General features: G+C 34.1%; 53 protein-coding genes (2 of these 53 cut by a window edge). 37 read left to right on the forward strand and 16 right to left on the reverse strand.

What is annotated here, in order from left to right; all coding sequences use genetic code 11:
- From WN975_RS03535 to WN975_RS03545, 3 genes are all read left to right on the forward strand, one after another.
- Window positions 1-72: the final stretch of a glycoside hydrolase family 3 C-terminal domain-containing protein gene (locus tag WN975_RS03535; protein ID WP_337965242.1), read on the forward strand. The gene continues 2,145 nt to the left of window position 1, outside the view; 72 of the gene's 2,217 nt are visible here — the last part of the coding sequence; the start codon falls outside the window, past its left edge; its stop codon occupies window positions 70-72.
- 200 nt (window positions 73-272) lie between these two features.
- The gene (locus WN975_RS03540) at window positions 273-920 is read left to right on the forward strand and encodes a DUF1349 domain-containing protein (RefSeq protein WP_337965243.1); all 648 of its coding nucleotides are present in this window, start codon (window positions 273-275) and stop codon (window positions 918-920) included.
- A gap of 134 nt (window positions 921-1,054) precedes the next feature.
- Window positions 1,055-2,191, forward strand: a complete 1,137-nt coding sequence (locus WN975_RS03545; RefSeq protein WP_337965244.1) for an acyltransferase — start codon at window positions 1,055-1,057, stop codon at window positions 2,189-2,191.
- Window positions 2,192-2,632: 441 nt separating this feature from the next.
- On the opposite strand, the gene WN975_RS03550 is transcribed toward WN975_RS03545, so the two are convergent.
- Both WN975_RS03550 and WN975_RS03555 read right to left on the reverse strand, forming a co-directional pair.
- Window positions 2,633-3,739: an NADH:flavin oxidoreductase gene (locus tag WN975_RS03550; RefSeq protein WP_337965245.1), complete on the reverse strand. Its 1,107-nt coding sequence runs from the start codon at window positions 3,737-3,739 to the stop codon at window positions 2,633-2,635.
- 6 nt (window positions 3,740-3,745) lie between these two features.
- Window positions 3,746-4,048 carry a metalloregulator ArsR/SmtB family transcription factor gene (locus tag WN975_RS03555; RefSeq protein WP_041518777.1) on the reverse strand — a complete coding sequence of 101 codons (303 nt, stop codon included), beginning with the start codon at window positions 4,046-4,048 and terminating at the stop codon, window positions 3,746-3,748.
- A 310-nt stretch (window positions 4,049-4,358) separates the two neighbouring features.
- Between WN975_RS03555 and WN975_RS03560 the strand changes: the two genes are divergently transcribed.
- The 3 genes from WN975_RS03560 to WN975_RS03570 are packed head-to-tail and all read left to right on the forward strand — an operon-like array spanning window position 4,359 to window position 5,593.
- Complete coding sequence (locus WN975_RS03560; RefSeq protein WP_337965246.1) at window positions 4,359-4,853, forward strand: TlpA disulfide reductase family protein; 495 nt, start codon at window positions 4,359-4,361, stop codon at window positions 4,851-4,853.
- A 12-nt stretch (window positions 4,854-4,865) separates the two neighbouring features.
- Window positions 4,866-5,066 (forward strand): hypothetical protein, encoded by a 201-nt coding sequence (locus tag WN975_RS03565; protein WP_337965247.1) that lies wholly within the window; start codon window positions 4,866-4,868, stop codon window positions 5,064-5,066.
- Window positions 5,067-5,116: 50 nt separating this feature from the next.
- Window positions 5,117-5,593, forward strand: a complete 477-nt coding sequence (locus WN975_RS03570; protein WP_337965248.1) for a hypothetical protein — start codon at window positions 5,117-5,119, stop codon at window positions 5,591-5,593.
- A 29-nt stretch (window positions 5,594-5,622) separates the two neighbouring features.
- Here the strand turns inward: WN975_RS03570 and WN975_RS03575 are convergent, their stop codons facing one another.
- Complete coding sequence (locus tag WN975_RS03575) at window positions 5,623-6,006, reverse strand: hypothetical protein (protein WP_337965249.1); 384 nt, start codon at window positions 6,004-6,006, stop codon at window positions 5,623-5,625.
- A 209-nt stretch (window positions 6,007-6,215) separates the two neighbouring features.
- Between WN975_RS03575 and galA the strand changes: the two genes are divergently transcribed.
- The 8 genes from galA to WN975_RS03615 all read left to right on the forward strand — a co-directional run bounded on the left by galA (window position 6,216) and on the right by WN975_RS03615 (window position 16,665).
- Window positions 6,216-9,047 (forward strand): beta-galactosidase GalA, encoded by a 2,832-nt coding sequence (gene galA, locus WN975_RS03580; RefSeq protein ID WP_337965250.1) that lies wholly within the window; start codon window positions 6,216-6,218, stop codon window positions 9,045-9,047.
- 294 nt (window positions 9,048-9,341) lie between these two features.
- Complete coding sequence (locus WN975_RS03585) at window positions 9,342-10,913, forward strand: Na+/H+ antiporter (RefSeq protein WP_337965251.1); 1,572 nt, start codon at window positions 9,342-9,344, stop codon at window positions 10,911-10,913.
- Window positions 10,914-10,986: 73 nt separating this feature from the next.
- The gene (locus tag WN975_RS03590; protein WP_337965252.1) at window positions 10,987-11,859 is read left to right on the forward strand and encodes a helix-turn-helix domain-containing protein; all 873 of its coding nucleotides are present in this window, start codon (window positions 10,987-10,989) and stop codon (window positions 11,857-11,859) included.
- Window positions 11,860-12,047: 188 nt separating this feature from the next.
- A complete protein-coding gene (locus tag WN975_RS03595; protein WP_099711902.1) occupies window positions 12,048-12,464 on the forward strand; it encodes a cupin domain-containing protein in 417 nt (138 codons plus the stop codon).
- Window positions 12,465-12,557: 93 nt separating this feature from the next.
- Window positions 12,558-12,962: a cupin domain-containing protein gene (locus tag WN975_RS03600; protein ID WP_099711903.1), complete on the forward strand. Its 405-nt coding sequence runs from the start codon at window positions 12,558-12,560 to the stop codon at window positions 12,960-12,962.
- A gap of 114 nt (window positions 12,963-13,076) precedes the next feature.
- Window positions 13,077-14,129 carry an NAD(P)-dependent alcohol dehydrogenase gene (locus WN975_RS03605; RefSeq protein ID WP_337965253.1) on the forward strand — a complete coding sequence of 351 codons (1,053 nt, stop codon included), beginning with the start codon at window positions 13,077-13,079 and terminating at the stop codon, window positions 14,127-14,129.
- Between the two features lie 176 nt (window positions 14,130-14,305).
- Complete coding sequence (locus tag WN975_RS03610) at window positions 14,306-15,196, forward strand: AraC family transcriptional regulator (RefSeq protein WP_337965254.1); 891 nt, start codon at window positions 14,306-14,308, stop codon at window positions 15,194-15,196.
- 107 nt (window positions 15,197-15,303) lie between these two features.
- Window positions 15,304-16,665 carry an amidohydrolase gene (locus WN975_RS03615; RefSeq protein ID WP_337965255.1) on the forward strand — a complete coding sequence of 454 codons (1,362 nt, stop codon included), beginning with the start codon at window positions 15,304-15,306 and terminating at the stop codon, window positions 16,663-16,665.
- A 404-nt stretch (window positions 16,666-17,069) separates the two neighbouring features.
- On the opposite strand, the gene WN975_RS03620 is transcribed toward WN975_RS03615, so the two are convergent.
- A complete protein-coding gene (locus WN975_RS03620; protein ID WP_337965256.1) occupies window positions 17,070-17,657 on the reverse strand; it encodes a DUF4142 domain-containing protein in 588 nt (195 codons plus the stop codon).
- Window positions 17,658-17,887: 230 nt separating this feature from the next.
- Here WN975_RS03620 and WN975_RS03625 point away from each other — a divergent pair, with 230 nt between their 5' ends.
- The 6 genes from WN975_RS03625 (at window position 17,888) to WN975_RS03650 (ending at window position 22,818) form a co-directional block, all read left to right on the forward strand.
- Entirely contained in the window at window positions 17,888-19,162 is a 1,275-nt protein-coding gene (locus WN975_RS03625) for a hypothetical protein (RefSeq protein WP_337965257.1), read from the forward strand.
- 65 nt (window positions 19,163-19,227) lie between these two features.
- Window positions 19,228-19,749 (forward strand): GNAT family N-acetyltransferase, encoded by a 522-nt coding sequence (locus WN975_RS03630; protein ID WP_337965258.1) that lies wholly within the window; start codon window positions 19,228-19,230, stop codon window positions 19,747-19,749.
- Between the two features lie 637 nt (window positions 19,750-20,386).
- The gene (locus WN975_RS03635) at window positions 20,387-20,626 is read left to right on the forward strand and encodes a Rho termination factor (RefSeq protein WP_337965259.1); all 240 of its coding nucleotides are present in this window, start codon (window positions 20,387-20,389) and stop codon (window positions 20,624-20,626) included.
- Between the two features lie 96 nt (window positions 20,627-20,722).
- Window positions 20,723-21,808 carry a DNA topoisomerase IB gene (locus WN975_RS03640; protein WP_337965260.1) on the forward strand — a complete coding sequence of 362 codons (1,086 nt, stop codon included), beginning with the start codon at window positions 20,723-20,725 and terminating at the stop codon, window positions 21,806-21,808.
- Between the two features lie 109 nt (window positions 21,809-21,917).
- Window positions 21,918-22,079 carry a DUF1328 family protein gene (locus WN975_RS03645; protein ID WP_082421327.1) on the forward strand — a complete coding sequence of 54 codons (162 nt, stop codon included), beginning with the start codon at window positions 21,918-21,920 and terminating at the stop codon, window positions 22,077-22,079.
- 91 nt (window positions 22,080-22,170) lie between these two features.
- On the forward strand, window positions 22,171-22,818 hold the full coding sequence (locus tag WN975_RS03650; protein ID WP_337965261.1) for a hypothetical protein: 648 nt from the start codon (window positions 22,171-22,173) through the stop codon (window positions 22,816-22,818).
- A 440-nt stretch (window positions 22,819-23,258) separates the two neighbouring features.
- Here WN975_RS03650 and WN975_RS03655 read toward each other — a convergent pair whose 3' ends face one another.
- Together WN975_RS03655 and WN975_RS03660 are read right to left on the reverse strand one after the other, a co-directional pair.
- Window positions 23,259-23,762, reverse strand: coding sequence for a hypothetical protein (locus tag WN975_RS03655; RefSeq protein WP_337965262.1), 504 nt, complete (start codon window positions 23,760-23,762; stop codon window positions 23,259-23,261).
- Window positions 23,763-23,948: 186 nt separating this feature from the next.
- On the reverse strand, window positions 23,949-24,263 hold the full coding sequence (locus WN975_RS03660) for a hypothetical protein (RefSeq protein WP_337965263.1): 315 nt from the start codon (window positions 24,261-24,263) through the stop codon (window positions 23,949-23,951).
- A gap of 190 nt (window positions 24,264-24,453) precedes the next feature.
- Here WN975_RS03660 and WN975_RS03665 point away from each other — a divergent pair, with 190 nt between their 5' ends.
- The 3 genes from WN975_RS03665 to WN975_RS03675 all read left to right on the forward strand — a co-directional run bounded on the left by WN975_RS03665 (window position 24,454) and on the right by WN975_RS03675 (window position 26,535).
- The gene (locus tag WN975_RS03665; RefSeq protein ID WP_337965264.1) at window positions 24,454-25,026 is read left to right on the forward strand and encodes a ferritin-like domain-containing protein; all 573 of its coding nucleotides are present in this window, start codon (window positions 24,454-24,456) and stop codon (window positions 25,024-25,026) included.
- A 67-nt stretch (window positions 25,027-25,093) separates the two neighbouring features.
- Window positions 25,094-25,825 (forward strand): endonuclease, encoded by a 732-nt coding sequence (locus WN975_RS03670; protein ID WP_337965265.1) that lies wholly within the window; start codon window positions 25,094-25,096, stop codon window positions 25,823-25,825.
- Entirely contained in the window at window positions 25,822-26,535 is a 714-nt protein-coding gene (locus WN975_RS03675) for a DUF72 domain-containing protein (protein WP_337965266.1), read from the forward strand. The genes WN975_RS03670 and WN975_RS03675 overlap by 4 nt, the downstream gene beginning before the upstream one ends.
- Window positions 26,536-26,659: 124 nt before the next feature.
- On the opposite strand, the gene WN975_RS03680 is transcribed toward WN975_RS03675, so the two are convergent.
- Complete coding sequence (locus WN975_RS03680; RefSeq protein WP_337965267.1) at window positions 26,660-27,166, reverse strand: pyridoxamine 5'-phosphate oxidase family protein; 507 nt, start codon at window positions 27,164-27,166, stop codon at window positions 26,660-26,662.
- Between the two features lie 249 nt (window positions 27,167-27,415).
- Between WN975_RS03680 and WN975_RS03685 the strand changes: the two genes are divergently transcribed.
- A complete protein-coding gene (locus tag WN975_RS03685; protein WP_337965268.1) occupies window positions 27,416-27,847 on the forward strand; it encodes a response regulator in 432 nt (143 codons plus the stop codon).
- Between the two features lie 314 nt (window positions 27,848-28,161).
- On the opposite strand, the gene WN975_RS03690 is transcribed toward WN975_RS03685, so the two are convergent.
- On the reverse strand, window positions 28,162-31,371 hold the full coding sequence (locus WN975_RS03690) for a PAS domain-containing protein (protein WP_337965269.1): 3,210 nt from the start codon (window positions 31,369-31,371) through the stop codon (window positions 28,162-28,164).
- 203 nt (window positions 31,372-31,574) lie between these two features.
- Between WN975_RS03690 and WN975_RS03695 the strand changes: the two genes are divergently transcribed.
- Both WN975_RS03695 and WN975_RS03700 read left to right on the forward strand, forming a co-directional pair.
- The gene (locus WN975_RS03695; RefSeq protein ID WP_337965270.1) at window positions 31,575-31,913 is read left to right on the forward strand and encodes a hypothetical protein; all 339 of its coding nucleotides are present in this window, start codon (window positions 31,575-31,577) and stop codon (window positions 31,911-31,913) included.
- A 440-nt stretch (window positions 31,914-32,353) separates the two neighbouring features.
- Entirely contained in the window at window positions 32,354-33,184 is an 831-nt protein-coding gene (locus tag WN975_RS03700; RefSeq protein WP_337965271.1) for a hypothetical protein, read from the forward strand.
- Window positions 33,185-33,437: 253 nt separating this feature from the next.
- On the opposite strand, the gene WN975_RS03705 is transcribed toward WN975_RS03700, so the two are convergent.
- Both WN975_RS03705 and WN975_RS03710 read right to left on the reverse strand, forming a co-directional pair.
- Complete coding sequence (locus WN975_RS03705) at window positions 33,438-33,698, reverse strand: SemiSWEET transporter (RefSeq protein ID WP_337965272.1); 261 nt, start codon at window positions 33,696-33,698, stop codon at window positions 33,438-33,440.
- A 104-nt stretch (window positions 33,699-33,802) separates the two neighbouring features.
- A complete protein-coding gene (locus WN975_RS03710; protein WP_337965273.1) occupies window positions 33,803-34,651 on the reverse strand; it encodes an SDR family oxidoreductase in 849 nt (282 codons plus the stop codon).
- Window positions 34,652-34,950: 299 nt separating this feature from the next.
- Here WN975_RS03710 and WN975_RS03715 point away from each other — a divergent pair, with 299 nt between their 5' ends.
- The 5 genes from WN975_RS03715 to WN975_RS03735 all read left to right on the forward strand — a co-directional run bounded on the left by WN975_RS03715 (window position 34,951) and on the right by WN975_RS03735 (window position 41,872).
- A complete protein-coding gene (locus WN975_RS03715; protein WP_337965274.1) occupies window positions 34,951-36,165 on the forward strand; it encodes a response regulator in 1,215 nt (404 codons plus the stop codon).
- Between the two features lie 199 nt (window positions 36,166-36,364).
- Entirely contained in the window at window positions 36,365-39,934 is a 3,570-nt protein-coding gene (locus WN975_RS03720) for a response regulator (protein ID WP_337965275.1), read from the forward strand.
- Between the two features lie 189 nt (window positions 39,935-40,123).
- A complete protein-coding gene (locus WN975_RS03725; protein ID WP_337965276.1) occupies window positions 40,124-40,489 on the forward strand; it encodes a response regulator in 366 nt (121 codons plus the stop codon).
- A 7-nt stretch (window positions 40,490-40,496) separates the two neighbouring features.
- A complete protein-coding gene (locus WN975_RS03730) occupies window positions 40,497-41,306 on the forward strand; it encodes a protein-glutamate O-methyltransferase CheR (RefSeq protein WP_337965277.1) in 810 nt (269 codons plus the stop codon).
- The gene (locus WN975_RS03735; RefSeq protein ID WP_337965278.1) at window positions 41,288-41,872 is read left to right on the forward strand and encodes a chemotaxis protein CheB; all 585 of its coding nucleotides are present in this window, start codon (window positions 41,288-41,290) and stop codon (window positions 41,870-41,872) included. The genes WN975_RS03730 and WN975_RS03735 overlap by 19 nt, the downstream gene beginning before the upstream one ends.
- 235 nt (window positions 41,873-42,107) lie before the next feature.
- Here WN975_RS03735 and WN975_RS03740 read toward each other — a convergent pair whose 3' ends face one another.
- Both WN975_RS03740 and WN975_RS03745 read right to left on the reverse strand, forming a co-directional pair.
- Window positions 42,108-42,881: a porin family protein gene (locus WN975_RS03740; RefSeq protein ID WP_337965279.1), complete on the reverse strand. Its 774-nt coding sequence runs from the start codon at window positions 42,879-42,881 to the stop codon at window positions 42,108-42,110.
- A 9-nt stretch (window positions 42,882-42,890) separates the two neighbouring features.
- The gene (locus tag WN975_RS03745; RefSeq protein WP_337965280.1) at window positions 42,891-44,012 is read right to left on the reverse strand and encodes a hypothetical protein; all 1,122 of its coding nucleotides are present in this window, start codon (window positions 44,010-44,012) and stop codon (window positions 42,891-42,893) included.
- A 322-nt stretch (window positions 44,013-44,334) separates the two neighbouring features.
- On the opposite strand from WN975_RS03745, the gene WN975_RS03750 reads away from it, so the two are divergent.
- The 5 genes from WN975_RS03750 to WN975_RS03770 all read left to right on the forward strand — a co-directional run bounded on the left by WN975_RS03750 (window position 44,335) and on the right by WN975_RS03770 (window position 52,745).
- Window positions 44,335-44,658 (forward strand): hypothetical protein, encoded by a 324-nt coding sequence (locus tag WN975_RS03750; protein WP_337965281.1) that lies wholly within the window; start codon window positions 44,335-44,337, stop codon window positions 44,656-44,658.
- A 108-nt stretch (window positions 44,659-44,766) separates the two neighbouring features.
- Window positions 44,767-47,919, forward strand: a complete 3,153-nt coding sequence (locus WN975_RS03755) for a CusA/CzcA family heavy metal efflux RND transporter (RefSeq protein ID WP_337965282.1) — start codon at window positions 44,767-44,769, stop codon at window positions 47,917-47,919.
- A gap of 101 nt (window positions 47,920-48,020) precedes the next feature.
- Window positions 48,021-49,217, forward strand: coding sequence for a TolC family protein (locus WN975_RS03760; protein ID WP_337965283.1), 1,197 nt, complete (start codon window positions 48,021-48,023; stop codon window positions 49,215-49,217).
- A 1-nt stretch (window position 49,218) separates the two neighbouring features.
- The gene (locus tag WN975_RS03765; protein WP_337965284.1) at window positions 49,219-50,484 is read left to right on the forward strand and encodes an efflux RND transporter periplasmic adaptor subunit; all 1,266 of its coding nucleotides are present in this window, start codon (window positions 49,219-49,221) and stop codon (window positions 50,482-50,484) included.
- Between the two features lie 254 nt (window positions 50,485-50,738).
- Window positions 50,739-52,745 (forward strand): heavy metal translocating P-type ATPase, encoded by a 2,007-nt coding sequence (locus WN975_RS03770; protein ID WP_337965285.1) that lies wholly within the window; start codon window positions 50,739-50,741, stop codon window positions 52,743-52,745.
- A 59-nt stretch (window positions 52,746-52,804) separates the two neighbouring features.
- Here the strand turns inward: WN975_RS03770 and WN975_RS03775 are convergent, their stop codons facing one another.
- Window positions 52,805-53,455, reverse strand: coding sequence for a GNAT family N-acetyltransferase (locus WN975_RS03775; RefSeq protein ID WP_337965286.1), 651 nt, complete (start codon window positions 53,453-53,455; stop codon window positions 52,805-52,807).
- A 209-nt stretch (window positions 53,456-53,664) separates the two neighbouring features.
- Here WN975_RS03775 and WN975_RS03780 point away from each other — a divergent pair, with 209 nt between their 5' ends.
- Window positions 53,665-54,741 carry a BamA/TamA family outer membrane protein gene (locus WN975_RS03780; protein ID WP_337965287.1) on the forward strand — a complete coding sequence of 359 codons (1,077 nt, stop codon included), beginning with the start codon at window positions 53,665-53,667 and terminating at the stop codon, window positions 54,739-54,741.
- 300 nt (window positions 54,742-55,041) lie between these two features.
- On the opposite strand, the gene WN975_RS03785 is transcribed toward WN975_RS03780, so the two are convergent.
- From WN975_RS03785 to WN975_RS03795, 3 genes are all read right to left on the reverse strand, one after another.
- Window positions 55,042-55,443 (reverse strand): tautomerase family protein, encoded by a 402-nt coding sequence (locus tag WN975_RS03785; RefSeq protein ID WP_337965288.1) that lies wholly within the window; start codon window positions 55,441-55,443, stop codon window positions 55,042-55,044.
- 112 nt (window positions 55,444-55,555) lie between these two features.
- Entirely contained in the window at window positions 55,556-57,127 is a 1,572-nt protein-coding gene (locus WN975_RS03790; protein WP_337965289.1) for an arylsulfatase, read from the reverse strand.
- 187 nt (window positions 57,128-57,314) lie between these two features.
- On the reverse strand, window positions 57,315-57,671 hold the 3' portion of the coding sequence (locus WN975_RS03795; RefSeq protein ID WP_337965290.1) for a VOC family protein. 297 nt of this gene lie beyond the right edge of the window; the window shows 357 of its 654 coding nt (coding positions 298-654); its start codon lies beyond the right edge, outside the window; the stop codon is at window positions 57,315-57,317.

A 57,671-nucleotide genomic window follows, 5' to 3' on the forward strand; every position in this document is an offset into this window, starting at 1 on the left:
GGAGACTTTGAAGCAATTATTGGTGCATCGTCTACAGACATAAAATCTAAAGTGGGCTTCTCACTTAAATAGTTTTTATTATTTCTAAATTGGTTGGTTGTAAAGCTGCAATTGTAAAAAGTTGCAGCTTTGCTTTTTAAACTTTTTTACCATTAAAATATTAAGTTAATTAAGCTTTGTGTTTACTAAACTTAAAATTGGTTTTCTTATTAAGAAAGTTAAGCATTTTACTTAATTAACTTAATATCTTAATGGTTCAAAAACAAAAAAATATGAAAAAAATTATGCTAAGTGCTTTGGTTTTGTTTTTAGCACAAAACCTTTCGGCGCAGACCTTAAATAAAATGCAATGGTTTAATGAACCTGAAAAATGGGAAATTAAGAACAATGCTTTGATTATGAATGTTACTGCAAATAGTGATTATTGGCGTATTTCGCATTACGGTTTCACGGTTGACGATGCACCATTTTATTACGCAACTTATGGTGGAGAATTTGAAGCCAAAGTAAAATTAACGGGTAATTATATCGCTCGTTTTGACCAAATGGGATTAATGCTTCGTATTGACGAGAAAAATTACATTAAAACCGGAGTTGAATTTGTTGACGGAAAATTTAATATCAGCACTGTGGTAACGCACGATAAAAGCGATTGGAGTGTTACAACACTTGAAAAAGCACCACCATTTGTATGGATAAAAGTCGTAAGAAGATTAGATGCTGTTGAAGTTTTCTTTTCGTATGATGATAAAAATTATATTCTAACCAGAAATGCGCCATTGCAAGACAACACGCCGGTTATGGTAGGTTTAATGGCTGCATCTCCGGACGGAAAAGGTTTTGAAGCTAAGTTCGAAAATTTCAAAGTAACACATTTACCGGATCAACGCAGATTAGAGTGGCTTAAAAATCACCAATAATAATTATTGATTGTTAATTATCAATTATTAATTATAAATTGTAGTGTAAAAACCACAAGAATCGGAATTAACAATTAATCATTTATAATTAACAATTAGAAAAACTAACCATTTAACCACAAAAAAATATTTTTATGAGTTCAATTTCAATGGACATTAAACCCAAAAAACATTATGAAATTCTGGACGGTTTACGTGGAGTAGCCGCTCTTTTAGTCGTTATTTTCCACATTTTGGAGACTTTTAATGAAGGAAGCCGTTTCAAACAAATTATGAATCACGGTTATCTTGCTGTTGATTTCTTTTTCCTTTTATCAGGATTTGTTGTCGCTTATGCGTACGACGATCGCTGGGGAAAAATGGGTCAATGGGAATTTTACAAAAGACGTTTAATTCGTCTACAGCCCATGGTAATTATGGGAATGATCATTGGAGCGATATTCTATTATTTTCAAGCTTCAGATACAGTTTTTCCAATGATTGCAGGAATGGAAGTTTGGAAAGTAATCTTAACAATGGTAATTGGATTTACATTATTGCCAATTCCGCCTTCTTTAGAAATAAGAGGGTGGGGCGAAATGCATCCGCTAAACGGACCGGCATGGTCGCTTTTCTTTGAGTATATTGCTAATATTCTGTACGCATTAATTTTCCGTAAATTTTCTAATAAAGTTTTAGGATTCTTTGTTTTAATCTTCGCAGCAATGCTGATTAATTATACCGTTTTTGGACCAAAAGGAGACGTAATTGGCGGTTGGTCATTAAATCTGGAACAAATGAATATTGGTTTTACCCGTTTATTATATCCGTTTTTTGCCGGAATTTTACTTTCTCGTTTAGGAAAATTAATTCACTTAAAAGGCGCTTTCTGGATTTGTAGCATTATGATTATCGTAATATTCAGTATTCCAAGAATTGGAGACGAAAGCAGTTTATGGATGAACGGTTTATATGAATCTGTTGTTATTATTCTTTTGTTTCCATTAATTGTTGCAATTGGAGCAGGAGGGGAAATAAAGAATCCGCTTTCGCTGAAAATATGCAAAGCTTTAGGAGATATCTCATATCCAATTTACATTATACATTACCCATTAATTTATTGGTACACCGCTTGGGTATTCGAAAATAAAATCCCTCTAAAAGACGGTTACGTTGTCGGAATTGGAGTTTTCGTTTCGAGTGTTGTAATTGCTTATTTATGTTTGAAATTCTACGATGAACCTGTACGCAATTGGCTTCAGAATAAATTTCAAAAAAGGAAGGTTTCTTAGGAAAAGGGACAAAGGTTCAAAGGGGCAAAGGTCCAAAGAGGAAAGCCTCATAGGAAAAACTTTGTCCCTTTGAACCTCTGAACCTTCAAAAAAATCTTGAATTTCTAAATTTTGTTAGTTATAGATATTCAAAAAAGGGATGAAACTTTTAAAGTTTTGTCCCTTTTCTATTTATCCCAATCTTAACGTAGAGATGCACAGCAGTGCATCTTTTGGTTTAACCCAAAGATTATAAAGATTACAATAACGCATGTTTGTGTATATCCATTGGGTAGACGCACTACTGTGCGCCTCTACGGAGAAAAAATGGCGATAGAATGGGAATAACACAAAGACAAAAAAGGGATGAAAACGTAATGTTTCATCCCTTTTTTATTTAGCCCAATTAGAGAAACCTCTGTCCCTCTGAACCTTTGCAACTTTGAACCTTAAAAAAAAAACTTATTCTAAAATCAATTGTCCTAAAGCTTCTTTGCTAAAACCTTTTAATTCTTCTGTTCTACCAGCTTCAATTTTTGCAACCCAATTAGGATCAGATAAAAGAGGTCTTCCAACGGCAACTAAATCAAAGTCACCTCTGTCGAAACGTCTGTTTAATTCGTCTAATGAAGTTGGTTCAGAGCTTTCTCCGGCAAATGCACCAAAGAAATCACTTGAAAGTCCAACAGAACCAACAGTAATAGTTGGAGCTCCTGTTACTTTTTTAGCCCAACCTGCAAAATTCAAGTCAGAACCTTCAAATTCAGGTTCCCAGAATCTGCGTTGTGAAGCATGTACAATATCAACTCCGGCATCAACAAGAGGCGTAAGCCAAGCTTCTAATTCCTGTGGATTTTTAGCCAATTTATAATTATAATCAGAAGGTTTGAACTGAGAGAATCTCATGATAACAGCAAAATCGTTACCCACTTGTTTTCTCACTTCTTTTACGACTTCAATTGCAAAACGATTACGTTCAGGTAGTGTTTTTCCACCATAAATATCAGTACGCAAATTAGTTTCGGCTCTAAAGAACTGGTCAATTAAATAACCGTGTGCACCGTGAATTTCGATCGTGTCAAAACCTAATCTTTTAGCATCAGCGGCAGCTTTTCCAAAAGCAATAATAGTGTCTTCGATATCTTTTTCAGACATTGTTATTCCATTTCTGAAATCTGGTCTGTTTAATCCTGATGGTCCTTCAAAAGGAACTGGCGGAACCCAACCTGAATGGTGATTGTCCATGATTCCCATATGCCAGATTTGTGGTCCCATTGAACCTCCCGCAGCGTGAACTTCCTCTATAACTTTTTTCCATCCTTTTAGAGATTCATCTCCATAAAAGTGAGGAACGTTTGCATCATTTGAAGATGAAGGTCTGTCGATAACAGTTCCTTCAGATAGTATTAAACCAACTTGACCTTCGGCTCTTTTTTGGTAGTAAGAAGCTACTTCGTCAGTTGGAACTCCGTTTGGAGAAAATGAGCGCGTCATTGGCGCCATTACGATTCGGTTTTTAAGATTTAACGTTTTTAAGTTAAATGGCGAAAACAGGTTGTTTGTACTCATAGTAATTTACAAATTAGATTGGATTAATTTACTGAGTGCTTCAAAGGCACCTTCGTTACGTTTATAATAGGTCCATTGTCCAACGCGTTTGGATTCTATAAATCCGGCACGTTGCAAAATAGACAAGTATTCAGAAACAGTTGATTGCGTAAGACCGGCTTTGGCTTGAATTTGTCCTACACAAACTCCGTGTTCAAATCCTGCATGCTGAAGTTGATCCGGAAAGTTTATTTCGGGTTCTTTTAACCATTCCAGCATTTGCAATCTGGACTTATTAGATAATGCTTTAAAGATTTCTATATTTTCCATGACGCAAATATATCGACTTTTCCCGATATGCCAATTAAAGAAAAAATATTTAGCAAAAATTTAAGATAGAGAGAATAAAAGAAGGGAAGATTTAATAAAGAAAATATATATTTGCTCGTGTATTGATCTGGCAAAGTATGTACACAAACTTGTCATTTCGACGAAGGAGAAATCACACAAGTTGATCGACAAAGATTGACGATATTCTATGAGGAGTTTCTGGTGTGATTTCTCCTTCGTCGAAATGACAAAAATGAGATAACTTTGACTAGATTTATAACACGCCCCAATTAAATAAACTTAATCAATTATGAAAAAAACTTTACTCATTTTAGGATTCTTATTTTGTTTTATAACCAACTCAAAAGCTCAGGTTGTTGGCGTTGAAGTAGGAGATATTGCGCCTGAAATTGATCTTCCCGATACAAAAGGAAACAACGTTGTACTTTCTTCTTTTAGAGGAGAATTAGTTCTGGTAGATTTTTGGGCTTCCTGGTGCGGGCCATGTACTAAAGAACATCCCGAATTAATAAAATTATACAATACTTATCCTGATAAATTTGCGATTTACAGCGTTTCAATGGATACCAAAAAGCCGCTTTGGTTAGGTGCAATTACAAAACAAAAACTTCCGTGGACACAAGTAAGTGATTTAAAATACTGGAAATCTCCGGTTGTTGCTGATTATATGCTTCAATCTGTACCATTAAACTTTTTAATAGATAAAAACGGAATTATTATTGCCAAAAATATTCATGGAAATGCATTGAATGAGTTGGTTAATAGTTTATTATCGCCAAAATAAAAAATAAAAAGGATGGAGAAATCAGATTATCTAGTAGCTTTTCTTTTTGTTGCAGTTTTTTTAATTCCATTCTTAGTAGCTTATTATTACGATTATAAACATAATCCTAAAGAGTTTAAAACCGATTTAAGAAAGATTGCTAAATTAGTATTGATATTAATTCTCTATTTTGGATTAAATAAAGCGTGGGATTTACTAAAACATATTTTTTGAATAAAATAATTCAGAAATATTTATACTAAAATATTTAAATAACAAATTACATGCAATCAAAACTCAGCTTATCAGAATTCCGTGCGAGATTGCAAAACAATACTCAATTTGGTTCTCCAAAACTAAAATTAAGCACATTTGCTATTTTAACTGTATTTGATGGAACTTCAAAACCATTTTACGGAGTTTTTGATGATAAAAGTTTTGACTTGACTATAAATTCAATACAATCTCCAACACCTTATATTATAAAGGGAAAATACAAGAACATTAATAATACAGTTAAAGTAGATTATGTTGTTGAGCCAAGTAGTAAGTTTCAGGAGATTTGGGCAAGATTTTTTCCGGTGCTTGTTATAATTGCAATTAATATATTCTTTCTTTTTTTTGCAAAAGGACTTCGGCGAGCGTCTACAATCGTCAATTTGTTTTTGCTTTTTATGGCTTTCTATTCCAGATGGAAGACGGAGCGAAAGAGGCAAAAACTAGAAAAAAAGTTTCTAAGAATTTTTGAGATTCGAGCATAAAAAAGTCCGATTTGTTGAGATCGGACTTTTTAATGTGAATCAGGATGAGGTTTTTTGACGCCTCCAAAATTTGTTTTGAGAATTTCTCTAATTTGGAGTTGCGTTTTATTTCTCGTACTGTTTTTCCATTCGTTAAAATCATAAATATGAATTTGATCAGCATAAGGATTGGTAACAAAAAAGAGTCTTGAAATCGAAAACTTATAATACTTTAATTCGTGCGAGATATGACGATCCGGCACCACAATAAGAATCGTTTCCCAACTCAGGTAATCCTTAGGTACATCTTCTCTTTCCGTTAATCCAAGAGATTCGAAAAAGGCGTTTATCTTTTGATCGTTGATCTTGTCGATCTTCTGATCAATACGTTTAATAGTGCTAAGAAGTTTATCTTCATCTTTAATAACACTCATGATTGGCTTATTTTTATTTGAATTTTAATATAAAATTACATCAAAAGAAAATCATTTAACAAAACAGAGCCAATAGAATGATTCTAAATTTTAATTGCCGTTTTTTAGCATGAAATTAAAAGAGAAATCGATCATCTTTTGATAAAATACTATTAATTTTTAAAAGCCGAAAAAGCTATTTTTATCAGAACTAACTAACCACCTTATTTATGAAAACCAATTCTCCAAAAGAAATTCTGCTGTATTTTATTTTTTTGATTTCCATTTGCACTTTTGCCCAGAACAAATCAGAAAGAGAATTGATTTTGATCGATAAAGAATGGCGTTTTTCATTGGGACATTCATACGATAAACAAAAAGATTTTGGTCACGCCGAAGGTTATTTTTCGTACTTGGCTAAAACTGGTTTTGGTGACGGTCCTGCATCATCGCAATTTGATGATCGTGCCTGGAGAATACTCGATTTACCGCATGATTGGATCGTAGAACAATCTTTTAGCGAAAGCGCGAGTTACAGCCACGGATTTAAAACTGGTGGAAAAGGTTTTCCTGAAAAAAGTATTGGTTGGTACCGAAAAAAAATCACAATTCCCGAAAGCGATCAGGGAAAAGTTATTTCTTTAAAATTTGACGGCGTTTTTAGAAATTCAAAAGTCTTTTTCAACGGTTATTACCTTGGAACTGCCGAAAGTGGTTATAATGGTTTTGAATATGATGTTACTTCCTATGTTAATTATGGGGGTCAAAATACAATTGTTGTTCGCGTTGATGCGTCGATGGAAGAAGGCTGGTTTTATGAAGGCGCGGGAATTTACAGACATGTTTATCTACAGAAAACAAATCCGTTGCACGTTGTTCAAAACGGAACTTATGTAACTTCAGAAATAAAAAATAATAATGCAGAAGTTACTGCCGAAGTTTCAATCGAAAACAAAGGAAATTATAAAGGTTCTGTTGAAATAATCCAAACTATTCTGGATGCTTCGGGTAAAGAAGTTACGAGTATTTCTCAAAATGCTTTGGCGCCGGATTTTTATAAAACAGCTAAATATTCTTCAAAACTAGAAGTGAATAATCCATTATTATGGGATATTGATTCGCCAAATTTATATCGTTTGGTAACGCAAATAAAACAAGAAGGTAAAATTGTAGATCGTTATGAAACTTCTTTCGGAATTAGAACGATTAAGTTTGATCCTGAAAATGGTTTTTTCCTTAACGGAAAAGCCTTAAAATTAAAAGGAACAAATAATCATCAGGATCACGCCGGAATTGGAACTGCTTTGCCAGACGAACTTCAATATTACCGAATTAAAAAGCTTAAAGAAATGGGTTCAAATGCCTATCGTTGCTCGCATAATCCGCCAACGCCTGAATTGCTGGAAGCTTGTGATAAATTGGGAATGTTGGTAATTGACGAAACACGTTTGATGGGAATTAATGACTATCATCTTAATGATTTAAAACGAATGATAGAACGCGATCGCAATCATCCAAGTATATTTTGCTGGTCTGTGGGCAATGAAGAATGGAATATTGAAGGAAATATTGTTGGAGAACGCATTACAAATGTCATGCAGGGATTTGCAAAAAGTATAGATCCTACAAGACCTGTAACAGTTGCAATTAGTAGTGGTTTTAGAAGCGGAATTTCATCTGTTGTCGAAATTATGGGTTATAATTATATGGGAAATGGCGATATCGATGCACATAGAAACGAGTTTAAATCCCAACCGGGAATGGGAACGGAGGAAGGTTCGACTTTTGCAACACGCGGTGTTTATTTTACAGATGATGCCAAACATTATCAAAGTGCATATGACAAAAAACCTCGGCCAACATTTTATAGTATCGAAGAAGGCTGGAAATTTTATGCAACGCGTCCGTATCTGGCGGGAATGTTTATCTGGACGGGTTTTGATTATCGTGGCGAACCAACTCCTTATGGCTGGCCGTCGGTTACGTCTTATTTTGGAATGATGGATGTTTGCGGTTTCCCGAAAGACAATGTATTTTATTTGAAATCCTGGTGGGGAAATCAACCCGTTTTACATCTTATGCCACATTGGAATTGGAGTGGAAAAGAAGGACAAGAAATCGATGTTTGGGTACATTCTAATTGCGACGAAGTTGAACTTTTCCTAAACAAAAAGAGTTTGGGTAAAAAGAAAATGGAGCAATACGGACATTTAGAATGGAAAGTAAAATATACGCCGGGAACTTTGGAAGCAATTGGATATAAAAACGGAAAAAAAATCCTTTCGGATATTCAGAAAACGACCGAAAATCCAGAAGCTATAAAACTTTCGATAGATAAAGAAAATACGGCAAATGCTAATGTTTCTGTGATAACAGTTGAAGTTACAGATAAAAAAGGACTTCATGTTCCAACGGCAAATAATGAAGTAACATTTTCGATAAAAGGCGGAAAAATTTTAGGCGTTGGTAACGGAAATCCAACTTCTTTGGAAAAAGATCAATTCATTGACGAAATTCTGCTTACTCCAATAACCAACTTTGAAGAGCAAAAAGGAACGACAGCGATTTTACCGCAAGAATTACCTGTGTATTCGGATAATGATTGGACGACGGCTTTTAAGGACAGAGATTATAAAAAACAATCGCCTTCTTATATTTATCGCGGTCAGTTTGAATTAAAAGATTATTCGGCAACTAAAAATGTAAACTTTTTTTACAAGAAAATAGGAGTAGAAGCTGTGGTTTTTATCAACGGAAATAAAGTGAATTCAAGCGCCGAAGATCCTCAAAAATATATTCTGAATTCTAATATTCTAAAAGAAGGTAAAAACTCTATCTATATTATCGCAACACCATTGCAAAAAATAAAAGATTGGGATGTTATGAATACAGATCCGGGAATCATTCAAGTCGTAACACCAAGTAAACCTTGGACTAGACAGCTTTTTAATGGTTATGCGCAAGTCATTATTCAGAAAGAAAATAGTGATAAACCCATTATTTTGTCCGCTTCTGCGAAAGGATTGAAGTCACATATCATTACAATTTCCGGAAAAGAATAGCCTTTTTACTTTTTATAAAAAGAGTTACAACATATTGAACATAATTGTTTTAACACATAGAAACATAGATTTTGTGTGCTAAAATAAGGCGTTTCACTTATTGATAAAACACAGAGTTTTAGTATGTGAAAGAAATGTATTTCTTTTCGTATTCTTTATGTATATCAAAAATCTATGTTTCTATGTGTTGAATGAAATTTTATATAAAAATATTTCCTAATATTGATAGTTCAAAGACGATAGCGTAATTCTATATCGTTTTGGTCAATATTATTTCTCAAAAAGTCATATCAAATGCTGAACGATTTTCCGTTTTATTTAATCCTTGTCATCGTTATTCTTTTATTAATAATGTTGAGCAATAAAATCAAAGTAGCATATCCTGTTTTATTGGTTTTAGGAGGATTGGCAATTAGTTTTATTCCCGGAATTCCAGTGTTGCGTATCGATCCGGAACTTATTTTTGTGATTTTTCTTCCGCCATTATTGTATGAAGCTGCGTGGAATATTTCATGGAAAGAATTATGGCGTTGGCGACGCATTATTTGCAGTTTTGCCTTTTTGGTCGTGTTTTTTACAGCATTTTCTGTAGCTTTGGTTGCCAATCATTTTATACCCGGATTTTCATTGGCATTAGGATTTTTGCTTGGCGGAATCATTTCTCCGCCAGATGCCGTTAGCGCAGGAGCAATTCTTAAATTTGTAAAAGTTCCACGAAGATTATCCTCTATTTTAGAAGGCGAAAGTCTGTTAAATGACGCCTCTTCATTGATTATTTTCAGATTTGCATTGATTACAGTTGGAACAGGGCAATTTATCTGGCAAGATGCTATTACAAGTTTCGGATGGATGTTATTTGGCGGAGTTGGTATTGGTCTTGGAATAGGTTTTATTGCCATGAAATTGCATAAATACTTACCAACCGACGCAAATTCGGATATAATACTTTCTCTCGTTACACCTTATATCATATACATTGCGGCCGAAGAAGTTCATAGTTCAGGAGTTCTTGCCGTTGTGAGCGGAGGTTTGCTATTATCACATTTCAGACTTTCGTTTTTAAGCAGCAGTTCGCGTTTGCGTGGCGTTAATGTCTGGGAAAGTTTCTGTTTTATATTGAATGGATTGATATTTATGTTCATCGGACTTGATTTGCCTGAGATCGTTTCCGGATTAGAAGGTGTGAGTCTTTCATCTGCAATTGGTTACGGATTATTAATTACAGCGGTGCTTATTGTGGGAAGAATTTTATGTGCTTTTGCTGCTGTTTTTACCACTTTGATTGCCAGAAATTTTATAAAAGTTGCCGATGCGAGACATCCGGGATTCAGAGGTCCAATTTTAATTGGCTGGACCGGAATGCGCGGCGTAGTTTCTTTGGCTGCAGCCTTATCAATTCCCGTACAATTGGATGGAGCGCCGTTTCCGCAACGAAATCTAATCTTGTTTATCACGTTTGTAGTAATCCTGACAACGCTGGTTTTGCAGGGATTGACATTGCCTTATTTAATTAAGAAGTTCCACATGAAAGATCCTGATTATACAAAACCGGAAGACGAAATCTATAATCAGATTAAAAGAGAACTTGCAGATCACGCTTTAAATCATCTGAAAAACACTTATAGCAACGAATTAGAAAGACAACCCATTTTACAGCAAATTGCTCGTAAATGGGAAGATATTCATGTAAATACGGATGATAATATTCTAATGTCTGATGAAACCAAGATTATTTATCTCAATTTACTTGAACATCAGCGTAATTGGCTTTTGGATAAAAATCACGAAGAAATTCTGGATGAAGAAATTATTCGCAGGCATTTGCTTTATCTGGATTTAGAAGAAGAGAAATTGCAGTTTATGTAATCGCAAGAAATGCTTTTCTATTCTTTAACGTTTTTGAAACCTAACTTTTGTTTGATTTTCATAACTTTGCGGCATGAGTGATCAAATAGTTTCTAAAACAGCCGATTTTAATACTTCAGATTTAAAGCTAAAAGGTTTTAAAGTTTATGAAGTAAGCAACGATGTAAGCGCAATTCCGACGTATAACCGCAGAGATTTTTACAAAATCTGTATCAATACCAGTAAAAGTCTTATTCATTATGCTGATCGCGGAATAGAAACGGAAGGAACGATATTATTCTTCGGAAATCCGCATATTCCATATTCATGGGAGATTATTTCGCCTGCTTATAATGGTTATGCCTGTGTTTTTACCGAAGAATTTTTGAAAGCAAATGATCGCTCGGAAAGTCTTCATGAATCTCCTTTGTTTAAAATAGGAGGAACACCAATATTTACTTTATCATCTGAACAGGAAGTGTTTATAAACTCTTTGTTTAAGAAAATGATTGAAGAACAGGAAACTGATTATGTTTTTAAAGATGATTTAATTCGAAATTATATCAATCTGATTATTCATGAATCGATGAAAATGCAGCCTTCAGAAAATTTCTTTAAACACAAAAATGCTTCTTCCCGAATCACTTCTTTATTTTTGGAATTATTAGAAAGACAATTTCCAATAGAAACCAAGAACGAACCATTGGCTTTAAAGACGCCACAAGATTATGCACAAAGCCTTGCGGTTCATGTGAATCATCTAAATCGTTCTGTAAAAGAAATCACAGGAAAGCCAACAACGGCGCATATTACCGAAAGAATTATCAGCGAAGCAAAAGCATTATTGCATCACACAGATTGGAGTATCTCAGACATTGGGTATTCTCTTGGATTCGAATATCCAAGCTATTTTAATAATTACTTTAAAAGACTTACAGGAACAATTCCGAAATCATTAAGAACATAAATTGTTTCATATTCTTAATTTTTTGTTTGATTATTGTTATTTCTAATTGTCGTTGCTAAAGTAATTTTGCCTTCAAATAATTAGTATTAACCTCTTATCGGTTTTTAGCTGACTAAATATAACTTCTATAAAGCGCATTCTAGCTTTCTGATTTAGTTTCCGGCACTGATATTAAAAAACAAATAATTATGAAAGAACCAGAAAATCAATTAAATGAATCTATTTTCCCAAAAGGAGATTTAGCTTCAGCGGATTATTTTACAGGAAAAGCATGGGTGAAGATGTTGGTTCCAAATGATCCGATTTTAAATACGGCCGTAGGAAATGTGGTTTTTGAAGCCGGCGCACGCAACAACTGGCATACACATCCCGGAGGTCAAATTCTTATAGTTACTCAAGGAACAGGCTTTTACCAAGAAGTAGGGAAACCAATTCAATTGTTAAAAGAAGGTGATGTTGTAAACATTCATCCCGAAATTAAACATTGGCACGGAGCTTCTCCAGATGGTGAATTTACGCATATCGCAATCAGTACAAATACAGAAAAAGGTATTGTAGACTGGCTTGAACCGGTAACAGACGAACAATATAATAGCTTTAAATAATTAAAGTTAAAGTGTTGTTGGTTGATCTAGCGATGATTAACGGTATTGTTAGATCTTATTTTAAATAAAAATCAATCTCAAAAAATCAATTTTATGTCAACACTTTATACTTCCGCTATTGAAGAGGGCAAAGTCCCAAATACATTTATGACTGGTGATGTTTCTTATAAAAAACAAACCAGCAATATTCATCCGGACAATACCATGATTAAAGAAGTTTCGTTCGAACCTGGTGCAAGATGCAAATGGCATATTAATGCAAGTTTGCAATTGTTTATCGCAACTGACGGAATTGGCTATTTTCAGGAAAAAGGAGCTGCTATTCGTTTGCTTCATAAAGATGAGGTAATTACGATTTTACCAGGCATAGAACATTGGTATGGTGCAACACCTTTCAGCCGATTTTCGCACATTAGCATCATTACAGAAATTGATAAAGGAAAAGGAATCTGGCTGGAAAGCGTTACAGATGAAGAGTACTTTAGCTTTGGAAAATAACCTAAGTTTCTGAGTTGCTAAGGTTCTAAGGTTTTAAGTCGCTATGTCAAAAAAAACTCAGAACCTTAGCATCTTAGTACCTCAGTACCTTTAAAAAAAAACAACAACAAAAACATGGAAACAAAAAACATAAAAGCCTTTGGTACAGAAGCTGCAGAAGCACCATTACAAACATTAGACATCAAACGTAGAGAAGTTTTAGCGCATGATGTAGAAATTGAAATTTTATATTGCGGAATCTGTCATTCAGATTTACATTCTGCCAGAAATGAGTGGCATGGAACGGTTTATCCAATAGTTCCGGGACACGAAATTGTTGGACGAGTAACAAAAGTGGGAGATCACGTAAAACATTTCAAAGTTGGCGATCTTGCCGGAGTTGGCTGTATGGTTGATTCTTGTAGAGAATGTGAGCATTGCAAAAATGACTTAGAGCAGTTTTGTGATGAAGGAAGTACGTTGACTTTCAATTCTCCTGACAAACATTTAGGCGGACAAACTTTTGGTGGATATTCTCAAAGTATTACAGTTGATGAAAATTACGTTTTACATATTTCAGATAAACTGGATCTTGCAGGAGTTGCACCTTTACTTTGCGCAGGAATCACAACTTATTCGCCATTAAAACACTGGAAAGTTGGTCCTGGACAAAAAGTCGGAATCGTTGGTATTGGCGGTTTAGGACATATGGGAATCAAATTGGCAAAAGCAATGGGCGCTCATGTTGTAGTTTTCACAACTTCATTATCTAAAACCGAAGATGCAAAACGCCTTGGAGCAGATGAAGTAGTTTTGTCTACAGATGCTGAACAAATGGCAAAACACGCCAAAACACTTAACTTTATCTTAGATTGTGTATCTGCGGAGCACAATATAGATTCATATTTGAATTTGCTTAAAGTAGATGGAACGCTAACTTTGGTTGGTGCGCCAATGGAACCACTTCCCGTAACTTCATTTAGTCTTATATTAGGAAGAAGAAGTTTTGCCGGATCTGCTATTGGCGGAATTGCAGAAACTCAGGAAATGCTGGATTTTTGTGCTGAACACAATATCACCGCAGATATCGAATTGATTGGTGTTAATGAAGTAAACGATGCTTACGAAAGATTGCTTAAAGGAGATATTAAATATCGTTTTGTAATTGATATGGCTTCTCTTAAGTAGCTAAGTGACTAAGGTTCTGAGTTACTAAGTTTTATAACTTTGCGACTTAGCGCCTTTGCGAGATTTTAAAAATTTTATATAAATACTTAAAAGGTCTGACTTTAATAACGTCGGGCCTTTTTTTTGTTCTTTTAAAAAAACATATATCATTTAATTATTAATTTTGAAAAGGAACAATGAAATCCTTTTTTGCTTTGAATAAACAATCGATTCCTACTTTATCTGTTGGTAATATACTTGGAGAAGAAACTTTAGATATTACTTTGTTTCGCCATAGCGTGAAGGGACGAAATGAATTTGAGCAGCCTCATAAACACGATTTCTACCTCGTTTTTTTTGTAGAAAAAGGTTCTGGTATTCACAACGTCGATTTTACAAAACATAACGTAAGCGATTATCAGGTTTATTTTATCAGACCGGGACAAGTTCATAATTGGTCTTTAGATGTTGATACAACAGGATTTCAGCTGATGCTTTCGGGCGAAATAGTTACTATTTTTCCAAATTTGATTCAGTTTCCGTTTTTCGAACAAAGCGTTCCGGCTTGTCTTTCTTTAAATGAAGAAGAATTTTTGGAATTTAAAAATCAATTACAGGAAATAGAATCAATATTGCCTCAAAATGATCAACTTACAAAAGAAATTGTATTGCTTCGTTTGCATTTATTATTGAAGTTGCTGCAAAAGGAGTTTTTAAAACAATTTCCGGAACATGAATCGGCTACAAAACCTGAAAAAGTGATTAAAAATTTCATTGCATTACTTGACAGTCATTTTAATCAGGAATCATCAGTTAACTTTTATTCGAATAAATTAAATATTACGCCTAATTATCTTAATATCCTTTCTCAGAAATACTTGAAAATGCCCGCTGGCGATGTTATAAAAGAGAGAACCATACTCGAAGCCAAGCGTTTACTGACAAGTACAGATTTGTCTATAAAAGAAATAGCGTATCAGCTTGGGTTTAATGATAACGCTTATTTCAGCAAAGTATTTAAAAAGTATGCAGGGAAATCACCTGGAGATTTTAAGGAAAGTTATAATTTTTACCATCCTTATCCGTAATATCACCATTCTCATTTTAAATTCTATACGATTTTTGCAAAGCAATTTTTTTATTGCTAACAGGATTTTTTAAAATAAAACCAACCTGCAAAATTCAAATACAATTTATGGAAGAAAATAAAATAAGCAGAAAGAAATTCTTAGGACTTGGAGCCGCAGCAACCGGAGCCGCTTTGTTTTCGGGAATTGGCGCAAACGCAATGACAAATGTGATGTCTTCAGAAAATAAAGGCGGAGATTTAAAAGAATATCTTTTAATCAATGTTCGATTAGAAGACGGTTTTGAATACAACGAAAAAAATGAAGTTGTAGCGACCAAAACAGCTTTGTATAATATTCATATTGCCAATGGTAAAATAAAAAGTATTACCTCAGGAAAGCCAGCTTTAAAAATAAAAACAGTCGACGCAAAAGGATTTTTGATGCTTCCTGGATTACGTGATATGCACATTCATATCGATAAAACGTATTATGGCAGCGGAACTTGGAATGCCGCGCCACGAAAAGGCTACACGGTAAAAGACATGATTACGCTGGAGCAAACATTGATTCCGCAATTATTGCCAGATTCTCAGCATAAAGCCGAAGAAGCGATTAAATTAATGCAAAGTCAGGGAAGTTATTTTGCGCGTTGTCAATGTAATATAGATCCTGTAAGCGGATTGAAAAGTTTAGAACACTTACAAGCAGCTTTAGAAAAAAACAAAGATAGTTTTGGTTGGGAAATAGTAGCTTTTCCGCAACACGGAATCCTTTATTCAAAGTCGGAACCTTTATTGAGAGAAGCTGCAACAATGGGAATTGACTTTATTGGCGGACTTGATCCCACAAATGTTGACGGAAATATGGAAAAATCGCTTGATGTTATGTTTCAAATTGCACTTGATAATAATAAAGGTGTCGACATACACTTACATGAATCGATACCATCTGGTAAAGCCGCGATCGAATACATGATTAAAAAGACCGAAGAGAATAAACAATTACAAGGAAAAACATATATAAGTCACGGTTTTGCTCTTGCCAAAATGGATCCAAAAGATTTGGAGAAAATAGCCGAGCAAATGGGAAATCTTGGAATAGGAGTAGTGTCAGGAATTCCGATTGGGAAAACGGTTATGCCAATTCCGACTTTGAAAAAATACGGTGTGAAACTTATGACTGGAACCGATAGTATTGTCGATCATTGGCAACCTTTCGGAAGTTGCGATATGCTCGAAAAAGCAAAATTATGCGCACAACTTTACGGTTGGACAGACGAATATAATCTAAGCAGATCTTTGCACATCGCTACAAAAGATGAAATTCTGCCACTTAATGACGCCGGAACCCGTGTATGGCCAGCAGTTGATAATGAAGCTAATTTCATCCTTGTAAAAGCAAGTTGTTCCGCCGAAACCGTAGCACGTTTGCCAAAAAGAGAAGGAGTTTTTTATAAAGGTAAAATGATTGCAGGGGAGTTGAGTTGATAGGTTCAAAGGTTCATAGGAACAAAGGAACAAAGGTTTTGTAGAGACGCACAGCAGTGCGTCTTTTTTTGTGTTTTATTATGTTTAATCTGTGTTTTTTATTGTTGTTCGATGTGTGTTTTAATGTATATGTTTTGCGTATGATGGATTAAAATCCATCCCTACAATATATCTTGTTCCTCTGGAACTGCTTGACAAAATTGCGAATTCAGCCTTTGTCCCTTTGAACCTCTGTCGCTTTGCCCCTAAAAACGAAAACCCCTCAAGCAATTCAACTCTCGAGGGGTTTTGGAAAATAAATAACAATCGATTATTTTGTCGAGTTTCTAAGTAAAAACCTTAGAACCTCAGTTCCTTAGTATCTCAGTACCTTTAAAAAAAGTATCTCAGTACCTTTAAAAAAACTACTTTTTATCTAGATCTTGTTTTAGCAATTTTGCATGCTCTAAATGAGCTGTAAGCGGCGCTATATTATTTGAAGCCCAAAGCTTAACGTCTTGGTCTTTTGCATCTTCAGTTGCTTTTTGCAATTCTTTAATTGCTTTTTCGTGTCCGTCGATCATCATGTCAGCGAACTTTTTATCAAAATCAAGACCCGATTTTTCATTTAGTTTTTTGTATTCCTCTTTTCCATCTTCGGTAATCGAAATTGGTAAAGTGAAGTTTTTAGCTTTAGCTAAAGCACTAACTTCAGAGGCCGATTTAGTATGCTCATCAACAAGCATTTTTCCAAATTTCTTCACCTCAGGATTGGTACTTTTTGTTTGAGCCAGTTTTCCGATTTCGATTTCAGCAAGATTCACTTCTGCGATATCTACTAAAAACTCCGAATCATCTTTTTTCTCCGCAATAGAGTCAAATTTGGCTTCGTTTGTGTCTTCAGCAACTTCTTTTGGATCTTCTTGTTTAGTTTCATTTTTGCAAGAATTCAGAAATATTATAATTAGTCCTGCTCCCAAAATTGCTTTTCCGGCTATTAGTATTCTTTTCATGATTTTATAGTTTAAATGTTATAATGTAAAATTATTCAGATTTTAAAGGAATGTCTTACAGCATTTTTGGATAATGTTACAGGATTTGGATATTATGTTTTTTGTAAACAGGTATAAATACTTGGAGATGAATTTTTAATTTGTAGTATACTTGTTAAAAAAAATAAAATATGGTTTAAAAATCATACTTATATTTTTCTAATTAAGTAAACGTAAATTATATTATAAGAATGGCAAAAGTAAAGTACAAACCCTCGTGTTTAATGTCGATTCATGGATACTGGTCAAAGGGAGAATGGCAATCAACGTTAAATCAAGCACTTATCGATGCTAATACTTCAGTTATACATAAACCATATAGTTATGGAATGAAAATATTAAAAATTTTTCCTTATCATATTAATAAAGATGTTGTAAAATTTAGAGATTGGTATTTTGAGGAAGTAAAAAAAATGCATCTTAAAATTGATGAACCATTTCATAGGCCAAGTATAATAGCTCACAGCTTAGGAAGTTGGATTTTGGCAAAAGCCCTTTTAACTTATTCGGAATTAAAATTTGACAAAATTTATTTACATGGCTCAATTGTACCGGCAGATTTTGATTGGTTTAAATTAATATTGAGAGGCCAAGTAAATAGTATTATTTGTGAAACTTCAGAAAACGATAGCATAGTTAAATTTGGATATGTTTTTACAGGAAAACTAAAGGCCTGTGGAAAACATGGAATTTATCAAAAATCGTCATTTATTAAGGAAGTGCCTATTTCTGAATATGGACATAGTACTTTTCAGTACAAAGCACATTTTAAAAAGCATACTTTAGACCGCTTATATGAAGTTCCACATCAATTGGAAGTTGTTAATGGTTCAGATACTGATGTAAAAGAAATAAAGAAGATTTTTAAAGAATCTAATGATATAGATCATTCTATTTATTCTGAAGATTATACTGATTCCCCTATAGAATTAGAAACTGTTTTAAATTGGTATCGAATTGAGAAAGATATCTGGTCATTTGTAAAAAATATTTATACAGGTAAGATATTAGCTTATATAAATGCAGTACCAGTTGATGATGAAACATATAGTAAATTCATGAAAGGAGAGTTAAATGAAAATAATTTAAGTCCTAATGATATTTTAATGTTAGATACTGCGAGTAGCTATAATCTTATTGTTCTTTCAATCGCTATAAAAAAGAAGTTAGCAAAAGAAGAGAATACTCTACATAAGGGAAGAATTGTTGAAATACTTTTAATGACAGCAATAACAAAAATTAATGGTTACAATAAAAAAAGCAAGAAAATTAAAAAAATTGGTGCAATTGCTTGGACACCTGAAGGTGAAAAGCTATGTAAAGGTTTTTGTATGACTAAAATTGTAAGTGCTAATATGGATTATCCACGGTATGAGATAAATTTAAAAAAGATTAACCGTAAACTTCTTTCTGAAGCAAATTTTATGTCTAAGTGGTGGTTTAGAAAAAAACTAAAAGTAGCTTAATTTAATTGATTCTTATATAAAAGACATTGAAAATGTCTATATTAGTTACTTAAATGATCTTCGTAATGAATACATCAAATGCAATCATAAAAGCAGCAACACTTGCAGATTTACCTGGAATTGTAAAACTTCAGAAAGAGAATCAAATCGCTCAAGGCGGAAGTTTATCGGCAGAACTTACACCGGAACAAATTCGGGAAATGATGAGCGATATGCCACAAATTGTTGCAATTGATGATGATGAGGTTGTTGGATTTCTATTGACGACTTCGCAAGAGGTGAATAAAAAACGAAATTTAGCGATTGTAGATGCAATGTTTACTTCGTATAAAGCTAATCCGGATTCGTATATTTATGGTCCTGTTTGTGTAAGCAATACACAACGCGGAAAAGGTTTGGCGCAACTAATGTTTAAAGAGCTTTTGCAGAAAGAACCCAATCGTGAAGGGGTATTATTCATAAAAGGCGATAATGAAGCTTCTTTGAGAGCGCATGAAAAAATGGGAATTAAAAAAGTAAGTAGCTTTAAATTTAATAATGCTGATTTTGACGTTTTTGCTTATTTGTTTCCTTCACACGAAAGCTGATTCAGAATCAAAAATTGGGAGCCAAAAATAATTTGTTCCATCGGAAAATTTCTTTGGTAGTAAAAGAAATTTATTATGAGAAATATCGTTCCATAATTCAATGTCATTAAGTTAAGGGGAAATCTACAAAATTACTTAATAGTTTAATCCGGAAAGTAATTAGAAAAATCCGTTTTTATCAGCGTTTTCGCTTTAGCGAATCAGTAAAATCAGTGTCTAATTTTGACGCGGATAAAACTGATTTACTTCGTAAAAACGCAGATAAAAACGGATTTTATTTCTAAAAACTTAACTTAATGACATTGCCAATAGGGACGTTTGACAAATTGCGTATGTAATCCAATGTGTTTTATCATTATTGTTTATAAAACCAAACGTTCCTATGGAACGTAAAAAGATATCTTACTTTATTTGATTACCAATGAAATGTTCCTATGGAACAAAAGACAAAAACTTATTCTTATACAGAAATCCTAATTCTTGCCGAATTGGGATTTTTTTTTGTTTGAATTTTAAAAAGATGATAGAGAGTTAATTATGAAAAATATTACAGAAATTCTATAACGAGTTGCACTTATTTATAAACGAATTTTGGAATACCATATTTACAGAATTATTAATCACAAAATTTCAAGTCATGCCAGATCCAAGAATTAAAAATGAAGAACAATATCGAGCACTTTTAGAAAAAGGATACAGCAAAGAAAAATCGGCTCGAATTGCCAATACGCCAGATGCTGGTGTAAAAGGCGGACATGCAAAACCATATAATGAATGGACAAAAGCCGAATTGTATCAGCAAGCAAGACGAGTTGGTATTCCGGGACGTTCGTATATGTCTAAGAAGAATCTAATTAATTCTTTACGAAATAATTAAAAATTAGAATATGCCACAGATAAAACAGAGGAATTGAATATCGGAAATAATCTTTTAAATCTAATTAATCTGTGGCAATTAAATAAATCCAGCGCCATGAATGCAGCAGCCAAAACCGAAAAACTAATGAATCAGCTAATCAAAACGCCACATTTGGTGATTGATAAATTGGATTTAGTGTATATAAACAATCAAAAGTTACCAATTGAACGTTGCGAAGGCGAGGACGGTTTTGTGTATAAAAAGAACGGACGCTGTATTAAACAAAAAAGCGAATTGAAACGCTTTAGCAGTTTGGTACTTCCGCCGGCTTGGGTAAATGTTCAGATTTCGGATTTGCCAAACGGTCATTTACAAGCCGTTGGTTTAGATGATAAAAACAGAAAACAATACAGATATCATCCGAAATGGAATTTGATCAGAAATCAGACTAAATTCTATAAAATAGCAGAATTTGGAACCAAATTGCCTTTAATCAGAAAACAAGTCGACGAAGATTTAGAACAAAAAGAATGGTCGAAAGAAAAAGTAATCGCTTTGGTGATTCGGCTAATGGAAGAAACGCATATCAGAATCGGAAACGAGAAATATGCCAAAGACAATAAATCATATGGACTTTCTACTTTAAGAAAACGTCACATTAATATCAATAAAAACTCTCTGAAATTTGAATTCATCGGAAAAAAAGGAAAGAAACACACAATCACAACCCGAAATAAACAATTGGTAAAGTTGGTGAGTCGTTGTGAGGAAATTCCGGGTTGGGAAGTTTTTAAATATTATGATAAAAACGGAGAAAGAAAGGTTTTGGACAGTCATATGGTCAATGAATATCTTCATGAAATTTCGGGAGAATATTTTAGCGCCAAAGATTTTAGAACCTGGGCAGCATCGATTGTGTTTTTTGAAACTTTAATGGAAATTGGAATTACGTCTGACGAAAAAGAAATCAAAAAGAACATCTTGTCTGCTTTTGATACCACGGCCGAAGCTTTGGGAAATACCAGAAATGTATGCCGCAATTATTACGTTCATCCGTTATTGGTTTCGACTTATGAAGACGGTTCGATTCAGAAATATTTTGATCGCGCCAAAAAATGCCGAAGCAATAAATCTAATTTTTCGCATAGCGAAATTGCCTTTTCAGAACTTATACAGAACTATCAAATCAATTTGGCTTAAAAGAGATTTAATAGCGCTAAAAATAGAATGTTTTGAGTTAATGCATCTCTTTAAAAAGCATGAAATTTGAGTAACAAACAAAATCATTATCAACTAAAATCACAAGCTTATGTTACGTTATACAGTTATCTTTATTATTCTTGCTATCATAGCCGGAATATTTGGTTTTGGCGGAATTGCCGCTGGAGCAGCAAGTATTGCTAAAGTTTTATTCTTCATTTTCTTAGTTTTATTCATTATATCACTAATTAGCGGAAGAAAAAGCATTTAGTCTCAGACAAATAAAATAAAAGTAAAAAAACGGCACATATATCTCGGTAAATGTGTCGTTTGCATTTTCAAAAAAAATAAAAAATAATATTATGGGAACAAAGAGCGGTGCTTACCAGGATGTTTACATCAAAAGAGACGATGAAATGGTAAGCTTAAAAAACGATGTAACGGATTTCTGCGAAAAATACTTAAAACCTGTACATCCACAAAACTGGGATTGGTCGACGCGTGATTTCGAAAATCCTAAAAATGATCCAACAATTGCAGAAGCAAGAGCAATTGCAAACGTGGTTTATAAGGATTTGAACGATAAAAAAGAAACTGACGTTGATTTGTCTACAATGAATAATGTCGAGTCAATCAAGGCTTATTTAAATCCGAAAAGCAAATATGAAGCTTTTAACATGGAGGAATTTGCTTTTGCATTGAAAGTAGAACTCGAACACGGAAAAATTAAAGACGTCAACGTAACCAACAATCATCCGTTTTTGACCGCTATGATTGCACTCGCACATATGACCGAAAGTCTCACATACTACAAAAGATTAAAAGTAATGGAAGCCGAAGGTGAAATTTATGAAATCATGCGCAAAATCGAAAATTCAAAAACCGGAAAAGAAGAGTGGTACAAAGAATTAGGCAAAGCCGAAACAGAATTAGCCGAAGCCAGAATTGGACTAGTAGAACGCCTGGAAAAAATGGATGATATACCGGTTCTGGAAATTATTGGGGATTAGGAGGAGAGGAAAGAGGCAAGATGAAAGATGAAAGATGCAAGATTATAGAATTTAGAGAATAGATTATAGAAAATAGACTAAAGTTTATAAGAGCTGAGGTAATAAAATTTCTTGTTCCTTCGGAGCTATATCACACAATTTTGTCATTTCGACGGAGGAGAAATCTTCGCTAGAAACTCTACAAAGATTGGCGATTTTACTTATCGATCTACTTGCGAAGATTTCTCGTTCCTCGAAATGACAAGATCACTCATAGAAATAAAAGATTTCCGCATAAAAAAACCGTTAAGTAATTAACGGTTTTTTTTAACGCAACAAAGTTTCAAAGTAATAATAATTCAAAGTTTTTAAAGATTATTCTTTATTACTCCTTCAATCTTCAGTCTATTTTCTGTAATCTTGACTCTTGCATCTTGCATCTTGCATCTTTCATCTTGCATCTATTCTCTATAATCTATTTTCTCAGCTTTCTCAGCGTCTCCTTCCTCCTGAACATCATCTTCAATATATTCTTCTTCCTCTTCATCGTCCTGGTCGAGGTCTTCGAGATCATCCTCAGTTTCGTTAAAATCATCTTCTAGAACATCTGACGGATTATCAAATTCATCGTTAACCTCGTCGGCGATGTTGTTGCCGCTTAAATCCAGTTTTTCCAGATATAAATCGTCACTGTCGTGTTTTAGATCTTTTTCGGAATGAAAATCATCGTCTAAATCCTCTTCGTCTGCAATTTGATCAGGATTTGGTTTATTTGGGTTGTGACCATTTCTAATTGTATAACCTCGCTCAGCGATTTCTCGGGTATCGTCATCGCTTTCTTTCATGTCATCGATATCATATAGCTCTTCGTTCATAAGAGTGCTTCTATCGGCCTTATTTTGATTCTGATTTCTAGGATCTTTATTTCCTTTAATCGTGCTGTATTTATTATCTGTAGTATTCATGATATTTAGTTTTAATGTTACATATACAAATCTAATACTGAAACAGGAAGATTGCATTATAGAATTATAAACTCTAATTGTATAATTAACAGATGATTAATTGTTGAAGATGAGTTTTCTACATAAAAAAAGACCGTTAATACATAACAGTCTTTTTAGTGTATTTATAGTACTAATTCAAAAATACTAATTGTCATTTCTTTCTAAATCATCGTCATCAAAATGATCTTCGTCTTCGATATGTTCTTCCTCGTCAAAATCGTTTGGTTCAGGAAGATTGTTGTCATCTTGCTCCGTTTTTTCGATAAAATCATCTTCATCTATAACTCGTTCCTCATTCGGAATATTTTCGTTTCTCGTAATACTATCTTTTTTCAGAAGATTATCAATCGCATTATCAATAAGAATTGCAGTATCTACGTCTAAATGCCCTTTTTGATATTGTTTATGAAAAAAAAGTATCGCTTCCTGATAAATAGTATCTGTAGTATGTGATTTCATTTTAGTATGTTTTTTTAATTTTCAACAATACAAATCTATCTTACAAAACAAAAAAAAGTCTTACAGAATTCTAAAATGTCGTTGTATAATATACAGGTGTTTAGAATGCAATTTTAGTTTATAATGATATAACTAGTCTGATAATCAAGTGGGTAATTTTATCAAATATTAATCATCTAAAATTATTACCATGAAAACTACTGATAGTAAAAAAGCAACTACTTCGAAACAAGAAGTAAAAAAAGGAGCAACAAAACCAAAATCAGATGCAGCATCCGGATTAACCGAATTATTCGAAAATGGATTAAAAGACATCTATTGGGCCGAAAAAGCGCTAACGAAGGCAATCCCTACAATGACCAAAAATGCGACGTCAGCGGACTTAATAGAGGCTTTAAACGCTCACTTGACCGAAACCGAAGAACATGTCATTCGATTAGAGAAAGTTTTTGAACTTATTGATCAAAAACCAACCGCAAAAAAATGCGATGCAATGGCAGGTTTAATCGAAGAAGGCAAGGGGATTATTGAAGAAACTGAAATTGGGGTTGTACGTGATGCAGGTATTATCGCAGCAGCACAAAAAATCGAACATTACGAAATCGCTACTTACGGAACTTTAAGACAATTTGCAGAAACATTAGGCTGGGCCGAAGTTGCCACTTTGTTAGAACAAACGCTTGAAGAAGAAAAAGGCGCCGACAAAAAATTGACCATTATTGCCGTAGACGCAGTAAATCTTGAAGCTGCAGAAGCAGATTAATTACAGAATAACAACTAAGAAAGTGCGACTTTAAGTGGCACTTTTTTAGTTTATAAAAGAAAATATTATGCCAGAAGGTCCGTCAATAGTGATTTTAAAAGAAGAAGTGCAGCAATTTACCGGACAGAAAGTGATTTCGGTTTCCGGAAATAGCAGCATTGATATACAAAGGCTTAGCGGTAAAACGATTCTCGAGTTTAAAACCTGGGGAAAGCATTTTTTAATATGTTTCGAAGGTTTTACAGTCAAAATTCATATGCTCATGTTTGGCACTTATCGCGTTAACGAGCGCAAGGAAACTGAGCCAAGACTCGGTATGGTTTTTAAGAACGGAGAACTTAACTTTTATACCTGTTCAATCAAAATCCTTGAAGGTGATATTAACGCACTTTATGATTGGGAAGAAGATGTGATGAACGAAAATTGGAGCCCTGAAAAAGCAAAACAAAGTCTGGATAAAATCTCGAATGAGATGATTTGTGATGCCGTTTTAGATCAGAACATTTTTGCAGGAGTAGGGAATATTATCAAAAATGAAGTTTTGTATCGTTGTAGAATTCATCCCGAATCTTTGGTTGGTAAAATTCCAAAGAAAGATTTAAAGCAAATTATTGAGGAATGTTCGATTTATAGTTTTGAATTTTTGCATTGGAAGAAAAACCACGAATTGAAAAAACATTGGTTGGCTTATACAAAAACAACTTGTTTAAGATGTAATCTTCCGATGAAAAAAGAGCATACGGGAAGGAGAAATCGCAGAAGTTTTTTCTGTACTAACTGTCAAAAATTACATTTATGAAAAATGAAGTTTTAATAGGATGTTCAAGTTACAATAATCGGTTTTGGAAGGGAATTTTCTATCCTGACAATTTGTCTGGTTCAGGGTTCTTTGAGTTTTATTGCCAGTACTTTAGCACGTATGAGTTCAACGGAAGCTTTTATAGGTTTCCAACGGTAAAAATATTTGAAAACTGGTACAAAAAGACACCGGAAAATTTTATTTTTTCGGTAAAAGCACCAAAAGAAATCACTCATATTAGAAAATTTACAGATTGTGAAACGCTAATTTCTGACTTTTATAAAGTTTGTAAAACAGGCTTAAAAGAGAAATTAGGATGTGTTTTATTTCAGCTTCCGCCGAGTTATCACTTTAGTTCTGAAAAACTCCATCAGATTATTGGCAATTTGGACTTAAAATTCAAAAATGTAGTCGAATTTCGCCATGAAAGTTGGTGGAATCAAGAAGTTTGGGATGCTTTTTTGAAGCATAATATCACGTTTTGCAGCGTAAGTCACCCGCAATTACCAGATACAATTTTTAAAGATTTTCCGTTGATTTATATTAGACTTCACGGAAAACCAAAGATGTTTTACTCGAGTTATTCACTTGAAGAATTACTTTATATAAAGAATGAAACTAATTTAAAATCAGCGTTTATATATTTTAATAATACCGCAAGTGAAGCAGGAATTCTGAATGCTTTGGAGTTGCAGAAAATGATGAGGTAAAAAAAAATAACCGCAAAGTTCGCAAAGAAAAAAACGCAAAGAACACAAAAAAATTAAACCTTGTGACCTTTGCGTTTTTTTCTTTGCGAACTTTGCGGTTAAACAATTCTTCGCAATTAAGCTCTTAACTCTGCAATTTCAAGTTTCCTTCAATTCCGTCGTCCATGGTTTTACCGCTTACTAAAGCGATTGCCATTTTTGCAATTGCGGTCATTTTCCCATTTTTATTATTCCAATAATAACCGTCTTCCGGAACTACTTTGATAACACTTAAGTTTGGATCGTCTTCACCGCCAGGCATCCAGACTTTAACAATTGGATCCCATAATTCTTTGATTGTTTCGCGATCGTACGAAATACTTGCCGTTCCGTGTAGCGTCAGGAATTTGTCGTGTGGCTCAGAGAAGAAAATCTCAACCTGAGGATTCAGCGTGATTTCGGCGTTGTGACTGCTGTTTCGGTCTGATAGAAACCAAAGCTGTCCCAAATCATCAATTTTCTGAACAGACATTGGACGTGATAGCAATCTGTAATCATTGTAAGTGCAAAACATACATGTTTTTATATTTGCTGCCAGATCTTTTATTTTATCTACAGCAAACTCATTCGTAAGGTCTTTATGATCTCCCATGACTTTATAATTTTTAGTTAGTTATTCGTTTAAAATTAATTTCTTAAATAACTCATCTTTTGAGTTATAGAATAGTTAGCTTCATTTAAAACTTAAGAATGGTAAAGTTGGGGTATTTATATTTTTTTTGGTTATAGAATTTGCTTTAAAACTTACTATATTTCAATTTAAATTTCTTACATCCCGAATTAAAACAGAATATTATAGTTATATTTGGAGAATATTTCAACCCCATTTATACAATACCATATGACTGAATTAACTATTTTTTACACCGATGATGATGAAGACGATTTGAGCATTTTTTCAGATGCCGTCGAATCATTACCAAAAAAAATAAAGCTTCAGACTTATACTGGGGGAGAAAAGCTATTGAATGCAATTTACAATCCGCCGCCAACGCCTCACGTTGTCTTTCTGGATTTGAATATGCCGGGTAAAAATGGTTTTGATGTCTTGACCGAACTTAAAAATTCTGAAGAAAAAAATGAGATTCCGGTTATTATTTTCTCTACTTCAAATGAGCCAAGTATAATTGAAAAGTGCCGAAATCTAGGCGCAAGTTACTTCATCACAAAACCTATTTTGATGAAAGATATCGTAAAATCTATCGAACACGCAATTGAAATCGATTGGGATAAATTCGATCCAGGCGAAAAAGACTTCGTTTATAAGTCGTAAACGAATAATTATAAAAACACAAAGTTCGCAAAGCTAAATCAACACAAAGCTTTGCGAACTTTGTGTTTTTAAAAATACTAATTAGATAAAAATCTTAGCGTGCTTTGCGTTTAAAATGATTATTCAATACAAAATATTTTATGTTTCTCTACAGGTTTTTGTACTGATCCGAAGTAAGGTTTTTATTTATCTAAAACACACAATAACAGCTATGTGAAAGAATTTGATTCTTTAAAGTTATTCTTTTTCGAACATAAAAACCTATGTTTCTATGTGTTTAAATAAATTTTACAAATTGCTTTTGAATAAATAAACTACTGTAATTCAGGAATGTATATATCAAAAGTGGCACCTTTGTCTTTTTCGCCATTTGCAGTTATAATTCCTTTATGATTTTCAACGATTTTCTTAACGATAGCAAGACCAATTCCAGTTCCTGCAAACTCAGTTTCAGTGTTTAAACGTTGAAAAACCTCAAAGATGCGTTCCTTGTATTCTTGATCAAAGCCAATTCCGTTATCAGAAATTTTTAGATGATAATAAATCTTATCCGGAAAATCAACAGGCTGTTTTAGGTTATTTCCTTTGATTCTCTCCGCTTTAATCTCTATAACTGGCACAATGTCCTTTCGGGAGAATTTTAACGCATTACCGATCAAATTATGTAATAATTGTCTAAATTGAAACGGAATTACAGTTACTTCACCCAAAGGCTGAAAATTGATTTGAGCATTTTTTTCTTCAATGCGTTCTGAAAAATCGCTTGTAATTTCCTCAGCAATATCATCAAGATTAACGGTCACAAAAACTCTTTCTGCCGAATTTGTTCTTGAATACGTTAACAAATCCTGAATCAAAGTTTGCATTCTTTTTGCTGCAAATTCTATTCGGCTTAAGTAAGTTTTGGCATTCGCCGAAATATTTTGCTCGTCTAAATCCGCCAATCTACTGGCAAAAGTCTGAATTTTTCGAAGTGGTTCCTGCAAATCATGACTCGAGATATAAGCAAAAGACTGAAGTTCAATATTCATATTGATCAAATCTCTGTTTTTAATTTCAAGCTGTTCCGTTCGTTCATGAACTTCTTTTTCCAATCGATTGGTAAAATCCTTTTGATCTTGAATATCAGTACTTGTACCAACCCACATCTGAATCTTTCCTTCTGAATCTTTCTGAGCAATGGCGCGACTTAATTGCCACCTGTATGCACCATCAAAACGACGAAAACGATGTTCTAGCAAAAAGTCATTTCCGGATTTTATAGATTCCATCCACGTATTTACGTTCTCTTCGCGATCATCAGGATGAATAATTTGCAGCCAGCCATGTTTGTCAATATCGTCTTTGTCTAAACCTGAAAAGCTGTAAACAGATTGGTTAAAGTAATTCAGATTTCCCAAAGCATCGCTTGTCCAGACAAATTGTGGCATAGAATCGGCCAAAAGCCTGAATTTTTGCTCACTTTTCATTAAAATTTCCTGACCTTCTTTTTCATCAGTAATATCCATTACGGTTCCAATCATTTTGATAGGATCTTTATTTTCATCAAAAAATATTTTACCATGCGCCCTAATCCACGCGATAGAATCGTCAGGTTTGATAATACGGCATTCGTATTTGTAAATACTTGATTTAAGCGCTCTTGTGTAAGCTTTTTCTAAAATAGGAAGATCCTCTGGATATACTTGGCTTAAAATCTGCGGACGCGTTACTTTTACACCTTTCTCCAAACCAAAAATAGTCGGTAGATTCTCAGAATATATTAATTTCTGATTTGGAACACTCAAATCCCAAGTTGCGATTTCGGCAATTTCGGCTGCGAGACGAGCTCTTTGTTCTGCATTTTCTACCTTTTTACGCGCTTTGACTTTATCTGTAACATCATTTACGGTAACCATAATGCCAGATATTTTGCCTTCTTTTTCAAACAATGGTGTGTATTGATAATCAAGATAAAATTTTTGAAGTTTTCCTTTGATATCAACATAAGCAATCGCTTCTTTTTCTTTGACAATTTTTCCTTTATACAAAACTTCATCAAGAAGTTCTGGATATTTTTGTCCTTGCAATTCCGGGAAAACTTCAAGTAATGGTATACCAATAGCTTCATTTTCCTTCTTCTGCCAGATGGTTTTCATCATCGTATTATTGGCCAATTCAATCGTGTGATCTTTGCCTCTAAAAATCGCCATCGCAATAGGAGAGTCCATTACAAGTTTTCTAAAAGCAGTTTCACTTTCTGTCAGGAGATATTTTGCTTTTACAGCTTCTGTGACTTCATGCGACACAATTATAACGCCGGATATGCTGCCGTCTTCTTCCCTTAACGGATGAAAAACAAGATTAAAATAACAATTTTCCTGTCGTCCATAACGGTTTAAAGTAACTAATAATTCATCAGTATAATATGGAATTCCATCCTGATAAACCTTTGATAGCAATGGATAAACAGTATCTTTGGCTTCAGGAACAGAAGTAAAAACGGGTTTGTCCAAAACCTCTTCTTCGGTTTTATCTACAATTTGCAAGTATGTTGCATTAGCCATTTCAACAACTAAATCAGCGCCTCTAAGAATCGCAATTCCTAACGGAAGCTGTTTTACAGTATCTTTAAATCGTTTTTCACTTTCTTCAACTGCATTGCGGGAAATCACCTGAAGCGTGACATCATTTGCAATTGCCACAATTCCCGAAATCGTTCCGTCCGGTTCTTTTAAAGCTTCATAAACTACATTGATAAACGTATTTACGATTTTGCCTTTTCGGGTTAATTTTACAGGAAGTTCGTACGCCATGAATTTCTCGCCGGTTGTATAAACGTTTTCCAGAATATCTTCCAAACCTTGACCTGTGACTTCTGGTAAGGCTTCAAAAACGGGTTTATTAATTACGTCGTCTATTTTGCGTTCCCAGATTTCAAGCATTAATTCATTGGCAATTTCGATAACATAATCTTTTCCTCTAAAAATGCACATCGCATTTGGCGTCTGAAGAATGTTGTTTCGATAACGTTCATTACTATCTTCTAGCTTTTTTAGAATATTTACTTTATCCGTCGTTTCGTTGCAAATTACAAGTACGCCGCCAATTTTTCCTTCATCATTACTAACCGGACTATAACTGAAAGTCCAGTAAACATCTTCCATTTTTCCGTTTCGATATATGGGTAAAAGTAGGTCTTCATGCCACGTAGCTTCACCTTGAGTGAGAACCTGATCGATCAAAGGTTTTATAAAATCCCAGATTTCAGACCAGAATTCGGCACCTTTTTGACCCAAAATTGCAGGATGTTTTCCGTCGTTTCCAAGACTTGGACGATATGCATCATTATAAAAACAAATATGATCCGGTCCCCAAAATAAAAACATCGGAAATTTTGAGTTCAAAAGAATTCCCATAGTTGTACGCAAGCTTTGCGGCCAGGAATCAACACTTCCAACCGGAGTTTTACTCCAATCTTTTGCACGTGTTAATGCGCCCATTTCGCCTCCGTTTGCCAGGAAATCTTGATTTTTTGTACTCATTCTAAGGTTATATTTTGGTATTGATAAGCTATTCTAACTTTCTAAGGAATTAGAGAATTGTTAAAATTAGTAAAATATCTTAATGATTTCCAGTCAATTTTTGAATGAGCTAATAATTAAATCTATTGAGTTAATTTTATTTGGATTCAATCCTGAAATTTGAATAAACAATAGATTCAGGAAATCTTAAACGGAATAAAATCATGAAAAGAGAGCAAAAACACGAAACCGACTATATAAAAAAGTACCAAGACGAAGGCTATACAACTAACTATTTATTTGCAGATGGATCGCTTTTAGATTCCGAAACTAAATATGCTTATCAGCCTGACGAAATATATATCGTGGCGCATCATCGATATGAAGGTATGAGTGATCCGGATGATATGTCGATTTTATATGTCATCGAAACGAAAGATCAAAAAAAAGGAACGCATTTATTAGGATACGGACCAACAGCAGATCTTGAAGAAGCCGAATTTTTTAAAGATATCCCAAAAGCGAATTACGCTAAAAACGCCGATATCAACGAACTTACATAAAATAAAATAGAGAAGTATTTTTTATTTTGCTGGGGAGCAGTTGTTTCAGATTTATCTGAAGCAGCTGCTTTTTTTTGGGGAGGTTCTTAGGTTCTGAGTTGCTAAGGTTCTAAGGTAAAAATGTGTCAATTAGATAATTAGTCAATTAGATAATTTACTGAATGCTTAAATTTTGATTCTTCGCATTAGCAGGTTTTACATTTCACAATTCACAATTCATCACATTTCACAATTATCTAATTATCTAATTGGCACATTATCAAATTACCTAATTGACACATTATCTCATTAGTAATAATAATTATGAAATATCTCTCTGAAATTGTATAAGGGTTTGATTTGCAATAAGTACGAAATTTGACTTATAGAAATGCAATAAAAACCAAAGTTGTTTTTTGTACGTAAATAAGTACTAACCACTTTATTTAAACTGAACCAAAATGAAAAAACTTTACTTAAATACAGGAGGATTTGACGCTATTTTTAACGATCTTAAAGATAGTTTCAATGGTGAATTGACTACCAATAACAATGAATATAATTTGGCTATTAAGTCGAAATGGGCAAAAGGAACAATTACAGGCGTTTGTTTTGAAAACAGAATGTCGCATTTGACTTTTGATCTTATATTTAATTGTGATGTAAATTTAAGTATAGAATCTTTTCAGTCTGCGCCGATATTTTTTGCGCATTGCGAAAAAGGAAATCTGACACATAGTTTTGGTATAAATGGAGAGAAAAAGAGTCTTTCAAAGAATCAAACCGGTATTTTGAATAATACTTCATTGGTAAACAGTCTTTTGTCTTTTGAGAGTCACAAACATATTCAGTTTTCATTGATTGGAGTTCCAACAGAAAATTTAGGAGCAGAGGAGAACCAGGAATTAATCACTGATTTGAAAAAAAGGTTTACAAATGAAACCGGAAACTATATTTATGTAGCTTCTGAAAGTTTTAAAGTTGCCGAAAAATGGCAAGAATTAAAAACGCTTCCGCAACAAGGAATCGTTAGAAATTTAGTCAAAAAACTGATTCTCAAAGAAATTGTAGACTTAGAGATAGCCCAACATAGTTATAATTACTTAAAAACGTTTGATCAAATTTTAAATTTGGCAATCAAACCAATAAACGAAATCAGAAGAATATCAAATATGAATCTTACAGAAGTAATTTATACTGCGGGATTAGCTAGCCGAAACTATTTGCCTCGTATTTTCAAAGAAAAATACCATTTATCTTATAAGCCATTCAATCAAAAATTAGTTAGCTAACAAGCATTAAATACACTTCTTTATTTCGAAAAAAACAGCTTTTACGGGCTGTTTTTTTTTATTTGCTGTAAACGCGAAATTAGCACGCGGATGACACGGATTCGCTAAAGCGAAGACGCGGATTTAAAACGGATTTTTTTCTTTTTTTTGCGCGTAGACCTTTGTCAAAGTTTTAAACTTTGGCAAAGATAGAAGACTTAGTTTCTTAGCGACTTAGTACCTCAGAACCTTAGAATCTAAAAACCTTTCTCGCTCACTCTTTTTCGTAGTAAATAATAAAATAAATCATAATCAAATTCAAGAATAGAGAAACGCTGTTTGTGATTATTATTGGCAAGTCATTTTTTAAAAAGCCATAGATTATCCATATCAAGATTCCGAAAGTCAGAATTCCGAATGTTTTGAGCGAAATCTCCTTTACCTTCTTGGTTTTCCAGACTTTTAAAATCTGAGGAATAACTGAGATGGTAACGCAAGTTCCTGCAAAAAGACCGATGATATCTATGAAGTTCATTTTTTTTAAGGCACTAAGGTTTTTAGATTCTGAGGTTCTAAGGTTTTTTAGTCACAGTCGCAAAACAACCTGAAACCTGAAACCTGAAATTTGAAACAAAAAAATCATCCACTCACCAATTCTCCGCCATTTATATGTATAAATTGTCCGGTGATATAACTACTGTCTTCGCACGCGAGAAACACATAAGCTGGAGCAACTTCTGAAGGTTGACCGGCTCTTTCCATAGGATTGTTTTTTCCGAAATCTGCTAAATTATCGAAAGTAGCAACAATCAAAGGTGTCCATATTGGCCCGGGAGCAACGCCATTTACACGTATTTGCCTTTTGACTAACATTGTAGATAATGATTTTGTAAAACTCACAATCGCGCCTTTTGTACTTGCATAATCAGCCAGATGTTCGCTGCCACGATACGCTGTGACCGAACTTGTATTGATAATAGTATCGCCTTCTTTTAGAAAAGCCAATGCAGCTTTTGTAATATAGAAATAGGGATAAATATTGGTTTCGAACGTTTTATGTAGTTGTGCAGCGGTTATTTTTTCGATTTCGTTTTGCGGAAATTGTATCGCCGCATTATTCACCAGAATATTTAATTTTTTAAAGAAAGAATGGCAGGTTTTCACAGCACTTTTACAGAATTTCTCGTCTTTTAAATCGCCGCTTATTAGCAAACATTGCTGACCTTCTTTTTCTATAAGTTCCTTTGTTTTCAAGGCATCTTTGTCTTCTTTTAGATAAACAATCGCAATATTAGCACCTTCTCTTGCAAAATGTACAGCAATACTTCGGCCAATTCCGCTGTCACCGCCAGTTATAAAAGCAACTTTTCCCAGAAGTTTTCCGCTTCCAACGTAGTTTTCTCTAATAATTTCGGGTTCGGGATTCATTTTATATTCATGACCCGGAAGTTCTTGTTTTTGTTCTGGGAATGTCTTTATTTTTTTCATGATATTAAATTTTAGCGAATAATCTAATTCTAAGGTAGATAAAGGTTCCGAGAGATATTGACTGATATAAATTAAAGATTATCGCAATAAAATTGAATGTATAAAATAGACTCAAACATGGGAATTATGTAACGATTTTTATTCTGAATAAAAATGGGCTAAAATTATTTTTCCTAAATTTGAGGGTTTATCCGACGTTATTTAAAAATAGGATCAGCTGTTTTTAAATGACATTTTCAAGGAATAATTTCCGAAAAAACAATAATTTTAACCCTAATGCTTTATTACCCCACAACAGCATGGTATTAATCGTAGATGATATAAAGGCAAATATTATTGCCTTAAAAAAAACGTTAGAACTGCATAATATCGATGTAGACACTGCCGAGTCGGGTGAAGAAGCCCTGAAGAAAATCCTCAAAACAAACTATTGCTTAATCATAATGGATGTTCAGATGCCTGGACTTGATGGTTTTGAGGTTGTAAAAATTCTGTCTGGCAACAAACGAACAAAAGATATTCCGGTTATATTTCTTTCGGCGCTTAATATCGAAAAGAAATACATCTTCAAGGGATATGAAACCGGTGCGGTCGAATACATTACAAAGCCTGTAGATACTGATTTGCTGATGTTGAAAGTAAAGACATTCATTAAGATTTACGAACAGCAAAACGAATTAAAAGGCATAAAAGACCTTCTTTCTAAAGAAATCAAAATTAGAAAAGAAGCTCAGGATAATCTCGAAATCAAAATCGCTGAAAGAACCAAAGAACTGGTTTTGAAAAACGAAGAATTAGAGATGAAAAATCATGAACTACAACAATTTTCCTGGGTAGTTTCGCATGATTTGAATGAACCAATCCGAAAAATTCAAATCTTTATAAAAATAATCAAAGAACTTTATCTTGCCGATGACGCAAAAGCGGTTGATTATGTTGACCGAACGATTAAATCTGCGGAAAGAATGCAGACTTTAATTACTGATCTTTTGGCATATTCGAGATTATCATCGCAGGTAAAACCTGAAGTTACGGACCTGAATGTTGTTTTGCAGGAAGTACTTTCGGATTTTGATTATTTGATCGAAAGAAAAAATGCTACGATAAAAACCAGCGAATTGCCTACAATAGATAGTATTCCGAGTCAATTGAGGCAGGTTTTTCAGAATTTGATTGGAAATGCTCTGAAATTCTCCGGAAACGCTGAACATCCGTTGATCGAAATTACTTCTGAATTGATTTCAAATAAATCATTTGACAGTCCAACTTCCCCGGAAGGGAAATTTTGCCGAATCATAGTAAAAGATAACGGAATTGGTTTTGATGAAATTTATCTGGATCGAATATTTATCATTTTCCAGAGTTTAAACGATCGTCAATCTTATGAAGGAACGGGAATTGGTCTGGCTATAGCCAAAAAAATAATCGAAAAACATAACGGATTAATCACAGCAAAAAGTCAAATAGGAAAGGGCGCAAGCTTTATTATAATATTGCCTTTGAAATATGAATAAATAAAAGGAAGCCCACGGATGAAACAGATTAAACGGATTTACACAGATTTTTTTTAAATCATCGTAATCTCTGGCGAAAAAACATACAGGATTTGACAATTTCAAAACAACACAAAGTGTAAAACTTGAAACTTGAAACAAAGAAAACCTGAAACAAAATACCAAAAAAAACAAGAAAACACCTGAAACAAAAAAATATATGAAGAGTAATTTTAAAAGGAATTTATTAATAAGCTCCTCCGTTTCCTTACTGGTTTTGATGATCAGTTCTACGGCTTCTTTTTTGAGCATTAAAAGCTTATTAAGCAGTAATTTTTGGGTAAACCATACTCAGGAAGTGATTTATAACCTGAACGAAGGTTCGGCGATTATTACTGAGGCTCAAACAAGTATGCGTGGTTATTTAATAACCGGAGATGAGCAATTTGTAGAAAGATACAATGATGCTGAAATAAAATCTAACGGTTATTTTGAAAAAGTAACAGAGCTTACTGTTGATAATGAATCGCAGCAAAAGGAGCTTAAAGAGCTAAAAGAACTTCGTGCCAGTTTCTTTAAATACCTGAATAATCAAATCGTCAAAAAGCGATTGGGCAAGAACAACGTTGTGTTTGATCTCAATGAAGGGCGAAATATGATGAATGATTTGCGTGCGAATATTAGAAGAATTGAAAGCACAGAACAAAGCCTTTTAAAAGAAAGAAACGAAAATTCTGAGCGTTACGGAACGTATAGTATTGTTTTGATTATTGTTGCTTTTATTATTGCGTTTTTGATTTCGATTGTTTTTTTAATTCGCATTTTAAAAGATTTTAATGAACGTGCTTTACTTCAAAGTGAATTGGAGAAAAAAGATCGCGAAACGGAAGAAAGAATCGAAGTAATTAGCAGTATTGCAAGTAATATTTCGACTGGAAACTATGACATTCGCGTAGACGATACTAAATCTGATGCTTTGGGAAGCGTTGGTGAATCACTGAATAATATGGGAGTTTCGTTAAAAAGCTCTTTCGATTTATTATCTCAAAAAGAATGGCTTCAAACTGGTATTGCCAGTCTAAATAAAGTAATGTTGGGCGATAAAACGCTGCAAATACTATCAAAAGATGTTATTGAATTTGTTTGTCAATATACCAATAGCAGCGCGGGAGTTTTGTATATTCTTGAAGATAACGAGCTTTTTGTTTCGGGCGGATATAGTTATATTCCAAGCAAAAACAGAGAACGTATTCGAAAAGGCGAAGGATTAATTGGTCAGGCGATTACTTCCGGAAAAATATTAGAATTAAAGACTTTATCTCCGGATGATATTCAGATAAATTATGCTTTAGGACAAATAAAACCAACTCATATTGTGGCAATTCCGTTAATAGATAACAGAAGTGAAGGCGCACTTGAATTGGCTAGTATTTATGGTTTTTCGGAGTTGCATTTGGAGTTTTTAAAAATGGTTTCGAACAATATCGGAATCGCGATTAAATCGACTCAAAACAGAAAAAGAGTGATGGAATTGTTAGAAGAAACCAAAGCTCAATCTGAGGAACTTCAGCAACAACATAGCGAATTGGAAGCTATTAACGCCGAATTGGAAGCACAAACGGAGAAACTTCAGGCTTCTGAAGAAGAACTTAGAGTGCAACAAGAAGAGTTGGAGCAAACGAATGAAGAATTATCTGAAAGAAGTGTTTTATTGGAAGAAAAAAACAATGAAATTCAGAAGAAATCAGAAGCTTTGGAACTTACGACACGTTACAAATCAGAGTTTTTGGCGAATATGTCTCATGAATTAAGAACGCCTTTGAATTCGATTTTGCTTTTGAGCCGTTTGCTTTCTGAAAATAATAACAAAAGCATGGTTGCTGAGGAAATTGAATTTGCAAAAGTGATTCAGAGTTCCGGAAACAGTTTATTGGGCTTAATTGATGAAATTTTGGATTTATCTAAAATTGAAGCAGGAAAAATGGAGCTTGAATTCCTTGACGTTTCTACAAAAGAAATCACTGATAATTTGTGGAATTTGTTCAATCTAGTGGCAAAAGAGAAAGGAATTACATTCGAAATTATTTCTAAAGACGCACCAATTGTTATTAAAACAGACAAAATGCGTTTGGAACAAATTTTGAAAAACCTGATTTCGAACGCAATTAAATTCACAGAAAAAGGTACGGTAAGTTTAGAAATTAAAATCAATACTGACGACGATAAAATCATTTGCTTTATTGTAAAAGATACTGGAATCGGAATTCCGTTAGACAAACAACCTTTGGTTTTCGAAGCTTTTCAACAAGCTGACGGTTCTACAAAACGTAAATATGGCGGAACTGGTTTAGGATTATCAATCAGTAGAGAATTGGCAAAACTGCTTAGAGGAGAAATTATTCTGCACAGTAAAGTCAAAGAAGGAAGTACGTTTACATTGTGTCTTCCGGTGTTTGGATCTGCGATTACTAAAATTAATGTCGATAAAATTCCTCCAACAGAATTTACTGAAGTTGAAGCTGAAGAAAAACCTACGACTAAAAATAAGTATTTAAGCGCTACGATTCCTGATGAAATCGAAGACGACAGAGATTCTATTAAAGCAGGTGATAAAGTTATTTTGATTGTTGAAGATGATATCAATTTCGCAAAATCACTTTTGGCTTTCACCAGAAAAAAAGGTTATAAAGGCGTTGTTTCCGTGCGAGGCGATTATGCTTTGAATTTTACATTGCTTTATAGACCTGTTGGCGTTCTATTGGATATCGAATTACCAATAAAAAGCGGTTGGGAAGTTCTGGAAGAATTAAAAAATCATGTCGAAACCAAGCATATTCCGGTTCATATTATGTCTTCGCATAAATTGAAACAGGAAAGTTTGCTAAAAGGCGCCGTAGATTTCTTAGACAAACCGGTTGCTTTTGACAAAATTCCGGATGTGTTTTTGAGAATCGAACATATTATAAATAAAGAAGCTCAAAAGGTTTTGATTATCGAAGATAATCCAAAACATGCAAAAGCATTGGCTTTTTTCTTAGAAACTTATAATATTAATTCGGAGATAAAAAGCGAGGTTTCTCAAGGTTTAGAAGCTTTAAATAAAACCGAAATTGATTGTGTAATTCTCGATATGGGAATTCCGGATAAACACGCTTATGAGATTTTGGAAGGTGTGAAGAAAAGCCCTGGATTAGAGAATCTTCCGGTAATTGTGTTTACAGGAAAAAGTTTATCGCTGAAAGAAGAGGTGAAAATTAAGAAATATGCGGATTCTATTATCGTAAAAACGGCGCATTCGTACCAAAGAATGCTTGACGAAGTTTCGCTTTTCCTTCATTTAGTCGAAGATAAAAAAGACGTAAAAGACAAAAAGGAAAGTTATAAAAAGCTAAATTTACTGAACAATATTCTACACGAGAAAAAAGTCTTGATTGTAGACGACGATGTTCGTAATATTTATTCGCTGACAAAAGCATTAGAAGTTTTTAAAATGAATGTTATCACGGCTTTTGATGGTAAAGAAGCGATTAAAATATTGGCTGAACATCCTGATACTGATGTTGTTTTGCTTGATATGATGATGCCAAATATGGACGGTTATGAAACGGCAGAAAAAATAAGAACGATGCCTAAATTCTTAAACCTGCCTGTAATTGCTGTTACGGCAAAAGCGATGACGGGAGATCGAGAAAAATGCATTAAAGCTGGAGCTTCAGATTATATTACAAAACCTGTTGATATTGATCAGTTGCTGTCGTTATTGCGAGTTTGGCTTTATGATAAGATTTAAGAGAGTTTTATTTGTAGAGGAAAGATTATACAAGCAAGAAGCAAGATTATAGAAACAAGATTATAGAAGGAAGAATTTTGTTGTGAATTGCACAAATTGATTATTTAATTTCTTTATTTGGAATTAGTGAAAATTTGTGCAATTCGTGGCAAAAAACCGTGACAAAAAAACTTTAAAAAGAAGACGAAAATGAATAAAAAAAGACTCTTAATTATTGATGATGATTCTAGAAATATTTTTGCTTTAGAAAACACTTTACGTGCAAAGTCATTCGATTGTTTGTCTTGTTTAAGTGCTGAGGAAGCTTTGAAATTATTAGAATCTGATGAAATCATAGATGGTGTTTTAATCGATATGATGATGCCGGAAATGGATGGTTATGAAGCTATTCCGTTAATAAAAAAGATTCCGTCAAGAGAATCCACTTTTGTAGTTGCGGTAACTGCTCAGGCGATGGTAGGCGATAAAGAAAAATGTTTGGAAGCGGGAGCAGACGAATATATTTCTAAACCCGTTGATGTAGATAAATTACTGCTTATTTTGAGCAAAATTTGAACGAATTATGATTGAGGATATCGAGTTAGAAACGCTTATTAATGATGTTTACGAATATTATGGTTTTGACTTTGGAAGTTACTCCAGAGCTTCCTTAAAAAGGCGCGTTACCAGAGTAATTCAGTTAGATGGATTTAAACATTTTCATGAATTTCTTTCCAAAGTTCGGTATGATCCGGAATATTATAAAAGAATGGTAGACGAAATCACGGTCAATGTGACGGAAATGTTTCGTGATCCTGCTTTTTATGCTGTTGTGCGCAAGGAGATTTTACCATTATTAGGTACAAAACCCTTTATACGATTATGGCACGCAGGTTGTTCTACGGGCGAAGAAGTATATTCGATGGCAATTATGCTCAAAGAAGCCGGTTTACTTCATAAATCACTGCTTTATGCAACTGATATAAATGCTACGGTTTTAGAAACCGCCAAAAAAGGTATTTTCCCTTTGCGAATGATGAAAGAATACTCAGAGAATTATCGTAATGCGGGCGGACAAGAAGACTTTTCGAGTTATTATATTGCCAATTATGGTATCGCTAAGTTTAATGAAGAACTGGCAGAAAAAATGGTTTTCTCACAACATAATTTGGTTTCCGATACTTCATTCAATGAATTTGATATGATTTTATGCCGAAATGTTTTGATTTATTTTGATAATGATCTTCAAAAAAGAGTTATTAATTTATTCGATGAAAGTTTGGCTGTTTTAGGATTTTTAGCGCTTGGAACAAAGGAAACTATTAAGTATTCGATTGATACGGGCAAATACAAACAGCTGGATAAAGAGAAAATATGGAGGAAAGTAAAATAATATCAGGCTGTAAAGTTGTAATAATAGGCGGTTCTGCAGGAAGTTTGAATGCTTTAATGCAAATTTTGCCGGAATTGTATAAACTAAATGATTTTGCGATTGTAATCGTAGTCCACAGAAAAAGTACTGACGATCAAACATTAGAAGATCTAATCGCTTTAAAAGCAAAAGTTGCCGTAAAACCTGTTGAAGATAAAGTGCCGCTTTTACCCGGATTTATTTATATCGCGCCCTCAAATTATCATTTATTATTCGAAAATAACGAAACACTTTCTCTCGATACTTCAGAGAAAGTAAACTATAGTCGACCAAGTATAGATGTTTCGTTTGAATCTGCTGCAGAAGTTTATAAAGAAACTTTAGTTGGAATTTTATTATCAGGTTCAAACGCAGACGGAACTTATGGTTTAAAAAGAATTAAAGCTTCGGGAGGAACTATTGTAGTTCAGAATCCTCTTGCTGCAGATATGCCTTTTATGCCCAATAATGCAATCGAAAAATCCGCTCCTGATTTTATTTTAAATAATGAAGAATTATTAGCATTTATAACTTCAATAAATACTTAAAAATAAAATTGATTAAGCATAATTGTTTTAACACATAGAGACATAGCTTTTGTTTACTTAAAAAAAAGGCGTTTCACTTAATTTAAATACACATAGCACTATCTGTGTCAAAGAAATATATTTCTTTTATTACCTCCTTTTTACACACATAAAATCTATGTTTCTATGTGTTTAATTTTTTTATACGTCAAGCGGAAGGAAATAGAATGAGTAATTAAACTCAACGGGTCAAAAATTACTTTTTAGGCTGAGGCGCTTCGTCTGAAGGAAGAATAACTTTGTTGAGTTCAGCTTCTTTATCTGCTCTTCTTTGTGCCGCTTTTCCTTTTCCAATCGGGATTCCTGCTGTAATGTACAAAGATCTGTTGTAAACATTTGGACCGTCGCCTTTCATTACAGGAACCAATCCGTAGTAATATTGAACAGTAAAATTCAATCCGTTTCCAATATTCATATGATAACCCGCGCCAAGAGCAACTCCGGCGTCGATAACACGAATTTGATCTCGGATATTCTTTTTATAAATCACATCATCTTTATCATATTCTTGCTTGATTTCATCAAAAGCTTTGGCTAATAAACCAAATTGAGGTCCGGTTTTAAAGTAAATTCCGTTTTTGAATTGGTACTTTATTAAAATAGGCACATTAAAATAGCGTAATTCACGATTAACACTTCCGTTGGCAAACGTATTATCCAGATTTGCATCGTTTAACGAATATACAGGCAATCCATGCGCACCCATTGGCGATTTTACGATCACGCCAGTATTAATCATCCATTCGGGATTTTTATGAGATCGAATATCAAAATAAAAACCAAGATTAAAACCTGGTTCTGTGCCCGAAGTATCCAAACCAGAAATCGTGGAGAGATTAATACCGCCTTCTAAACCAAATTCCAGAAATGGCGAATTCAGTTTATTTCCAAAAATCAAGGAAATTAAAACTTGCGAATGAGCAGGAGCAAAGCAAAGCAGTGCAAAAAGCAATAATAAACCTTTTTTCATATAATTGGGTTAAAGTCCAAAACGATATTGAAGACCAGCTAAATATTGGGTACGAGAGCCTAAAAACCCGGCCTCGACTCTAAACATAATATGTTTGTTGTATTGAAATTGAGATCCAACAATAAAGTTCCACATATCTTTAGGCGCTTTCTGAAGCGAATATTGTACCGTTGAATTATCTGCAGTACTCAACGCTCCATCCAAAGTTGTCAGGAAGGTTCCGGCTTTTTCGAGTGCTCTATTTGCAGTATTATGTTTCGCAACATTTATAGGATTTGCTTGTTGCGCAGGCGATAATCCGTCCCACCAAGTATTGACTTTTGTTTGATTTTCAGAAACTTTTGCCAATCCGTCATCAACTTTTTGCTGCGCATTATCTAGATTTAATACATCAGACAAAGCTATATTTCCTTTCGTATTTCCTTCAATATGAACTCTAAAACCACCAACCCATAATGCAATATTTCTTTCCGGTTTACGAAGTTTAAAAGTTTTACCTAATCTTGGTCCAAAAATATAAGAGAATGCAGGTTTGTCTAAAGAGCTAACATCGCTCCAGGACATATTCATGTCAAGTGCTAACCATCCGCCGCCAATACCAATAGTAGGCGTTAATCCAAATCCAAATGTTGTAGCATCAAAATTGGCTTTGGTACCAAAACTGGCAACTTGAGACCAGTTATTATCTGCGTCAGGAACCCAAATTCCTGCATTTATCTTAGTTGTTGGTTTTGCTTTTCCAAAAATTCCGTACACATTTAAAAAAGGAAGAAGCCAAATATCAGGTCTGATAGTAAGTGCACCAACTTCGACTGAAGATTTATCGAAACGAACAATTTCATCCAAATCATACATTGGACCATTATTGAAACCTACTTCAAGATTTTTTATAGTAATATCAGAATCCTGCCAAAAATAATTTACAGAAAGTCCCGCAGAATATGGTAGATTGTATCCTTTTTGAGCTACTTTTTCTCCCCAAATAGGTAAAGCATATGGATAGTTTTCGATTTTAAGACTGTCTTTTAGAACTTGATTTTTTTCTCCTACGATTTTATCGGTGTAAACCTGTCCAAAAATCTGAATGCTAAAGAGTAATAATAAGGCTGATATTAGTGTGTTACATTTCATTGATTTTGTAGTATTATAAAATTAATTAATTATAGAACTGCGTAAAATAATATGTACTAATGTATTCTTATGTAAAATATCTTCTTATCTTTTGTATTTCAATGTATTGGATTAAAAATGGAGCGGTGTTTTGTTTTTAGAAAATATGTTAATTATTGTTAAAGTTAAATAAATTTTCTTACCAGTTGCAATATTTTTCAAGAAAGTACACATTTAAACCGAAAAAAAAATCGATCAGTTTTGTAAGATATTTGTTGTTCTCCCGAAATAGCATTTTCAATTATTTAAATTTTTGAATAGAAATAAATAGTATTTTTGTACCGTGAAATGGATAGCAATTATATTGTCAGTTTATTTATTGGCGCTTTCAAATATGCCTTGTGCAGATATGGAAGTAGATAGCGCCGTTCATAAAACAGCCCAATTTTCATCAGAAGCAAATCATTCGCACGACAAAGACAATGATTTATGTTCTCCGTTTTGTGCCTGTAATTGCTGTGGCGCGCAGGTTTTGAGTTATCAAACCGTTGAAACTTTTGATTTTCAGAGCGTAAATTCTATCATTTCGATTCAATTACCAAGTTATAATTCTGTTTTTGCTTCCAATTTCTACGGAAGTATTTGGCAACCCCCTCAAATAGCATAATGATGCCCAACCCAATAAAATGGGCTTTGGGATAGAGAGTTGTGGATTTTCCACAGTATTCAAATAGGCAAAACTTTGCCTCATTTCTCATATCATTATACCATTAAAATGTTAGATAAAATCATACAGTTTAGTATAAAGAACAAGTTTGTTATACTATTATTTACCCTTATTTTAATAGCTTGGGGAAGCTATTCGCTCAAACAATTGCCGCTTGACGCCTTGCCGGATATTACCAATAATCAAGTACAGATTATTACAACGGCACCAACATTGGCAAGTCAGGAAGTCGAGCAATTAATAACATATCCGCTGGAACAAGCCGTAAAAACAGTTCCGGATATTATAGAACTTCGCAGTATTTCTCGTTTTGGATTATCAGTTGTAACCGTTGTTTTTGAAGACAATGTTGATATTTACTGGGCAAGAGAACAAATATTTCAACGTTTAAAACAAGCCGAAGAAAATATTCCTGCTTATGCAGGTTCGCCGGAATTAGCGCCAATTTCAACAGGTTTAGGCGAGATTTATCAATACGATGTTTATGCCAAAAAAGGCTATGAAAACAAATACGATGCTGTAAAACTAAGAACCATACAGGATTGGATAATTATTCCGCAATTGCAAGGAGTCAAAGGCGTTGCCGATGTAAGTACCTGGGGCGGAAAACTTAAACAATACGAAATCGCCGTAAACCCAAATACACTAAACAGTCTGGGAGTTACAATTACCGAAATTTTTGAGGCACTGGAAAAAAACAATCAAAATACCGGAGGTGCTTATATCGAAAAAGATCAATACGCTTATTTTATTCGTGGCGTTGGAATGGCAAAAGGCACAAAAGACTTAGGAAATGTTGTAGTTAAAAACCGAAATGGTTCGCCAGTTTTAGTTCGCGATGTTGCCGAAGTCAGAGAAGGTGTTGCTTTGCGTTACGGAGCTTCTACAAAAGATGGTAAAGGCGAAATTGTTTCCGGTTTAGTTTTGATGTTAAAAGGCGAAAACTCAAGCGCTGTAGTCAACAGAATCCACGAAAGAATGATTCAGATTAATAAAAGTTTACCCGAAGGTGTTGTTGCCGAAGCTTTCATCGACCGAGGAAAATTGGTTGATAATGCAATAGGAACCGTGACAAAAAACTTATTAGAAGGAGCTTTAATCGTGATTTTTGTCTTGATTTTATTTCTGGGGAATCTTCGCGCTGGTTTAATCGTAGCTTCGGTGATTCCGTTAGCGATGCTTTTTGCTATTATTTTAATGAATGCCTTTGGCGTAAGCGGAAATTTAATGAGTTTGGGCGCAATCGACTTTGGAATAATTGTCGACGGAGCCGTAATTATTGTTGAAGCCACAATGCATCATCTGCAACAACTTAAACGTAAAAAAGAATTATCACAAGGCGAAATGGATGCTGAAGTCTATAATTCGGCTTCAAAAATCAGAAATAGTGCCGCTTTTGGAGAAATCATTATTCTAATTGTCTACTTGCCAATCCTCGCATTAATAGGAACCGAAGGAAAAATGTTCAGACCTATGGCGATGACCGTTGGTTTTGCCGTTATTGGTGCTTTTATCCTTTCGCTGACTTATGTGCCAATGATGAGCGCTTTATTCTTGTCTAAAAATACAGAACACAAAGAAAATTTCAGTGACAGAATGATGGCTTGGTTAGAATCCATTTATACGCCATTTCTGGAGAAAGCACTGCAATTTAAAAAGATTGTTTTAGGAATATCAGTTGGTTTATTTGCTCTCGGATTAATTGTTTTTAATAGTATGGGAGGAGAATTTATTCCAACAATCGAAGAAGGTGATTTGGCTATAAATGCTACAATTATGACCGGAAGTTCGCTTACGCAGATGGTAGAAACGACCACAAAATACGAACAGATTCTAAAAGCCAAATTTCCTGAGATTAAAACCATCGTAACCAAAATAGGAAGCGGTGAAATCCCGACAGATCCAATGCCAATCGAAAGTGGTGATGTGATTATTGTTTTGAAAGACAAAAAAGAATGGAAAGGCAAATACCATAATTGGGAAGATTTAGCAAACGCCATGAAAGAAGAAATGGAAGTAATTCCAGGCGCTAATATTGAGATTTCGCAACCTATTCAAATGCGTTTTAACGAATTAATGACCGGAAGCCGAAGCGATATCGCCATTAAAATTTTTGGTGATGATCTGGAAATTCTGGACTCAAAAGCAGCAGAGTTAATTTCGAAAATTAAAAATATCAAAGGAATTGCCGACTTAAAAGCCGATAAAGTAACGGGTTTACCTCAAATAACGATTAAATACGATTACAATAAAATCGCTTTATACGGATTGAATATCTCAGACATAAACCGAATCATTCGTTCGTCGTTTGCCGGAGAAAGTGCCGGAAAAATCTATGATGAAAGCAAGCGATTTGATGTTGTCGTGCGAATGAATGAGAACAATCGCGCCGATATTACAGATGTGAGTAATTTGTTTATTCCGTTGCCGAATGGTCAGCAAGTCCCGCTTTCGCAAGTTGCGACGGTAGATTATGAGCAAGGTCCGGTGCAAGTTGTTCGCGAAGACGGAAAACGTAGAATCACCGTTGGATTAAACGTTCGTGGACGTGATATTAAAAGTGTTGTCGAAGAAATTCAGCAAAAGCTGGACAAAAATTATAAACTTCCTGCAGGTTATTATGTAACGTATGGCGGTCAGTTTGAGAATTTAATCGAAGCTACAAAACGACTTTCGGTTGCGTTGCCAATTGCCTTAGGATTAATATTGGTATTGCTTTATTTCACTTTTAAAAGTTTCAAACAAGCAGGATTAATTTTTACCGCAATTCCATTATCCGCGATTGGAGGAGTTTTTGCGCTTTGGTTACGCGGAATGCCTTTTAGTATTTCGGCAGGAATTGGTTTTATTGCCTTATTCGGAATCGCGGTTTTAAACGGAATCGTATTGATTTCGTATTTCAATCAGCTTAAAACCGAAGGAATATTAGATCCGCTACAAAGAGTTTTAATTGGAACCAAAACGAGATTACGTCCCGTTTTAATGACTGCAGCCGTAGCTTCTTTAGGCTTTTTGCCAATGGCATTATCGACAAGCGGAGGAGCAGAAGTTCAGAAACCTTTAGCAACCGTAGTTATTGGAGGTTTAGTTTCAGCAACTTTATTGACATTAATCGTTTTACCGATTTTGTACTTACTGTTGGAACGTGGAATTAACCGCAAAGAACGACAAGATTTACGCGAAGAACGCAATGAAGATTAAAAAGAGACAAGATGAAAGACACAAGATATAACTTAAACACAAACCCCTTTGCGAACTCTGCGAATCTTCCTTTGCGAGCTTTGCGGTTAAACACGCTCCAATTGACGAATAAAACTTTATGGTTAATCACGTTCCTATTGGTTAGCACAATTTCGCAAGCACAAGAAAAAATTAGCCTGGAAAAAGCAATAGAACTTGCCAAATCAAACAACATCGAGTTAAAAATTGCCGATAAAGAAATACAAAGACAAACAGTTCTTAAAAAGACGGCATTTCAGCCGGAACCGCTTCAGGTGCAATATCAAGGCGGGCAATTTAATAGTGCCGATTTTGATCATAATGTTTCTATTCAGCAGTTTTTTCCAATAGGAAATATTACGAAAGCCAATAGACAATTACAGGAAGAACTGGTAAAATTGGCAGAAAAACGAAAAGCTTTATCTTCTTACGAATTAGAAAAAGCAGTTACGTTGGCGTATTACCAGTATTTGTACGGAGTTTCGATTCAGAAATTGAACTCGGAATTAAATGATATTTATACCAAATTTCTAAAGAATGCAGAACTTCGGTTTCAAACCGGAGAAAGCGGAAACATTGAAGTTATTAGCGCTAAAGCGAAAGTAAAAGAGATCGAAACGCAAAAAGAACAATTAGAATATGATTTAGCTATTTACCAAAAACAATTGCAGTTTTTTATCGAAACGGATCAAAATATTGTTCCGGATGAAAACACAGCTTTGCAATATTCGATTGTAAAAGAAGAAGGAAATTTGAAAGTCGAAGGTTTAATGACGGATTATTATCAGCAACAAATTTCGGTATATCAAAAAGAAGCAAATACGTATAGAGCAATGCGAACGCCTAAATTAGGATTGGGTTATTTTGCACAAACGATCAATACTGAATCTTTGTTTCAGGGTTTTACGGCAGGATTGCAAATTCCGTTATTTGGAGGCGTAAATACTGCAAAAGCACAGGCTTCAGCAATAAGTATTTCGCAATCGCAATTGGCTTTAGATAAAAATAAATTAGCGCTGAATCTGCAAAAGCAAGAATTAGAAAACAACTTCAAAAAGCAGCAAAAAGCATTAGATTATTATCAAAAAGAAGGATCGCAATATGCCGATCAAATCATAAGTACGGCGCAAAAGAGTTATGCCAATGGTGATTTGAGTTATTGGTCGTATATCAGTTTTTTAAATCAGGCAATTGATATTAAAAAACAATATACAGAGGCAACTCATAATTATAATCAAAGCGCTATCGAACTTCAATTCCCAACCATCAAAAACAATTAAAATGAAAAATATAGTTAAAAACTTAACCGCAAAGAACGCAATAGATTTTTCGCAAAGTTCGCAAAGTTTAATTTCCTTGCGTGCCTTGCGCTTTTTCCTTGCGTGCCTTGCGGTTATATCCTTTGCATCTTGCAATGAAAAGAAAACCGAAGAAGCGCCTGAAGAAGAGAAATCACAAACAGAAGTCGCTTTAAACGAATCTCAATATAAAACCGTTGGAATCGAAACAGGAATTGTAGAAAACAGAAACCTGAACAAGATTATAAAAGCAAACGGTTATACAACGGTTCCGCCGCAAAATTCTGCAGAAGTTTCGACTTTGATAGGAGGAACGGTGAAAGATATTTTTGTTCTGGAAGGCACTTTTGTGAATAAAGGCAAAGTTCTGGCTACGATTCAGAATCTGGAAGTAATCGAAATGCAGGAAGATTATCATTCGGCTACAGCCAATATCGAATATTTGCAATTAGAATACAATCGTCAGAAAACATTGAGCGACGAGAATGTGAATCCAAGGAAAGTTTTTCAGGAAGTAAAATCAAAATTAGCTGCAGAAAGAGCGAGAGCACAAGCAGCAAAAAATAAATTAGACGCTTTGAATGTGAGCACAAAAGGAAGTACTTCGTTAGTGCCAATCGTAGCGCCAATAAGTGGTTATGTGGGAAATATAAAGATTGCAAAAGGTGCGTTCGCACAAAGTGGAGTAACATTATTTGAAGTGGTTGATAATACGCAGATGCATCTTGATTTGAATGTTTATGAGAAAGATTTAGGTTCAATTTCGGTTGGGCAAGTTATTGACTTTGTCTTGACGAATCAGTCGAATAAATCTATTAAAGGAAAGATATTCGGAATCAATAAATCATTTTCTAATGAAAGTAAAACCGTTGCTGTTCACGCCAAAATTGATCCGGCAGATGCCAAAGGATTAATTCCGGGAATGTATGTTTCGGCAAATATCAATATTACAAATACGACGGTTCCGGCTTTACCAAAAGATGCCGTGGTTCGAAATGCAGATAAGTATTTTGTGTTTGTTCAGGAAGAAGATCATGAAGAGAAACACGAAGAAAAGGCAGCAGAAAAAGGAACAGTACATGAAAAAGAAATCCATTTTAAAGCAATTGAAGTGATTCCGGGCACAACAGATCTTGGTTTTACGGAGGTAAAGTTTGTAGATAAAATTGAGCCTGATGCTAAAATTGTTACGAAAGGAGCTTTTTATTTGTTATCGGCATTGAAAGGCGGAGGAGAACATGAACATTGATTTTTTTTAAGGGACTAAGGTGCTGAGATACTAAGGTTCTGACGTTTTAGTTCGTGTAGAATTGCTCGTAAAGTCGCAGAGTCGCAAAGTTTTCAGGTATTATGTTTTTAAGTTTTAATATCGAAAATCAAAAGAAACTTAAAAAACTCTGCGACTTCGCGTCTTTGCGAGATTAAAAATAGTCTAACATAAAAACATTTGAGACAAAATCCGTAAATTTAGAAGCTATTTAGATAAAACTTGAAACCCATTTTATGGAACATATACATACAGAAGAAAAAATAATAAAAAAGAAACCAAAACAATCTACGTGCTGTTGTTCACATGAAGAACCCGTTCACTCTGAAAATGACGGACATGATCACGGAGACGGACACGATCATGAACATAATGCCGATGGCGGTTTATTTAGAATGTTTTTGCCAGCGATAATCTCATTTGTTTTATTACTTATTGGGATTGGGTTAGACAATTATTTTCCGCAAACCTGGTTTACTGGTTATGTTAGAATTGGTTGGTACGTAATTGCCTATTTACCGGTTGGACTTCCTGTTTTGAGAGAAGCTTATGAAAGCATTATGAAAGGCGATGTTTTCTCAGAATTTTTCCTGATGTGTATCGCTACAATTGGAGCTTTTGCGATTGGAGAATTTCCAGAAGGAGTTGCCGTAATGTTGTTTTATACTATTGGTGAAAACTTTCAGGGATTGGCGGTTAGCCGGGCAAAATCAAATATCAAAAGCTTATTAGATCAACGTCCGGATGAGGTGAATGTTTTAGAAAATAATGTTGCCACAAAAGTCAAAGCTGCCGATGCAAAAATAGGATCAATTATTCAGCTTAAAGCGGGAGAAAAACTAGGATTAGATGGCGAATTGTTATCAGATACAGCTTCGTTTAATACAGCGGCACTTACCGGTGAAAGCAAACCTGATACTAAGATAAAAGGAGAAACGGTTCTGGCAGGAATGATTAACGGAAACACTATTGCGCTTGTAAAAGTGACAACGGCTTATAACGATAGTAAACTTTCTAAAATCTTAGAAATGGTACAAAATGCCACGACTAAAAAAGCGCCAGCAGAGTTATTCATTAGAAAATTTGCCAAGATTTATACGCCAATTGTTGTTTATCTGGCAATTGCTATTTGTGTATTACCGTGGCTTTTTGTAGATAATTATGTTTTTAGCGATTGGTTGTACAGAGCTTTAGTTTTCTTGGTAATTTCATGTCCTTGTGCTTTGGTTATTAGTATTCCGTTAGGTTATTTTGGCGGAATTGGCGCTGCGAGTAAAAACGGAATCTTGTTTAAAGGAAGTAATTTTCTTGATAGTATATCAACGATTCAGAATGTTGTGATGGATAAAACCGGAACAATGACTGAAGGCGTTTTTAAAGTTCAGGAAGTTATTATTGCCGAGGAATTTGATAAAGAAGAAATCTTAAAATTTGTCAATGTTATCGAAAGTCAGAGTACACATCCGGTGGCGACGGCGATTCATAATCACGTTGGAAAAATTGATGCTTCAATCGAATTGAAAAATGTCGAAGAAATCTCTGGACATGGATTAAAAGCTGAAATTAACGGAAAAGAATTGCATGTTGGGAATTTTAAATTATTGGATAAATTCAATATTAAATATGATATTGATCCAAATTCAGTTGTTTATACGACGATTGCAATTGCATACGATAAAAAATTTGCAGGATATTTGACCATTGCAGACGAAATTAAAGAAGACGCACAAGAAGCTGTAAATAAATTAAAAGCTTTGGGCGTTAAAGTAACAATGCTAAGTGGCGATAAAACCAATGTGGTTCAGTTTGTTGCCAATAAATTAGGCATTACAAATGCGTTTGGAGATTTACTTCCGGAAGGCAAAGTCGATAAACTAAACGAGATAAAAGCAAAAAATGAAACTGTAGCTTTTGTTGGCGATGGTGTAAATGATGCGCCGGTTATCGCTTTAAGCACTGTTGGGATTGCGATGGGAGGATTAGGAAGTGACGCCACAATCGAAACCGCCGATGTTGTAATTCAGGACGATAAACCAAGCAAAATTCCAATGGCGATTAATATTGGAAAACAAACCAAAAAGATTGTCTGGCAGAATATTACACTTGCTTTTGTTGTAAAAGCTTTTGTATTAATTCTTGGCGCCGGAGGATTAGCTACAATGTGGGAAGCTGTTTTTGCCGATGTCGGAGTTGCATTATTAGCGATACTAAACGCTGTAAGAATACAGAAAATGAAGTTTTAATTTTTAATATAAAGAGAAGCCGTTTCAGAGTAAAATTTGAAACGGTTTTTTTATTCTTTTTAATTATTATCAGGAATTACAACAGATGTATAAAGAGAATAAACTTCCCATCCTAAAGACTGGTATAATGATTTGCCTTCTTCGGTTGCAACCAAAAAATTATTGTGAATGTTATTTGCTAAAGCAATCTTCTCCAATTCTTTCATCAGAAAAGTAGCAAGACCCATTCTTTTATGTTGAGGTTCGGTTGAAATTCGATCATAAACTGCTAAATCATCAACAAGAACAACGCGTCCTGTTGAGGCTAATTGTCCTTCTTTAGTAACAATTCGGACAAGAAAAGTTGTATTATATTGTTCAAATTCTAAGGTATAATTATCGTTTAAATTGCTATTTAAAATATTCATCGGATGAAAACAAGTCATCATATAACCTTGTGGCTGAATAATCCATTTATCAGAAATTCTATCTTTTAATTCATCAACAGAAGCGCAAACTTTTAGAAAAATCCAAGGCTCATTTATAGATTCTGACAATTCAAAAAAATTATCATTAAGTTGAGGAAAAACATAACGTCTTTTTTGATTTTCATAGCCAACTTCGACCATAAATCCTGATTTGTATTTTGCAGGCAAAGGTAAATTTCTGGATAATGTCCAAGCTGTAAGCCATTTTTCGACGATACTAAAAGGAATGTTTTCTTGAGTCATAATACTAAAAGCAGAATTGTAAATGTAAAGAAATAATAGAGAGATTGTAAAAATTACTTTTTCAGATTATCCTGTTTTCCGAACAATTTTAGACTTAAAAACTTGTAAAGATGGTTGCATTTTCGAATATGAAACACAAGATTAATTAAATTAAAGTATTGTTTTTCAGTGAAGTATTAGCTTTGTTTTTATACCTCAAAAACAAAATTATGAAGAAAGTACTTTTCCTTTCCATACTATTATTCTTAAGTTGTTCGGCGGCGTGGACACAAACAAAAACTATAGATAGTACCAAAACAGCTAAGGCAAAAAAGAAGAACATTGATTTTAATGTGATGCCTTATCTAAACTACAATCGTACTCTTGATTTTATGTTTGGAGCAATCCCAATGATGATGTACAAATTAAACAAAGCAGATACTATTTCGCCTAAATCGCTTTCAGGAATTTCGGCAGTATATACAACCAATAAATCTTATTTTATAGCTTCATTCAATAAATGGTATATTAATGAAGATCGCTGGCGTGCACAATTTTTTGTGGCAACAGGCAATCAAAACGCCCAATATTTTGTGGATGATATTGATACTCCGGATTTTTACAATTACGGAACTAAAACTACGATGGTCAACTTTAGTTTACAGCGCAAAGTAATAAAAGCGTTGTATGCAGGACTTGGTTATGCTTATGCGCATTATGACACCAAATACGAAGACAATGTTCAGCCAACTTCTATAACGCATACAAATGGTTTGCAGTTATTAATGATGTACGATACCCGCGATGCCGTTTATTATCCTACCAAAGGTGATAAAATCAAATTGCGATGGTTGAGTTATCCCAAATGGTTTGGAAATGATGTAAGTGCGAATAAAATATTATCAGAATTTAATAAATATTTTCCAATGCGAAATGGAGTTGACGTTCTCGCAGCTCGTTTTTCGGGTAAATTTGGTTTAGGAAATATTGCTTTCGAACAGCAAGTAACTATTGGAAATGAAGATATCAGAGGATATTCTGAAGGAAAATATCGTGGCGACGGACTTATGGATTTACAAGCTGAATATCGATATAATTTTGGTAAAAAAATGGGACTTGTCGGCTTTGCTGGCGTTGCTACGATTTATGGTTCTGATACGGAAAACTTCAATTGGAAATTATATCCCGGTGCCGGAGCTGGTTTTCGTTACAGAGCTTTTAAAACTGAAAAATTTAATGTTGGACTTGACGCCGCTGTCGGAAAAGGAGATTGGGGACTTTATTTCCGAATTGGCGAAGCTTTTTAGAAAGTAAAATCCGTTTTTATCTGTGTTTTACGAAGTAAATCCGTTTTATCCGCGTCAAAATTAGACGCTGATTTTACTGATTCGCTAAAGCGAAAACGCTGATAAAAACGGATTTTTCTAATTACTTTCTTGATTAAACTGTTAAATAACTTTGTAGATTTCCTCTTAAGTTAATGACATTACGCTTCGGGATTATTTATGTGAAAGAAATGTATTTCTTTTTGTCTCCTTATTTTACATATAAAAAACTATGTCTCTATGTGTTTAATTTTTTATGCCCAAGTATATTTTGTCAAAAAGTTATAAATTCATTAAATGTGCAGAACTCTGAATTTCTCCATTTCCAAAAGACCAATTTTCAAGACCATTATTTTCTAATAAAACAATAATAATATTGTTGATCTGGATTTCTGTTGAGGTCGAAATTTTGGTTGCAATTTGGAGGTATAATTTCTTCTTTTGTTCACGGGTTCTGCCTTGTCCGGCTGTTATTTGAACATAAATAATAGAATCAGAATGGGAAACACCAAGATAACTTTCCGGATATTTTATTTGATGAGGTTCTAATTCTTCAATTATATGAAAATAATCATCTTTCGGAATATGAAATTCTTCGACTAAAGCCTGATGAACAGATTCTGAAATATTATTTTTAGTTTCTAGTGAAAGTATGTTAGGAAGGCTGATTCGTACAAATGGCATTTGGATTTTTATTTAAAGTTGAAACATAAAGATAAATCTTCTTTTTTAAAGAGTAATAAAATTCAAAAGAAAACCCCGAAAATTTCTTTCGGGGTTTATATTTTATAGAAAACTATCGTTCAATTTGTGGTTTCGGCAATTTTGCAATTACTTCATCTATTGAGAATGTTGCCGGAGCCTGACGTGGCGGAAATTTACGGTAAGTTTCCAGATACGCAGCGACTTTTGATACTGCGGGTAAAATTAAAAACGCACGATCAATCATCCATTTTTCATATCCTATAGAACCATCCACAGCATATTCAAAAGGATCTGCTAATAAGTCAATTATAAACGGACCTCTTAATTTTACCATTGGGTCACGCCATATTTCCATTCCTTTGGCATATTGAGCGGCAAAAGTATATTTAAAACGGTCATCACGATACGCAACCAAATTACCGTCATCATCAAAATAAACAAAATCATGACGATTACTTCCGCTTTCACCTTTTAAATACGACAATTGATTGTAACCGTCTAAGTGAACTTTGAAGTTTTTACTTCCTTCCTGAACACCATTTTGAGCACTTTGTACTAAATTTTGATCACCTCCGGCCGCAGCGACTAAAGTAGGCAACCAATCTTCTGCCGAAAATAATCCGGTTAAATTACTTCCCGGTTTGATAACTCCCGGCCAGCGAACCACAGCGGGAGCACGATAAGCGCCTTCCCAGTTGGTATCTTTTTCTGAACGAAACGGAGAAGAACCTCCGTCAGGCCATTGGTTTTTCATTGCACCATTATCCGTAGACCAGATTACAATCGTATTATCGGCAATTTTAAGATCGTCTAGTAATTTTAAAAGTTCACCAACCATTGCATCATGTTCAACCATTCCGTCAGCTTGAGTTCCTAAACCTGTTTTCCCTAAAGAAGAAGGTTTTAAATGAGTAAAAACGTGCATTCTGGTACTATTAAACCAAGTAAAAGAAGGTTTTCCTGCTTTAGCTGATTTGGTGATAAAATCTTTGGCTGCAGCCAAAAATTCTTCATCTACAGTTTCCATTCTTTTCTTAGTTAAAGGTCCTGTATCTTCTACTTTTCCGCCTGCAGTTGCTTTTAAAACACCACGAGGACCAAATGCTTTTTTAAATTCTGCTCCTTTTGGATAATCAGGATTTTCTGGTTCTTCCTCAGCATTTAAGTGATACAGATTCCCAAAAAACTCATCAAATCCATGTTCGGTTGGCAAGTATTTGTCCTGATCTCCAAGGTGATTTTTACCAAACTGACCACACATATATCCTAAAGGTTTTAGAAATTCGGCAATTGTTGGATCTTCTTTTTGCAAACCAACCGGAGATCCCGGTAATCCAACTTTTGTCAAACCTGTACGATAAGGAGATTGTCCTGTAATAAGTGCAGCACGACCGGCGGTACAACTTTGCTGTGCATAATATTGAATAAAAACAGCTCCTTCGTTACCAATTTTGTCGATATTGGGAGTCGTAAAGCCCATTAAACCACGGCTGTAAGCACTTACGTTTGTAACTCCCACATCATCGCCAAAAATAATTAAAATGTTAGGTTTTGATTTGCTTTTTTGAGCTACAATATTTGTAGAAATTCCGAATAACAATAAAATAAGAAAGGATAATTTCATCGTTATTTCAATCCTGTTTAATTTTTTTGATGAATTCATGAAAATTGTTTTTAAGGGGTTCTATTTGTGTTACGGACTAAGTTCTTGTTTAGGTAAGAATTAGTTCACGTAAAGTTATTTGTTTTTAAGGTTTGGTTTTTAAGATATTATGTTCCAAATTATAAATTGAAACATAAAAAAAGCCCAATTCATAAGAATTGGGCCTAATGTATTTTTTGAAATTTTATTATTCGAAAGATAATTCTATAGAATCGCTGTTATTTTCAATTCTGACTTTTGTTTTATTACTTTGAGAAGGTGTTTGCGTTGGATACCAATTGCGATAAGGCTTTACAATGATAAGCAAGCCTTCGTCGTCTCCAATTGCAGCAAAATTTTCGCTATTAAAGTTTTTAGCAAAAAAAGAAAGACCATAATCTTCTATTAAATGTGTTCCTAATTCTATTGGATCTTCATCAACAATACCAATTTCGCTAATATTTAATATTGATTTAGAACTGAAATCTTTTATCTGCAAATTATCAAGATCATGTCTCGCAATAAACTCCAATAAATTACCATTGTTATCATAAAAATAAATCGC

The organism is uncultured Flavobacterium sp., assembly GCF_951805225.1.
Lineage (GTDB): Bacteria > Bacteroidota > Bacteroidia > Flavobacteriales > Flavobacteriaceae > Flavobacterium.

Excerpts from the sequence above, each read along its gene's own strand:
- WN975_RS03630 (WP_337965258.1), top strand. The coding sequence starts at position 19,228 with ATGAATACATCAAATGCAATCATAAAAGCAGCAACACTTGCAGATTTA.
- WN975_RS03735 (WP_337965278.1), top strand. The coding sequence starts at position 41,288 with ATGGAGGAAAGTAAAATAATATCAGGCTGTAAAGTTGTAATAATAGGC.
- WN975_RS03740 (WP_337965279.1), bottom strand. The coding sequence starts at position 42,881 with ATGAAAAAAGGTTTATTATTGCTTTTTGCACTGCTTTGCTTTGCTCCT.
- WN975_RS03775 (WP_337965286.1), bottom strand. The coding sequence starts at position 53,455 with ATGACTCAAGAAAACATTCCTTTTAGTATCGTCGAAAAATGGCTTACA.
- WN975_RS03655 (WP_337965262.1), bottom strand. The coding sequence starts at position 23,762 with ATGAATACTACAGATAATAAATACAGCACGATTAAAGGAAATAAAGAT.
- WN975_RS03560 (WP_337965246.1), top strand. The coding sequence starts at position 4,359 with ATGAAAAAAACTTTACTCATTTTAGGATTCTTATTTTGTTTTATAACC.
- WN975_RS03570 (WP_337965248.1), top strand. The coding sequence starts at position 5,117 with ATGCAATCAAAACTCAGCTTATCAGAATTCCGTGCGAGATTGCAAAAC.
- WN975_RS03540 (WP_337965243.1), top strand. The coding sequence starts at position 273 with ATGAAAAAAATTATGCTAAGTGCTTTGGTTTTGTTTTTAGCACAAAAC.
- WN975_RS03670 (WP_337965265.1), top strand. The coding sequence starts at position 25,094 with ATGCCAGAAGGTCCGTCAATAGTGATTTTAAAAGAAGAAGTGCAGCAA.
- WN975_RS03550 (WP_337965245.1), bottom strand. The coding sequence starts at position 3,739 with ATGAGTACAAACAACCTGTTTTCGCCATTTAACTTAAAAACGTTAAAT.
- WN975_RS03770 (WP_337965285.1), top strand. The coding sequence starts at position 50,739 with ATGGAACATATACATACAGAAGAAAAAATAATAAAAAAGAAACCAAAA.
- WN975_RS03705 (WP_337965272.1), bottom strand. The coding sequence starts at position 33,698 with ATGAACTTCATAGATATCATCGGTCTTTTTGCAGGAACTTGCGTTACC.
- WN975_RS03680 (WP_337965267.1), bottom strand. The coding sequence starts at position 27,166 with ATGGGAGATCATAAAGACCTTACGAATGAGTTTGCTGTAGATAAAATA.
- WN975_RS03555 (WP_041518777.1), bottom strand. The coding sequence starts at position 4,048 with ATGGAAAATATAGAAATCTTTAAAGCATTATCTAATAAGTCCAGATTG.
- WN975_RS03790 (WP_337965289.1), bottom strand. The coding sequence starts at position 57,127 with ATGAATTCATCAAAAAAATTAAACAGGATTGAAATAACGATGAAATTA.
- WN975_RS03610 (WP_337965254.1), top strand. The coding sequence starts at position 14,306 with ATGAAATCCTTTTTTGCTTTGAATAAACAATCGATTCCTACTTTATCT.
- WN975_RS03640 (WP_337965260.1), top strand. The coding sequence starts at position 20,723 with ATGAATGCAGCAGCCAAAACCGAAAAACTAATGAATCAGCTAATCAAA.
- WN975_RS03590 (WP_337965252.1), top strand. The coding sequence starts at position 10,987 with ATGAGTGATCAAATAGTTTCTAAAACAGCCGATTTTAATACTTCAGAT.
- galA (WP_337965250.1), top strand. The coding sequence starts at position 6,216 with ATGAAAACCAATTCTCCAAAAGAAATTCTGCTGTATTTTATTTTTTTG.
- WN975_RS03675 (WP_337965266.1), top strand. The coding sequence starts at position 25,822 with ATGAAAAATGAAGTTTTAATAGGATGTTCAAGTTACAATAATCGGTTT.
- WN975_RS03595 (WP_099711902.1), top strand. The coding sequence starts at position 12,048 with ATGAAAGAACCAGAAAATCAATTAAATGAATCTATTTTCCCAAAAGGA.
- WN975_RS03700 (WP_337965271.1), top strand. The coding sequence starts at position 32,354 with ATGAAAAAACTTTACTTAAATACAGGAGGATTTGACGCTATTTTTAAC.
- WN975_RS03690 (WP_337965269.1), bottom strand. The coding sequence starts at position 31,371 with ATGAGTACAAAAAATCAAGATTTCCTGGCAAACGGAGGCGAAATGGGC.
- WN975_RS03710 (WP_337965273.1), bottom strand. The coding sequence starts at position 34,651 with ATGAAAAAAATAAAGACATTCCCAGAACAAAAACAAGAACTTCCGGGT.
- WN975_RS03715 (WP_337965274.1), top strand. The coding sequence starts at position 34,951 with ATGGTATTAATCGTAGATGATATAAAGGCAAATATTATTGCCTTAAAA.
- WN975_RS03620 (WP_337965256.1), bottom strand. The coding sequence starts at position 17,657 with ATGAAAAGAATACTAATAGCCGGAAAAGCAATTTTGGGAGCAGGACTA.
- WN975_RS03565 (WP_337965247.1), top strand. The coding sequence starts at position 4,866 with ATGGAGAAATCAGATTATCTAGTAGCTTTTCTTTTTGTTGCAGTTTTT.
- WN975_RS03730 (WP_337965277.1), top strand. The coding sequence starts at position 40,497 with ATGATTGAGGATATCGAGTTAGAAACGCTTATTAATGATGTTTACGAA.
- WN975_RS03635 (WP_337965259.1), top strand. The coding sequence starts at position 20,387 with ATGCCAGATCCAAGAATTAAAAATGAAGAACAATATCGAGCACTTTTA.
- WN975_RS03615 (WP_337965255.1), top strand. The coding sequence starts at position 15,304 with ATGGAAGAAAATAAAATAAGCAGAAAGAAATTCTTAGGACTTGGAGCC.
- WN975_RS03625 (WP_337965257.1), top strand. The coding sequence starts at position 17,888 with ATGGCAAAAGTAAAGTACAAACCCTCGTGTTTAATGTCGATTCATGGA.
- WN975_RS03745 (WP_337965280.1), bottom strand. The coding sequence starts at position 44,012 with ATGAAATGTAACACACTAATATCAGCCTTATTATTACTCTTTAGCATT.
- WN975_RS03575 (WP_337965249.1), bottom strand. The coding sequence starts at position 6,006 with ATGAGTGTTATTAAAGATGAAGATAAACTTCTTAGCACTATTAAACGT.
- WN975_RS03785 (WP_337965288.1), bottom strand. The coding sequence starts at position 55,443 with ATGCCATTTGTACGAATCAGCCTTCCTAACATACTTTCACTAGAAACT.
- WN975_RS03755 (WP_337965282.1), top strand. The coding sequence starts at position 44,767 with ATGTTAGATAAAATCATACAGTTTAGTATAAAGAACAAGTTTGTTATA.
- WN975_RS03695 (WP_337965270.1), top strand. The coding sequence starts at position 31,575 with ATGAAAAGAGAGCAAAAACACGAAACCGACTATATAAAAAAGTACCAA.
- WN975_RS03650 (WP_337965261.1), top strand. The coding sequence starts at position 22,171 with ATGGGAACAAAGAGCGGTGCTTACCAGGATGTTTACATCAAAAGAGAC.
- WN975_RS03720 (WP_337965275.1), top strand. The coding sequence starts at position 36,365 with ATGAAGAGTAATTTTAAAAGGAATTTATTAATAAGCTCCTCCGTTTCC.
- WN975_RS03600 (WP_099711903.1), top strand. The coding sequence starts at position 12,558 with ATGTCAACACTTTATACTTCCGCTATTGAAGAGGGCAAAGTCCCAAAT.
- WN975_RS03685 (WP_337965268.1), top strand. The coding sequence starts at position 27,416 with ATGACTGAATTAACTATTTTTTACACCGATGATGATGAAGACGATTTG.
- WN975_RS03545 (WP_337965244.1), top strand. The coding sequence starts at position 1,055 with ATGAGTTCAATTTCAATGGACATTAAACCCAAAAAACATTATGAAATT.
- WN975_RS03585 (WP_337965251.1), top strand. The coding sequence starts at position 9,342 with ATGCTGAACGATTTTCCGTTTTATTTAATCCTTGTCATCGTTATTCTT.
- WN975_RS03765 (WP_337965284.1), top strand. The coding sequence starts at position 49,219 with ATGAAAAATATAGTTAAAAACTTAACCGCAAAGAACGCAATAGATTTT.
- WN975_RS03665 (WP_337965264.1), top strand. The coding sequence starts at position 24,454 with ATGAAAACTACTGATAGTAAAAAAGCAACTACTTCGAAACAAGAAGTA.
- WN975_RS03725 (WP_337965276.1), top strand. The coding sequence starts at position 40,124 with ATGAATAAAAAAAGACTCTTAATTATTGATGATGATTCTAGAAATATT.
- WN975_RS03780 (WP_337965287.1), top strand. The coding sequence starts at position 53,665 with ATGAAGAAAGTACTTTTCCTTTCCATACTATTATTCTTAAGTTGTTCG.
- WN975_RS03660 (WP_337965263.1), bottom strand. The coding sequence starts at position 24,263 with ATGAAATCACATACTACAGATACTATTTATCAGGAAGCGATACTTTTT.
- WN975_RS03645 (WP_082421327.1), top strand. The coding sequence starts at position 21,918 with ATGTTACGTTATACAGTTATCTTTATTATTCTTGCTATCATAGCCGGA.
- WN975_RS03605 (WP_337965253.1), top strand. The coding sequence starts at position 13,077 with ATGGAAACAAAAAACATAAAAGCCTTTGGTACAGAAGCTGCAGAAGCA.